The sequence below is a fragment of the Micromonospora sp. NPDC050784 genome (genome assembly GCF_044456765.1).
Classification (GTDB): Bacteria; Actinomycetota; Actinomycetes; order Mycobacteriales; family Micromonosporaceae; genus Micromonospora; species Micromonospora foliorum.
In genome coordinates, this window is sequence record NZ_JBITGG010000008.1 from 226,183 (window position 1) to 268,062 (window position 41,880).

Here is a 41,880-nt window from a genome sequence, read left to right on the forward strand (position 1 = left end):
CCGGGTCGGGTGTCGGTGATGAGATGCAATCGCCCCAGGGACGGCACGGCAACGCTCCTCCCTGCGCCGGCATTACCCGGATCAGGTTCGACGGTCGGGGGCTGTCAGCCCCCCTCTCAGCCCGGTACACCGGGCTCCCGTGGGTTACTTGCGTGTCACCGTACGACAGATCCGCCGGCCTGCCAAGGCGCGGGGTCGACGGCGGCCGGTGGGCCGGACCGCACCAGAACGACCAAGATCCATGGGGCACTTCATACGGTCCTGTTCGGAATGTCGCCCCCCGTTGCAGAACCGTTACCCGTCTGCATCTTGCCCGACATCGAGGCAGCCGAATTAATTTGTTCAGCGATTCGACAAAATGTCGGTGGAGGCACCGTCGCACGGTGTGACCACCGGCTCCATCAGGGACGGCCTTCGGCGAGCCGACTCCCGCGAGCTCTGTCACTACGACACAGGAGGCGGCGTGTCCCGTTCTCGTCGTGCCCGCGTACCCATCACCGCAACCCTGATCTCCCTGGCCATGGCCTCGACCACCCTGTTCGGCGCGCCCGCCCAGGCGGCCGCCCAGGTTCCCCCACGGGATGCGCAAGCCGCAGCCCCGGTCAGCCAGGTGGTGCCGAAGGCGCCAAAGGCCGCGGCCGATCCCTTCTCCGTCCTGATCTTCTCCAAGACCGCCGGCTTCCGGCACGACTCCATCCCCACCGGTATCGCCGCCATCCAACAGCTCGGTGCTGCCAACGGATTCACCGTGGACAACTCCGAGGACGGCGCCGCATTCAACGACGCCAACCTGGCGAAGTACAAGGCGGTGATCTGGCTCTCCACCACCGGTGACGTGCTCAACGCCGACCAGCAGGCGGCGTTCGAGCGCTACGTGAAGGCCGGCGGCGGTTACGTCGGCATCCACGCCGCGTCGGACACCGAGTACAGCTGGGCCTGGTACGGCGACCTGGTCGGCGCGTACTTCGCCAACCACCCGCAGAACCAGCAGGCCACGGTCAAGGTGGAGGACCACGCCCACCCGTCCACGGCCGGGTTGCCGGACCGCTGGTCCCGGTTCGACGAGTGGTACAACTACCAGACCAACCCCCGGCCGGACGTGCACGTGCTGGCCAGCCTGGACGAGAAGAGCTACACCGCCGGTGCCGGCGCGATGGGTGCGGACCACCCGATCGCCTGGTGTCAGGACTACGACGGTGGCCGCTCCTGGTACACCGGAGGCGGGCACACCCGGGAGTCGTACGCGGAGCCCGAGTTCCTCTCCCACCTGCTCGGCGGCATCCGCACCGCGGCCGGTGTCGAGAACGCCGACTGCGGCGCCTCGAAGACCTCGAACTTCGAGAAGGTCTCGCTGGACAGCAACACCAGCAACCCGATGGAGTTGGACATCGCCCCGGACGGGCGGGTCTTCTACATCGAGCGCGACGGTCGCGTGCAGATCGTGAAGCCGGACACCGGCAACACCGTCACCGCTGTCGACCTGGACGTCTTCACCGGTAACGAGGACGGTCTCATCGGCATCCGGCTCGACCCGGACTTCGCCACCAACAAGTGGGTGTACCTGTACTACGCCCCGAACGACGGCGTCACGCGCAACCTGCTGTCCCGGTTCACCGTGAGCGGTGACACCATCGACCCGGCCAGCGAGAAGCAGGTGCTGCGGGTCGACACCCAGCGCAACACCTGCTGCCACGCCGGCGGCAGCATGACCTTCGACGGCGACGGCAACCTCTACCTGGCCACCGGTGACAACACCAACCCGTTCGAGTCCAACTCGTACACGCCGATCGACGAGCGGGCGGGACGCCAGGACTACGACGCGCAGCGCACCTCCGGCAACACGAACGACCTGCGCGGCAAGGTGATCCGGATCCACCCGGAGGACGACGGGACGTACACCGTTCCGGCCGGCAACCTCTTCGCGCCGGGCACCGAGAAGACCCGTCCCGAGATCTACGCGATGGGCTTCCGCAACCCGTTCCGGATCGGCACCGACCCGAAGACCAACACGCTGTACGTCGCGGACTACGGGCCGGACGCGAACGCGGACAACCCGACCCGCGGCCCGCGCGGCCTGGTCGAGTGGAACATCGTGACCCCCGGTAACTACGGGTGGCCGTACTGCACGGGCACGAACGAGGCGTACAACGACTACACGTTCCCGTCCGGCCCGAGCGGCGCGAAGTTCGACTGCGCCGCGCCGGTGAACAACTCGCCCAACAACACCGGCCTGACCAACCTCCCGCCGGTGGTCCCGGCGACCGTCGACTACGGGTACGCCGGTGACGCGCGTTACCCGGAGATCGGTGGCGGCGGCGCTCCGATGGGCGGTCCGGTCTACCGGTACGACGCCGACCTCAACTCAAACCGCAAGTGGCCGGCGTACTACGACGGCAAGGCTCTGCTCGGCGAGTGGAACCAGAACAAGATGTACACCATGCAGGTGACCCCCGACGGCAAGTCGTTGGTGGACATCAACCAGCTGCTCACCGGCATGAGCATGGTCCGGCCGATGGACTTCGAGTTCGGCCCGGACGGCGCGCTGTACCTGATCGAGTGGGGCAGCGGCTTCGGCGGCAACAACGACAACTCCGGCGTCTACCGGATCGACTACACCGCCGGTGACCGGGCACCGATCGCGGCGGCGTCCGCGACCCCGACGTCGGGCGCCGCGCCGTTGACCGTCGAGTTCTCCAGCGCCGGCTCCCGGGACCCGGACGGTGGCACGCTCACCTACGCCTGGGCCTTCGGCGACGGGCAGACCTCCACCGAGGCCAACCCGACCCACACGTACGCCACGGCGGGCAACTACACCGCCCAGCTCACCGTCACCAACCCCAAGGGTCGTACCGCGGTGGCCAACGTACCGGTCACGGTGGGCAACACCGCGCCGACGGTGACCATCGAGTTCCCGCCGGACGGTGGGTTCTTCGAGTGGGGCGACCAGGTCCGCTACTCGATCAAGGTGACCGACCCGGAGGACGGGCAGATCGACTGCGCCAAGGTGAACCTCCAGGTGCTGCTCGGCCACGACGAGCACGCCCACCCGCTGGAGCAGCACACCGGCTGCACCGGCACCGTGCAGACGTCGCTCGCCTCCGGGCACGGCGCCGAGGCGAACGTCTTCGCGGTCTTCGAGGCCACCTACACCGACGGTGGCGGGACCGGCGGGGCCAGCCCGCTCACCGGGCGCGCGATCGAGGTGCTCCAGCCCAAGCGCAAGCAGGCCGAGTTCTTCACCGCCACCGGGCGCGCACTGGTGAGCACCGGCGGCGGAGACGCCGGCGTGCAGCGGGAGGCCGGCGCCGACACCGCCGGTGGCGGCCAGAGCGTCGCGTTCATCGAGGACGGCGACTGGTGGTCGCTCGCCCCGGCGGACCTGACCAACATCACCGAGATCCGGTTCCGGGCCGCCTCCGCCGCCGCTGGCGGTCGGATCGAGGTTCGCGCGGGTGCGGTTGACGGACCGGTGGTCGCCACGGCCGTCGTACCGTCCACCGGCGCGTGGCAGACGTACACGGACGTGAGCGCACCGGTCACCGGCGCCGCGAGCGGCTCGCTGTACTTCCTGGCCCGCGACCCGAACGGCGGAACTGGTTCGCTGTTCAACGTCAACTGGATGGACTTCGTCGGCCGCGGTGTCACCGAGAACGGGCCGCCGGTGGTCAGCGCCACGGCCACCCCGGCCACCGGCACCGCACCGGTCACCGTCGCCTTCGACGGCACGGCCACCGACGCCGAGGGCGACACCCCGCTGACGTACGCCTGGGACTTCGGTGACGGAGGCACGGCGACCACTCTGGACGCCAGCCACACCTACACCAGCCCGGGCACCTTCACGGCCACCCTCACGGTGACCGACAGCAAGGGCGCCAAGTCGTACGCCACCGTGCCGGTGCGGGTCGACGCTCCCGACACGTCCTGCTTCGGGGCGCGTTCGGACGACTTCAACGGCAACAGCCTCGACAAGGACCGCTGGACCAGCGTGATCCGGGAGAACCAGCTCTACTCGCTCAGTGGCGGCGCACTGCGGCTGCCCACCGGCGTGGGTGACCTCTACGGCGCTCGCAACGACGCCACCAACCTGGTGCTCCAGGCGGCTCCGACCGGCGCGTGGGAGATGACCACCAAGGTCACCCTGCCGGTGACGGCCAACTACCAGCAGGCCGGCGTTCTGGTGTACGGCGACGACGACAACTACGCCAAGCTGGACCTGCTGTACAACGGCAGCCGGCGGGTGGAGTTCATCCGGGAGACGGCGGCCACGCCTCGCAACGAGGCAGCCGACGCCACCAACGCACCGGCGGGTGACACCGTGTACCTGCGGATCACCAGCGACGGGACGAACCTGACCGCGTCCGCCTCGGGCGACGGGCAGACCTTCACCCCGGTCGGCCGTTCGGCCGCGCTCGCCGGCATCACCAACCCGCGGATCGGGGTCTTCGCGCTCAACGGAGGCACCGAGGCGCCGGTTGTCGACGCCGCGTTCGACTCGTTCCAGGTCACGCCGGACGCTCCGGCCGGCCCGGTCGACCCGTCGGACGAGTTCACCGGCAGCACGCTGGACAAGTGCCGGTGGGACGCCATCACGCGGGAGGACCCGAGCGGTTACCGGGTCACCGGTGGCGCGCTGCGGATCGACGTGCCCAACGGTGACATCTACGGCACCGACAACACCGGGCCGAAGAACTTCATCCTCCAGACCGCGCCGTCGGGCGACTGGACCCTGGAGACGAAGGTCGACGGCAGCCTGCTGAACGAGCAGTACCAGCAGGCCGGTCTGCTCGTGCAGGCCGACGACGACAACTACGTCAAGTTCGACTTCATCGCGGACAACCAGGCCGGCCAGGCGGTGACGCGGCGGATCGAGTTCCGCAGCGAGATCGCCGGGGTGGTCCAGAACCCGCAGCCCGAGGCGGGCAACCTGACCTCGGCGGTGTGGCACCTGCGGCTGGCCCGCACTGGCGACACGTTCACCGCGTCGTACTCGGCCGACGGGACGACCTGGACCGCGTTGACGGCGCTGACCAACAGCGCGGTCGGAGCCACCCCGAAGGTCGGGCTCTTCACCCTCGGCGCCGCACAGACGGCGTCGAAGACCGCCTCGTTCGACTACTTCCGGCTCAGCACGAAGGTGGCCGACGAGACCGCGCCGGTCACCACCGCGGCGGTTTCCGGCACCCCGATCGAGGGGTGGCACACCGGGCCGGCGACGATCACGCTCACCGGTGCCGACGAGGCCGGCGGTAGTGGGCTCGCCGGTACGGAGTACCAGCTGGACGGTGCCACCACCTGGACGGCGTACACCGCTCCGGTGGCGGTCAGCGGGGACGGCGAGCACGAGCTTCGGTTCCGCTCGACGGACAAGGCCGGCAACGTGGAGGCGACCAAGACCGTCTCGGTCAAGATCGACGCCACCGCGCCGGTGACCTCGGCGACGTTCGCTCCGGCGAACGACGCCGGTTGGCACAACGGGACCATCCCGGTCGTGCTGGCCGCGACCGACGCCGGATCCGGCGTCAAGACGGTCGAGTGGTCGCTGGACGGTGGCACGTGGACGCCGTACTCGACTCCGGTCGAGGTGACCGGCGACGGGCAGCACGAGCTGCTGTTCCGCTCGACGGACAAGGCGGGCAACGTCGAGACGCTGAAGTCGGCGGTGCTGCGCATCGACGGCACCAAGCCGACGTTGCTGGTGTCCGGGCTGGCCGACGGTCAGCTCTACGGTGACAGCCAGGACGTTCGGGTGTCCTGGCAGGCCGTCGACCCGACCTCGGGCATCGCGAGTGTGGTCGGCCAACTCGACGGCCAGGCGTACACGAGCGGCACTCTGCAGGCCATGTACGACCTGTCGCTCGGCCTGCACGAGCTGACCGTGACCGCGACCGACAAGGCGGGCAACAAGACCACCTCGACGGTCCGGTTCTTCGTCACCACCTCGTTCCGGGACATGCAGAGTCTGCTGGACCGGTTCAAGGCGACGGGGCGGCTCTCGACCAAGGCGCACAAGCAGCTGTCGAACAAGCTCGACGCTGTTCGCGCGTCCGAGGCGGCCGGCGACGACAAGGCGGCCGTCCGGCAGCTGACCGCGTTCCGGACGCTCGCCTCCGACGCCACGTTGGTGCCTGAGGCGGAGGTTCGGGACGTCCTGATCCGGGACGCCGACGCCATGATCGTTCGGCTCGGCGGCGCGGCCAGCAAGGCCGGGGTCAAGGCGAACGACGGTGACCCGGTCAAGGGCACCGGGCGGCTCGGTGGCGATGCCACCCGGCTGGCACCCGGTCGCCAGCTCTGATCCGACGAGGCCCCTCCCCGGCGCTGCGGCGTCGGGGAGGGGCCTCCCTCATCGGTAGGGAGGAGATGTCCGTGACGGGTATCCGCAAGGTCGTGGCCGCCGTGATCGCCGGACTGGCCCTGACCCTGTCCGCCGCTGCCCCGGCGGCCGCGCAGGTGGCTCAGGCCGCTCAGGCCGCCCGGGCGGCGCAGGCCGACAAGCTCAAACTCACGGTGGCCGGCGACGGGGCCGAGGGCGTCACCATCCAGGCCACCCACACCGATGGCCGCCGGCTGGAGCAGGTGGTGCGGTTGGTCCTCACCGCCACCGGCCCGGACGGGCAGCGGATCGGGCCGATGCAACTGGAACCGCAGCCTGAGGGGCACGGCTTCTACAGCAGCGGCTCGGTGCTCTCGGCCGGCACGTGGAAGGTGACGGTGAGGTCCCCCGCCCCGCTGCAAGGCGAGGCCACCGCCACGGTGCAGGCGAAGGCGGCACAGTCACCGCCGGCGCCCAAGCCGGTCGCGGTGACCGAGCCGGCGGACGGCGGCGGAGCGGGCTGGTGGCCGTTCGCGGCGGCCGGTCTCGTGCTCGTGGCCGCCGCCATGGGCGTGGCCATGCTGTTCGGCCGCCGGCGCACCAACTGACCAAACAGCATTCAACGACCGGGCCGGGCCGCGACGAGCGGCCCGGCCCGCTGTCGTTCGGCTCAGAGGACGGCGCGCAGCGCCGCCAGGTCCTCGTCGCTGGGCTCCCAGGTGCCGGCGGCGGCGTTGGCGCGCACCTGCTCGGGCGTGGTGGCACCGGCGATCACCGAGGTCACCGCCGGCTGGGCGGCCAGCCCACCGATCGCCACCTGGAGCATCGTCAGACCCCGCTCGGAGGCGTACGCCTCGATCGCCTCGATGGTGTCCCAGTCGGCCGCGGCGAGCCGCTCGGCGTACCGGCCACCACCGGAGAGCCGGCTGCCGGCCGGCGGCTGGGCCTCGCGCTTGTACTTGCCGGTGAGCAGACCGTTGGCGAGCGGGAAGAACGGCAGCATGCCGAGGCCGAACCGCTCACACGCCGGGATCACCTCGGCCTCGACCGAGCGCTCCACCAGGCTGTAGTGGTTCTGCGCGCTGATGAAGCGGGAGCGGCCGTTGGACGAGGCGACCCAGTCCGCGTCGGCGATCTGCCAGCCGGCGAAGTTGGAGTTGCCCAGGTAGCGCACCTTGCCGTCGCGGACCAGATCGTCCAGGGCGGCGAGGGTCTCGTCGATCGGGGTGCCCGGGTCGGGCTCGTGCATCTGGTACAGGTCGATGTGGTCGGTGCCGAGCCGACGCAGCGACGCCTCCACCGCGCGGGCGATGTAGCGCCGCGCACCCCGGGCGCCGAAGTCCGGCCCGTTGAGGCCGTTCATGTCCATGCCGAACTTGGTGGCCACCACCACGTCGTCCCGGCGCCCCTTGAGCGCCTGCCCGAGCAGCTCCTCGGAGCTGCCCTGCGGCTCGCCGTAGATGTCGGCGGTGTCGAAGAGGGTGATCCCGGCGTCCAGGGCGGCGTCCACCACCGCCCGGGTGCCGTCGAGGTCCAGCTTGCGGCCGAAGTTGTTGCAGCCGATGCCGACCACGGACACCACGAGCCCGGAGTCGCCCAGCCGGCGATAGGTCATCTCAGTCACGAGATCCACCCTATGCCGGCCGGGTGCGGGCCACCTCGGGGGCGGCTCAGCCGACCACCTCGGTGACCAGCTCACGGGCGGCGTTGATGGTCGCGGCCAGCTCGACCGGATTGCGGCCGACGCCGCTGAGCAGTGCCTGCACCCGCTGCGCGAAATGCGGGGGTGCCCCCGGCAGCATCCCCGCTGCGGCGATCATGCCCTTCTCGTTGACCAGCCACCGACCGGCTCGGGCGTGCAGCACCTGGGCGAGCACCCCGACCGCCCGGAACAGGCAGCCCGCGACGTACCCGCTGTCCCCGCCGACGGCGGCCTTGGCCGCGCCAGTCAGCAGAAACCCGGCCTCCCAGCCGCCGGCCACCAGCGCGTCGGCGAGCGCGGGCGGATAGTCCCGGGTCTGCTCTTTCAGCCGGGTCAGCTGGCCGGTCGGGTCCGCCAGTACCTGGCACAGCGCTACCTCGCCGACGTAGGCGGACGAGTAGAACCCGAGTGGGTGCCCGGCCTGCACCCCCACCTCGTACCTGCCGGCCCGGCAGTCCGTCCAGACGCGCTGCACCCGGTCGAGGTCCCGGTAGATCCAGTCCACGGCGACCCCGCCGATCCGCAGCCAACCACCCCCGTCGACCCAGGGGCCCCAACCACCGGGGGCGGTGAGCGCGACGTCGGTGTCGTCGGCGACCGTCGCGGCGACCGCACGCAGCGCCGGCACGTCCAGCTCACCCCGGTAGTAGAGACCCAGGTCCCAGTCCGAGTCGGGGCGGTGCTCGCCGCGCGCCCGGCTGCCACCGAGCGCCACGGCGACCACCCCCTCGACGGCGCACAGCCGGTCGGGCAGGTCGGCGGGGATCACCCGACGTCCCAGACCGGTTCCGGGGTCTCCACCACCTCGCTGTCGCCTCGGAACAGCACGAACCGGTCGAAGGAGCGGGTGAACCAACGGTCGTGGGTGACCGCGATCACCGTTCCCTCGAAGGCGTTCAGGCCCGCTTCGAGCGCTTCCGCGCTGGCCAGGTCGAGGTTGTCGGTGGGCTCGTCGAGCAGCAGCAGGGTCGCCCCGGACAGCTCCAGCAGCAGCACCAGGAACCGGGCCTGCTGTCCGCCGGAGAGCGTGCCGAAGCGCTGGTCGCCCTGCGCGGCCAGCTCGTAGCGGCTGAGCACCCCCATCGCCGCGTGCCGGTCCATCCCGGTGCGATGCTCGTCGCCCCGCCAGAGGATCTCGACAAGCGTCTTCGACATCAGCTCCGGCCGGTCGTGGGTCTGGGAGAAGTGCCCGGGTCGGACCCGGGCACCGAGGCGGGCCGTGCCGTCGTGCGCCACCGGAGCGAGCGCCCCCGCACCGTCGACCGGCCCGTTCGCCGGGTCCGGGTCGGTGCCGCCCCGGGCCAGCAACCGCAGGAAGTGCGACTTGCCGGTGCCGTTGGCACCGAGCACCGCCACCCGGTCGCCGTACCAGATCTCCAGGTCGAAGGGGAAGGTCAGGCCGTCGAGCTCCAGCTGCTCGCAGACGACCGCGCGTTTGCCGGTCCGCCCGCCGCTGAGCCGCATCCGGATGTCCTGGTCCTTCGGCGGTACGGGCGGCGGCCCGGCCTCCTCGAACTTGCGCAACCGGGTCTGCGCGGCCTGGTAGCGCGAGGCCAACCCGTCGTTGTACGCGGCCTTCTGCTTGTACATCAGCATCAGCTCGCGCAGCTTCTGGTGCTCCTCGTCCCAGCGTCGGCGCAGCTCGTCGAGGCGGGCGTGCCGAGCCACCCGAGCCTCGTGCCAGCTGGCGAAGCCGCCCGGGTGCACCCAGGCGCTGCCACCCTCGACGGCAACCACCCGGTCGGCGCTCTGGGCCAGCAGCTCGCGGTCGTGCGAGACGTAGAGCACCGACTTCGTCGACTCGCGCAGTCGCGCCTCCAGCCAGCGCTTGCCGGGCACGTCGAGGAAGTTGTCGGGTTCGTCGAGCAACAGCACCTCGTCCGGGCCGCGCAGCAGCAACTCCAGGGCGAAGCGCTTCTGCTGGCCGCCGGAGAGGGTACGCACCGGCCGGTCCCGTACGGCGTCCCAGGGCTGGCCGAGCACGATGGTCGCGACGGTGTCGAAGAGCACCTCGGCGTCGTACCCGCCGGCCTCGCCCCAGGCGCCGAGCGCGTCGGCGTACGCCAGTTGGGCCTTGCCCGCGGCGTTGCTGAACTTGCCGTGGGCCTCGGCCGCCCGCATGGCCGCCTCGGTCTCGCGGAGCCGCCGACCGGCGTCGCGCAGCGACGGTGGGGCCAGCGACAACGCCAGGTCGGCGAGTGTCGACTCATCGCCGATCATGCCGATGAACTGGCGCATCACGCCCAGCCCGCCGGCCCGCGCGACGACGCCGCTGCGCACCGGCAGGTCGCCGGCGACCATCCTCAGCAGCGTCGTCTTTCCCGCGCCGTTCGGCCCGACCAGGGCAACCTTGCTGCCCTCCCCGACCCGGAACGACACGTCGGCGAAGAGTTCCCGACCGTCGGGCAGGATGTGCCCGACCGCTGCCACGTCCACGTATCCCACGCCGGGATCCTGCCCCAGTGAGGGTCGGGGGGTACATCCAATTACCGGGTGACGCGCAGCACCCGGAAGCCCTTCTGGCTGGCGTACCGCTCGACCTGCCAGCTCTGCTCGGTGAGCCAGCGTTGCAGTGAGTCACCGCCGAGGTGCCGGGCGACGACCAACCAGCCGACGCCGTCCGGGGCGAGTCGGGGCAGCCAGCGCAGCAGCAGGTCGTGCAGCCCGTCCTTGCCGATCCGGATGGGTGGGTTCGACCAGAGCTGGGCGAAGCGGACATCGTCCGGAACGTCGTCCGGCGCGCTGACCCGGACCCGGTCGGCAGCGCCGATCCGGGCCGCGTTGGCGGCGGTCAACTCGCGGGCCCGGGCGTTGACGTCGACGGCCCAGATGGTGCTGGTGGGCGCGAGGTCGGCCAGCACGCAGCTGATCGGCCCGAACCCGCAGCCGAGGTCGAGCAGGTCGCCACCGGTGTCGGCGGCGGGCAGCTCGGCCTTACGCAGAAGCACCGCGGTGCCCGGGTCGAGCCGGCTGGCGGAGAAGACTCCGCCGGCCGAGGTGAGCCGGTAGTCGCGGTCGGCGACGGAGAACTCGACCTCGCGCGCCGGGGCGTCGCTGGTTGGCTGAGCGGTGAAGTAGTGGTCGCCGGTCACCCGGCAATTCTCGCACCGGTCTCGGGCGGGCCCGACACGGCCCGCACGCACATTTCCTCGAAATTACCCCCTAAAGGGACAATGACTCCTAGTCTGGGCGACATGGTGTATCGGTACCAGTCCGATGAGGACGCTTTCGAGGAGTACCCGGAGCCCGGGTCCGACCTGTCGGTGCTCGGCGCCGGTCCGCCCCCGCCGGCCGGGCCCTCTCCGTCGCGCTTCCCCACGCCGTCGCTGCCCCGACCGAACCAGCTCTCGCTGCCCTCGTCGCAGCCCGTGCCGGCTCGTGCCAATGTCCGGCAGGCCGGGCCGGCTCGTGCCGACGTGCCGCAGCCGCTGCCGACTCGTGCCGACATCCCGCCCGCTCCGCCTCGCAGCCAGATCTACACCTCGGCGACGCCGGTGGAGCCTCCTGGGCGGCGCGGCGGCGGCCGACTGTGGCAGGTACTGATCGGCGGCGCAGCCGTCCTGGTGCTGCTCGCCCTCTGCGGCCTGGGTGCCGCCGCGCTGCTCACGGACCGCAACGAGCAGCAGCCGCAGGCCAACCCGACGAACCAGCCGAACGCTGCCCCGACGTCGGCTCCGGCGGAACGGCTGGCCCTCGACTCCCGCGACACCGACCAGGCCCCGCTCACCGCCAAGGAACTCTTCCCCGGCAAGGAGCTGAAACTCACCGACGGCCAACCGAGCTACCAGGTGCTCAAGACCCAGTCCAGCGGCAGTTGCGCCGTCGCCGCCACCGACGAGGTCGCCGACCTGCTGGTCCGGCTCGGCTGCAACCAGGTCGTCCGGGCCACGCTGAGTACGCCCGACGACGGCCACCTGGTCACCGCCGGCCTGTTCAACCTCACCGACAAGGTCAGCGCGGAACGAGCCCGCGATCGGCTCCGGCAACTGCTCGACGAGCGGCAGGGCCGTTTCCGTGGCCTCACCGGTGACGAGGGCGACGGCACCGACGTCCTGGCCAGCGCCCCGGCCCGCGTCGGCTGGCAGGTCCGTGGCCACTACCTGGCGTACGCCCTGGTGGTCCGCAAGGACGGGGCACCGGTGAAGGCGGGTGACGCCAAGGTCCGCGAGATCCTGTTCGACATGATCGAGCTGCACCTCAGCCGGGGCGTGCTGCAGAGCCGCGCCGACGGTGGCACCGCCGCACAACCGACGGCGGCCCCGACCGGCAGCAACGCGAACCAGGGCGGCCTGCCGGGCGACTGACCCTGCGGGCCGTCAACCCTCGATCGGGACCCGCAACCGGCGGGTGAGGGTGGCGCGGTGGGCGTACTCGGCAGGATCGGCCGGATAGCCGACGGCGACCAGGGTCAGCCCGCGCGCGGGGGCCACGGTCACCTCACTGGACCGCTCCCGCTGAGTGAGCAGGGTGCCCGGCCACTCGACCGGGCGGCGGCCGTCCCCGGCCACCAGCATCGCCCCCACCAGGCTGCGTACCATCGCCTGGCAGAACGCGTCGGCCTGCACGGTGGCGACCAGGAGCCCGTCCGGGTCGCGGCGCCAGTCCAGCCGGGTCACCTCGCGCAGCGTCGTCGCGTGCTCCTTGCGCCGGCAGTACGCGGCGAAGTCGTGCTCGCCCACCAGGCCGGCCGCGGCGGCGTTCAGCGCGGTCAGGTCCAACGGCTTCGGCCAGGCCAGCACCTCGTGCCGGCGCAGCGGCTCGGCGCCGAACGGCGCGTCGGTGACCCGGTACTCGTAGCGCCGGAAGGTGGCCGAGAACCGGGCGTCGAAGTCGGCCGGCACCTCGGTCATCGCCCGTACCCGCACGTCGGTGGGGAGCAGCCGGGCCAGGCGACGCAGCAGTCGTCCCTCGTGCTGTCGCCACACCTCCACCGGTAGGTCCACGTGGCACACCTGCCCCGTGGCGTGCACCCCCGCGTCGGTCCGTCCGGCCACCGTCAGCCCGGTGGCCGTACCGACGCCGAGGACCAGGTCCAGGGTCTCGACGAGCACCCCCGCGACGGTGCGCCGGGTCGGCTGGGCGGCCCAGCCGGAGAAGTCGGTGCCGTCGTACGAGACGTCCAGCCGTAGCCGGATCCGCTCGTCCACCTTGTACCTCCCGTTACGGGTCGGGCCCGACACCCCGATGGGGTGCCGGGCCCGAACGATGCCTGGATCAGGCCTTGTTCTCCTCGGTGGCGAGGTCGCTGTCCTCGCGCGCCGCAGCGGTGTCGCCGGACGCCGAGACCGGCGCCTCGGCGTCCTGGTCGGCGTTCTCCGACCGCGGGGCATCCTCGGCCGGGGCGAGCGCCTCGACCTTGTCCTGCTGCGCGGCCTTGCGGGCGGCGGTCTTCTTGTTCACCTTCGGCTCGGCGACCTGAAGCTCCTCCACCAGCTCGATGATGGCCATCGGCGCGTTGTCACCCTTGCGCGGACCGGTCTTCACGATCCGGGTGTAACCGCCGGGGCGGTTGGAGTACCGGGGCGCGATCTGGTCGAACAGGGCGTAGACCACGTCCTTGTCCTTGACGACACCCAGCACACGCCGCCGCGAGGCGAGGTCACCGCGCTTGGCCTTGGTGATGAGCTGCTCGGCCAGCGGGCGCAGCCGCCGGGCCTTCGTCTCGGTGGTCTGGATCTTGCCGTGCTGGAACAGCGCGGTCGCCAGGTTGGCGAGCATCAGCCGCTCGTGCGAGGGGCTGCCGCCGAGGCGGGGGCCCTTGGTGGGCGTGGGCATTTTTGGTGCTCCTCAGTTGTGGCGGCAGCGCGGACTAGAGCTGCTCGGTCTCGCGGTAGTCGTCGGTGTCGTAGTCGGCCTCGCCGAAGGTGTCCACGACGTGCGCCGGGTCGAAGTTCGGAGCCGAGTCCTTCAGCCCGAGACCCATCCCGGCGAGCTTCATCTTGACCTCGTCGATCGACTTCTGACCGAAGTTGCGAATGTCGAGGAGGTCGGCCTCGGTACGCCCGATGAGCTCACCAACGGAGTTGATGCCCTCGCGCTTGAGGCAGTTGTAGGAGCGGACGGTGAGATCCAGCTCCTCGATCGGCAGGGCAAGGTCCGCCGCCAGCTGGGCGTCCTGCGGGGACGGCCCGATGTCGATGCCCTCGGCGGTCTCGTCCAGCTCCCGGGCCAGCCCGAACAGCTCCACCAGCGTCGAACCGGCGGAGGCCAGCGCGGTACGCGGACCCATCGACGGCTTGGTCTCGACGTCGATGATCAGCCGGTCGAAGTCGGTCCGCTGCTCGACACGGGTCGCCTCGACGCGGTAGGTCACCTTCAGCACCGGCGAGTAGATCGAGTCGACCGGGATCCGGCCGATCTCCGCGCCGGACTGCTTGTTCTGCGCCGCCGTCACGTAGCCCCGGCCCCGCTCGACGGTCAGCTCCATGTCGAGCCGGCCCTTGCCGTTCAGGGTGGCGAGCTTGAGATCCGGGTTGTGCACCGAGACGCCGGCCGGCGGCTGGATGTCGCCCGCGGTCACGTCGCCCGGGCCCTGCTTACGCAGGTACATGCTGACCGGCTCGTCGTGCTCGGAGCTGACGCACAGCTCCTTGATGTTCATGACGAGCTCGACCACGTCCTCCTTGACACCGGGGATCGTGGTGAACTCGTGCAGCACACCGTCGATCTTGATCGAGGTGACGGCCGCGCCCGGGATCGACGACAGCAGCGTACGCCGCAGCGAGTTGCCCAGGGTGTAGCCGAAGCCCGGCTCCAGCGGCTCGATGGCGAACCGGGACCGGGTCTCGTTGATCGACTCCTCGGAGAGGGAGGGTCGCTGGCTGATGAGCATCTTTTCTCTTCTCTTCCGGGGCGCCCGCTATTTGACGCCCACGACACAAACTGTTCCGGTGGCCCGCCCCGAAGGGCGGGCCACCGAACGAGCTCGGACTACTTGGAGTAGAGCTCGACGATCAACTGCTCCTGGACCTGCGTGTCGATGACCTGCCGGGCCGGGAGGGAGTGCACGAGCACCTTCATCTGGCTCGGGATGGCCTCAAGCCACGCCGGAACCGTCCGCGAACCGGCCTGAGCCTGCGCGACGATGAACGGGGTGAGCTCCTTGCTCTTGCCCCGAACCTCGATGATGTCGTGCTCCTTGACGCGGTACGACGGGATGTCGACCTTCTTGCCGTTCACCGTGAAGTGACCGTGCTTGACCAGCTGGCGGGCCATGTCCCGCGAGTGGGCGTAGCCGGCCCGGTAAACGACGTTGTCCAGCCGCGACTCGAGGATCTGCAGGAGGACCTCACCGGTCTTGGCCTGCTTGCCAACGGCTTCCTCGTAGTAACCGCGGAACTGCTTCTCCAGCACGCCGTAAACCCGACGGGCCTTCTGCTTCTCACGGAGCTGGAGCAGGTACTCCGTCTCCTTGGTGCGGCCGCGGCCGTGCTGCCCGGGCGGGAACGGCCGGGACTCGAACGGGCACTTCGGACCATCGCACTTGCTGCCCTTGAGGAACAGCTTCATCTTCTCCCGCCGGCAACGGCGGCAGTCTGCACCGGTGTAACGAGCCATCTCTCTCTACCTCTCAGACCCGGCGACGCTTCGGCGGACGGCACCCGTTGTGCGGCTGCGGGGTGACGTCGGCGATCTGCCCGACCTCGAGGCCCACGGCCTGCAGCGAACGGATGGCGGTCTCCCGGCCGGAGCCGGGACCCTTGACGAACACGTCGACCTTGCGCATGCCGTGCTCCATGGCGCGACGCGCGGCAGCCTCGGCGGCCAGCTGCGCGGCGAACGGAGTCGACTTGCGGGAGCCCTTGAAGCCGACCTGGCCAGCGGAGGCCCAGGAGATGACCGCACCGGTCGGGTCCGTGATGGACACGATGGTGTTGTTGAACGTGCTCTTGATGTGCGCCTGCCCGTGGGCGACGTTCTTGCGTTCCTTGCGCCGGACCTTCTTTACAGCGGCTCCGGCACGAGCCTTCGGTGGCATAAGTCTGTGCGCTCCTAGTTGACTTTCCGGATTGGGTTGCGGCCTGATCCACCTCGGCGGCGGCCGGCCCCGTCATCCGGTCAAGAACTACTTCTTGCCGGGCTTCTTCTTGCCGGCGACGGTCCGCTTCGGGCCCTTGCGGGTCCGGGCGTTGGTCTTGGTCCGCTGGCCACGCACGGGCAGGCCCCGGCGGTGCCGGATGCCGGCGTAGCAGCCGATCTCAACCTTGCGGCGGATGTCAGCGGCGACCTCGCGGCGCAGGTCGCCTTCAACCTTGTAGTTGCCCTCGATGTGGTCGCGGAGCTGCACGAGCTCCTCGTCCGTGAGGTCCCGAGCGCGCTTGTCCGGCGAGATGCCGGTGGCGGCGAGTGTCTCCAGGGCGCGGGTGCGACCGACCCCGAAGATGTAGGTGAGCGCGATCTCCAACCGCTTCTCGCGGGGGAGATCCACGCCGACTAGACGTGCCATGTGCGGGCGTACTCCTCGTGATGTGTGGCGGAGGTGTGGACCCGTCCCACCCCGCTACCGGCCGTCCCGTCTTTCCGACGCGGTTCGCGCCGGCGACCGGGATCGGTCGCTGCCCAAGCGGGCCCCGGCCTCCGACCGGGGGTCAGCCACGCAGAGGTACGTCTGGCGTACCGCTCGTGGCTGGGACGAGCATGTGTGATGTGTGTGTCGCTGGGGATCTGCCTGGACCAACGCCACCCGGCCGTGCTCCGACCGGACGGGCTGAGTCAGCCCTGGCGCTGCTTGTGGCGCGGGTCGCTGCAGATGACCATGACCCGGCCGTGCCGGCGGATAACCCGGCACTTGTTGCAGATCCTCTTGACGCTCGGCTTGACCTTCACGGTTGCCTTACTTCCCATCTGGCCCGGGGACGCGCTCTGCGCGACACCGGACGTCGAAGACGGACACGGGACTTCCCGGCCGTCGTCAGGACTACTTGTAGCGGTAGACGATGCGCCCGCGGGTCAGGTCGTACGGCGAAAGTTCGACGACGACCCGGTCCTCCGGAAGGATGCGGATGTAGTGCTGCCGCATCTTGCCGCTGATGTGAGCCAACACCTTGTGGCCGTTCGCGAGCTCCACCCGGAACATGGCGTTCGGCAGGGGCTCGATGACCCGACCCTCGATCTCAATGGCTCCGTCTTTTTTCGGCATGTCCTCCGCTGTCCTGACGTCGATTGCTCCGGGCGGCCCACAACGTCTTACACGGAAATCTGACCAGAATCAGAAGCCCGCGCCAGCCGCGGCTCCAGCTCCCACCGAAGCGCAGGGTGGGCATGCCGGAGTGGACGCTGTGCGCCGATCTGAAAGTGTACGCCGGCCTGCACTCCGCCGCCAAACCGACCACCCACCAACCCGCGCAACACCCCAACCGGCCCCACCCTCAGCCCTGTTGATCATGAAGTTGTTGTCACGACACGCCGGATCCGGCGGCAATAACTTCATGATCACCGGGCGGGGTGGGGCCGGGTGCGTTGGAGGGCTGGGGTTGGGGTTCAGGGGGTTGGCGGGGGGTCGTCTGATTCGATGGCGCGCTTTGCCTGCTTGCGCTCTCGGCGGCGTTGGCGCTTGATGGCCTGACGGTGGGGCTCTCCCCCAGCCACGCCGGTGACCGTGCGCACCACCAGCACCGCGCCCCACGGCCCCGCCACCCAGGCCGGCCAGAAGTAGAGCAGGTCCTGACTGAGCAGCGACGTCACCGCCCAGATGGTCACCACGATGGCGATCACCCGCAGGTACGGGAACCACACCTCGGCCAACCAACGGGCCGTGACGCCCCCGCTGGGAGCCGGACCGAGCTGGCCACCCAGCAGGCTCACCGTCGGCCCGGCGGCCGGCGCCAGACCCGACCGCTGCGCCGGCGTCACCGGCGGCAGGTCGGTGAGCAGGGCCTCAAGGTCGGCGTACGTGCGTGCCGCGTAGGCCCGCTGCAACCGCTCGTCGTACTCGTGCAGATCCAGTCGGCCCTCGTCGAGGGCGACCCGCAACCGCTCGGCCACCGCCGCACGGTCCGAGTCCGCGGCTCGCATCCCGTCGCGCCCGTCCATGCCGGCAAGCATGCCACCGTCGCGCCACTCCGCCCGACCCCCGACATCGGTCGATCATGAAGTTATTGCCAGCCTCACCGGCGTGTCAGGGCAATAACTTCATGATCAACGGGGTGGGGGTGGGGTTAGGGGGTTTTGGTGGCTGCTGGCTGGCGGGCGGTGACCAGGTCGCCCAGGCGGCCGCGGCCTCCGTCGAACGCGGTGAGCACCCAGACGCCGTCCGGCAGCAGCGCCATCGAGTGCTCGACGTGCGCGGCCACCGAGCCGTCCCGGGTGACGACCGTCCACCCGTCGGCCAACTCGGCCGTACGCGGGGACGCCATGGTGATCATCGGTTCGATGGCCAGCGCCATTCCGGGGACCAGTCGTGGGCCCTTGCCCGGCCGACCGTGGTTGAGCACGTGCGGGTCCTGGTGCATCTCGGTGCCGATGCCGTGCCCGCCGTAGCCGTCGACGATGCCGTACCGGCCGCCCTTGCGGACAGCGGTCTCCACGGCGTGCGAGATGTCGGTGAGGCGACCCTTGCCGCTGGCCGCGCCACGCGCGGCGGCGGCGATGCCGGCCCACATCGCGTCCTCGGCGACCTCGGCCATCTTCAGTAGCGCCGGGTCGACGTCGCCGACCCCGACCGTGATCGCGGAGTCGCCGTGCCACCCGTCCAGCACCGCGCCGCAGTCGATGGAAATCAGGTCACCGGCCTGGAGCACCTGCTTCGGCGACGGGATGGCGTGCACGATCTGCTCGTTGACCGAGGAGCAGATCGACGCCGGAAAGCCGTGATAGCCCTTGAACGACGGAACGCCGCCCGCCTCGCGGATGGTCGCCTCAGCGATGGCGTCCAGATCGGCGGTGCTCACGCCGGGGGCAACAGCCTCCCGCATCCGGCGGAGCGCCTCGGCGACCACCAGCCCGGCGGCCCGCATCTTCTCGATCTGGTCAGGGGTCTTCAGCTGGATGTCCAGCTGGGGACGACGCATGGAGCGGTTACCTTTCGTTGCCGAACAGCGGGGCACATAACGCGTACCCCGCTGTTCGCACTCTATCCGCCGTGGCCCGGCCGGACCTCAGCCGCCGTACGACCGCAACGCGTCGATGGCCCGGGTGGTGACGTCCTCCACCGGCCCGGTGGCGTCGATCCCGACCAGCTTGCCCTGAGCGCCGTAGTAGTCGACCAGGGGTGCGGTCTTCTCGCTGTATTCACGGAGCCGCGTGGCGATCGTCTCCGGCTTGTCGTCGTCGCGCTGGAACAACTCGGCGCCGCACCTGTCACAGATGCCGGGCCGGGTGGTGGCGTCGAACTCGACGTGCCAGATCTTGCCGCAGCCCCGGCAGGTACGCCGACCGGAGAGCCGCCGGATCACCTCGTCGTCGTCGACGACCAGCTCCAGGACCAGATCCAGGGCGGTGCCCAGATCGGCGAGGAGCTTGTCCAGAGCGGCCGCCTGCGGAGTCGTCCGCGGGAAGCCGTCGAGCAGGAAACCCTCGCTGGCGTCGGGCTCGGCCAGCCGGTCCCGGACCATGTTGATGGTGACCTCGTCCGGGACCAGCTCGCCTGCGTCCATGTACCGCTTCGCCTCGACACCGAGGGGCGTGCCCTGGGTGACGTTCGACCGGAAGATGTCTCCGGTCGAGATCTTCGGCACCGAGAGGTGTGCGGCGATGAACTCGGCCTGTGTGCCCTTGCCCGCGCCCGGCGGGCCAACCAGAACGAGTCTCATCTACCGCAGGAACCCTTCGTAGTTCCGCTGCATGAGTTGGCTCTCGATCTGCTTCACGGTCTCCAGACCGACGCCGACCATGATGAGCACAGCGGTGCCGCCGAACGGGAAGTTCTGGTACTGCTGGTTGTCCAGCCAGATGAAGAAGAAGTTCGGCAGGATCGAGATGACGCCCAGGTAGAGCGCGCCCGGCAGGGTGATCCGGCTGAGGATGAAGTCGAGGTAGTCGGCGGTCGGCTTGCCCGGGCGGATACCCGGCACGAACCCGCCGTACTTCTTCATGTTGTCCGCGACCTCGGTCGGGTTGAACGTGATCGAGACGTAGAAGTACGTGAAGAAGATGATCAGCAGGAAGTAGACCGAGATGTAGATCGGGCTGCTCGGGTTGACCAGGTTGTTCTGGATCCACGACTGGGTCTTGCCCGGGTCGGTCTGGTCGAAGAACTGCAGCGCCAACTGCGGCAGGTAGAGCAGCGACGACCCGAAGATGACCGGGATCACACCCGCCTGGTTGACCTTCAGCGGGATGTAGGTCGAGGTGCCGCCGTACATCCGCCGGCCGATCATCCGCTTGGCGTACTGCACCGGGATCCGGCGCTGCGCCTGCTCGATGAAGGTGACCGCGGTGATGACCACCAGGACCAGCGCGATGACCAGGGCGAACATGTCCCAGCCCTTGCTGGTCTTGATCTGCCAGCCCTCGCTGGGCAGCCGCGCCGCGATCGAGGTGAAGATCAGGACGGACATGCCGTTGCCGACGCCGCGGTCGGTGATCAGCTCACCGAGCCACATGACCATGCCGGTGCCGGCGGTCATCGTCATCACCAGGATGGCCAGGGTCAGCCAGTCCGGGATGCCGGTGCCGGTGGGGATGATCGGGAACTGGTCGCAGCGGTTCTGGAACAGCTGGCCCGAGCGGGCCAGGGCCACGAACGCCGAGGCCTGCAGCACGCCGAGACCGAGGGTCAGGTAGCGCGTGTACTGGGTGATCTTCGCCTGACCGGCCTGGCCCTCCTTGCGGAGCTGCTCCAGGCGGGGGATCACGACGGTCAGCAGCTGCAGGATGATCGACGCGGTGATGTAGGGCATGATGCCCAGCGCGAAGACCGAGAGCTGTAGCAGCGCTCCACCGGAGAAGAGGTTGAGCAGGTTCACCACCCCGGTGGTGTCACCCTGGATGGTGTCGAGGCACTTCTGCACGTTGCCGTACGAGACGCCCGGGCTGGGGAGCGTTGCACCCAGCCGGTAGACCGCGATGATGCCTACTGTGAACAGCAGCTTCTTGCGCAGGTCAGGCGTACGGAACGCACTGAGAAAGGCGGACAGCAACTTCTTCCTCCTGCGCGAGGCGGGCCGCCGGTGATCCCTGGCGGGTCGGGGTGGATCACGGGCGAGTGCCCGCAATCCATGGCTGGGATGGGACTCTAACAGCCTCACCCCGGTCCGGGCAGATGCGCCCGACTACATAAATCGCTTCCGATGTTACCGGGCGCTCAGGCCCCAGGCAGACCATGGCGCCCGCCAGTTGCTCTCAACTGGACGGGCGCCATGGTCGTACGCCTTACAGCTCGGTGACGGAGCCACCGGCGGCAGCGATCTTCTCCTTGGCCGACGCACTGAACGCGTGCGCCGACACCTGGAGCGCCACACCGCCGAGGTCCCCGGTGCCGAGGACCTTGACCGGGTGACCCTTGCGGACCGCGCCGGACTCGACGAGCTCCAGCGGGCCGACCTGACCACCGTTCGGGAACAGCTCAGCGAGTCGGTCCAGGTTGACAACCTGGAAGACCACCTTGAACTTGTTCTTGAAGCCCTTCATCTTCGGCAGGCGCATGTGGATGGGCATCTGCCCACCCTCGAACGCCGCCGAGATGTTCTTGCGGGCCTTGGAACCCTTGGTACCGCGACCAGCGGTCTTGCCCTTGGAGCCCTCACCGCGACCCACACGGGTCTTGGCGGTCTTGGAACCGGGCGCCGGGCGCAGGTGATGCACCTTGATCGTCATTACTCGACCTCCTCGACCTTCACGAGGTGGCTCACAGTGAAGATCATGCCGCGGATCTCGGGCCGGTCCTCCTTGACCACCACGTCGTTGATCCGCTTGAGACCGAGCGAACGCAGCGACTCACGCTGGTTGTGCTTGGTCCCGATACCGGACCGGAGCTGGGTGACCTTCAGGCGTGCCATCAGTGCGCCACCCCCGCACGCGACGCCAGCATGGCGGCCGGCGCGACGTCCTCCACCGGCAGACCACGACGCGCCGCGACCTGCTCGGGGGACTCAAGCCCCTTCAGGGCCGCCACGGTGGCGTGCACGATGTTGATCGGGTTCGACGAGCCGAGGCTCTTGGAGAGCACGTCGTGGATCCCAGCGCACTCCAGCACGGCACGCACCGGTCCACCGGCGATGACACCCGTACCGGCCGAGGCCGGCTTGAGCAGCACCACGCCAGCGGCGTCCTCACCCGTCACCGGGTGCGGAATCGACTGACCGATCCGCGGAACCTTGAAGAAGTGCTTCTTGGCCTCCTCGACACCCTTGGCGATGGCCGCGGGCACCTCCTTGGCCTTTCCGTAGCCCACGCCGACCGTGCCGTCGCCGTCGCCCACGATCACCAGGGCGGTGAAGCTGAAGCGACGACCACCCTTCACGACCTTGGCGACGCGGTTGATCGCGACGACCCGCTCAAGGTGCGGGGTCTTCTCGACGGGCGCGTTTCCGCGGCCGCCCTCACGGCGGTTGTCGCGGCGACCACCCTCGTTGCCACCGGACCCGCCGCCACGGCGCTGTTGACCTGGCATCAGCAGCCTTCCTTATCTCTCGTGACGGGGTTGTTAGAACTCGAGCCCGGCTTCGCGGGCGGCGTCGGCAAGCGCGGCGACTCGCCCCGCGTACCGGTTGCCACCGCGGTCGAAGACGACCTTGGAGACGCCAGCGGCCTTGGCCCGCTCGGCGAGCAGAGCGCCCACCTTGCCAGCGAGGGCGCTCTTGTCGCCCTCCGCACCGCGCAGCGAGGCGTCCAGGGTCGACGCCGACGCCAGGGTGTGACCCTTGGTGTCGTCGACGACCTGGGCGACCATGTGCCGCAGCGAACGGGTGACGACCAGGCGCGGACGCTCGGCCGTACCGGTGACGTTCTTGCGGACGCGGAAGTGTCGACGCGCACGCCCAACGGCGCGCTTGGCGGCGACACCGCGGCGGCGCTTGAGCAGCGTGGCGCTCACTTCTTACCTGCCTTTCCGGCCTTGCGGCGGATGACCTCGCCCTGGTACTTGACGCCCTTGCCCTTGTAGGGCTCCGGCGGGCGGATCTTCCGGATATTGGCGGCGACCTCACCGACCTGCTGCTTGTCGATGCCAGCCACGTGGAACAGGGTCGGCCGCTCCACCGTGAAGGTGATGCCCGCCGGGGCGGAGACGACCACCGGGTGCGAGAACCCGAGCGCGAACTCGAGGTCCGAACCCTTGGCGGTGACCCGGTAACCGGTGCCGGCGATCTCCAGGCTCTTGCGGTAGCCCTCGGTGACCCCGACGATCATGTTCGCAACCAGCGTACGGCTCAGGCCGTGGAGTTCCTTGGCCTTGCGCTCGTCGTTCGGCCGGTTGACGCTCAGCTGCCCATCCTCGGCCCGATCGATCGTGATCGGCTCGGCGAGGGTGTGCTCAAGCTGGCCCTTGGGGCCCTTGACCTTGACGGTCTGCCCGTCGATCGTGATGTCGACGCCGGCTGGTACCGGGATCGACTTACGTCCAATTCGCGACATTTCTACCAGTCTCCCGTTACCAGACGAAGGCGAGGACTTCCCCGCCAACACTCCGCTTGCGGGCCTGCCGGTCGGTCAGCAGCCCCTGGGACGTCGAAATGATCGCCACGCCCAGCCCACCGAGCACCCGCGGGAGCCCGTCCGACTTGGCGTACACCCGGAGACCGGGCTTGGACACGCGCTTGATGCCGGCCAGGCTCCGCTCGCGGTTCTGGCCGTACTTCAGCTCGACGACCAGTCGCTTGCCGACGGCGCCCTCCTCGGGCTCCTCGACCGACCAGGTGGCGATGTAACCCTCGGCCTTCAGGACCTCGGCGATGTTCGCCTTGATCTTGGAGTAGGGCATCTTCACCTGATCGTGGTACGCCTGGTTGGCGTTACGCAGACGCGTGAGCATGTCTGCGATCGGGTCGGTCATCGTCATGGATTTCGTCAGCCTTTCTCGCCGGGGTTCCCGGGGCATCAGCCCCGGGCCTACGGCGAAGAGCAATACCTAATCGGTGCAGGAGTTCCCGGCCGACGGCCGGGACGCGGTCGCCCTTACCAGGAAGCCTTGGACACGCCCGGCAGCTCACCGCGGTGAGCCATCTCCCGGATGCAGACCCGGCAGAGCCCGAACTTGCGGTAGACCGCCTTCGGACGCCCGCACCGCTGGCAGCGGGTGTACGCGCGAACCGAGAACTTCGGCTTCGCGGCCGCCTTGATGATCAGCGCCTTCTTGGCCATCTCAGTTCTCCTTGAACGGGAAGCCCAGGAGCTTGAGCAGCGCCCGGCCCTCGTCGTCGGTCGTGGCGGTCGTGACCACCGTGATGTCCATGCCCCGCTGGCGATCGATCCGGTCCTGGTCGATCTCGTGGAACACCGACTGCTCGGTCAGACCGAACGTGTAGTTGCCGTGCCCGTCCAGCTTGCGCCCGTCCAGGCCGCGGAAGTCGCGGATACGGGGCAGCGAGATGGAGAGCAGCCGGTCCAGGAACTCCCACATCCGGTCGCCGCGAAGGGTGACCTTCGCGCCGATCGGCATGCCCTCGCGGAGCTTGAACTGCGCGATGGACTTGGTCGCCCGCCGCACCTGCGGCTTCTGGCCGGTGATCGTGGCGAGGTCGCGGACCGCACCGTCGATCAGCTTGGCGTCGCGAGCAGCCTCGCCGACACCCATGTTGACGACGATCTTGACCAGCCGCGGCACCTGCATGGGGTTGCCGTAGCTGTGCTGCTCACGCAGCTGGGCCACGATCTCGTTGCGGTACCGCTCCTTGAGGCGCGGCAGGGTCTTTTCGGTAGCCGTGGTCATCACAGGTCCTTACCGGTGCTACGCGCGATGCGGACCTTCTGGCCGTTGTCGTCGATCCGGTAACCGACGCGGGTCGGCTTGCCGTCGGAGTCCAGGACCTGCACGTTCGAGACGTGGATCGGGGCCTCCTGAGTGACGATGCCGCCGGTCTTGGCGCCACGCTGGGTGGTGCTGATTCGGGTGTGCTTCTTGACCCGGTTCACGCCCTCGACCAGGACCTTGTCCTGCCGCGGGTAGGCCGCAATGACCTTGCCCTTGGCGCCCTTGTCCTTGCCGGCGATGATGACGACCGTGTCGCCCTTCTTGACCTTCACGGTCACAACACCTCCGGCGCGAGGGAAATAATCTTCATGAACCGCTTGTCCCGCAGCTCCCGGCCCACCGGGCCGAAGATGCGGGTTCCACGCGGGTCCCCGCCGTCCTTGATGATGACGGCGGCGTTCTCGTCGAAGCGGATGTACGAGCCGTCCGGCCGACGCCTCTCCTTGGCGGTGCGAACGATGACCGCCTTGACGACGTCGCCCTTCTTCACACCGGCACCCGGGATCGCGTCCTTGACCGTGGCCACGATGACGTCGCCGATGCTCGCGTAGCGCCGACCCGAGCCACCGAGAACCCGAATGCACAGGATCTCCCGAGCACCCGTGTTGTCGGCGACACGCAGTCGCGACTCCTGCTGAATCACGTCTATCTCCTATGTCTGCCGGTTCTCCGGCCGCCGTAGCGGCCGGAGCCTGGCGGAACCTACGCCCGACGCAACGCCGGGCTCGAGCCTTCGCTACTTGGCCTTTTCCAGGATCTCCACGATCCGCCAACGCTTGGTGGCGCTCAGCGGCCGGGTCTCCATGATGAGAACCCGGTCACCGGTGCCAGCGGCGTTCTGCTCGTCGTGCACCTTCAGCTTGGCCGTACGGCGCATGATCTTGCCGTACAGCGCGTGCCGAACCCGGTCCTCGACCTCGACCACGACGGTCTTGTCCATCTTGTCGCTGATCACCAGGCCCTCGCGGACCTTGCGGCGCGACCGCGCGGCGGCGGTGGCGGTCTCTTCGGTCATGATGCAGTCACCTCAGTCGGCGCGGCCGAGAGCCCCAGCTCGCGCTCACGCATGATCGTGTAGATCCGGGCGATCTCCCGACGGATGACCTGCAACCGCCGGTTGTTGTCCAGCTGCCCGGTTGCGGCCTGCACGCGGAGGTTGAACAGCTCCGCCTTGGCCTCCCGCAGCTTCGTGACCAGCTCCTCTTCGGAGAGCTCACGCAGCTCGGTCGCCTTAACGCCCGCTGCCATCAGGATTCACCCACTTCGCGCGTAACAATGCGGCACTTCATCGGGAGCTTGTGGATCGCGCGACGCATGGCCTCTCGCGCGGTCTGCTCGTTGGGGAAGGACATCTCGAAGAGAACCCGCCCCGGCTTGACGTTGGCGACCCACCACTCGGGCGAACCCTTACCGGAACCCATCCGGGTCTCGGCAGGCTTCTTGGTGAGGGCCTGGTCCGGGAAGATCGTGATCCAGACCTTGCCACCACGCTTGATGTGGCGAGTCATCGCGATACGTGCCGACTCGATCTGCCGGTTCGTCACGTACGCCGGCTCGAGAGCCTGGATCCCGAACTCGCCGAACACCACCCGGTTACCACCCTTGGACGCGCCACTGCGGTCCGGGTGGTGCGGCTTGCGGAAGCCCTTCGGGGGCTTGCGCGGCATCAGCATCTGTCAGCCCTCCTGCTGCGTTTCTGCCGGAGCAGCAGTGGCGGCGACAGCTGCGCTGTCGACCGGCTCGCCGCTCGGCGTCTCGGCCTGCTGCGCGATGGTGGTCGCAGCAGCCCGACCGGCCTCGGTGCCACCAGCCGTGGTGCCGGACGAACCCGACCGGCCACGGCGCGGACGCTCGGGACGGTCGCCGCGCTCACCACGACGCGGGCGGGACGGACCGGCCTCGGCCGGAGCCTCCCGGCCCGGGACGGCGTCGCCCTTGTAGATCCAGACCTTCACACCGATCCGACCGAACGTGGTACGGGCCTCGAAGAAGCCGTACTCGATGTTGGCCCGCAGCGTGTGCAGCGGAACCCGGCCCTCACGGTAGAACTCGGTCCGGCTCATCTCGGCGCCGCCGAGGCGACCCGAGACCTGAACCCGGATGCCCTTGCAGACCGGGTTCTTCATCGCCGACTGCATGGCCTTGCGCATCGCCCGACGGAAGCTGACCCGGCTGGACAGCTGCTCGGCCACGCCCTGCGCAACCAGCTGAGCGTCCGACTCGGGGTTCTTCACCTCGATGATGTTCAGCTGAACCTGCTTGCCGGTGAGCTTCTCAAGCTCGCCGCGGATCCGGTCGGCCTCCGCACCCTTACGGCCGATGACGATGCCCGGCCGGGCGGTGTGGATGTCGACGCGGACCCGGTCGCGGGTGCGCTCGATGTCGACCTTGGAGATGCCGGCACGCTCGAGGCCCTTGGACATCATCCGGCGGATCTTGACATCCTCGCCGATGTAGTCCTTGTAGAGCTTGTCCGCGAACCAGCGGGACTTCCAGTCGGTCGAGATGCCGAGCCGGAACCCAGTGGGGTGAACCTTCTGACCCATTACTCGGCGTCCTCCGTCTTGCTCTGCGCTTCGGCCGGTGCGGCCTCCGTGGCCGGGGCGGCCTTCTTCGCCGCGGCCTTCCTCGGCGCTGCCGGCGCGACCGCTTCGACCGCCACGGTGATGTGGCAGGTGCGCTTGCGGATTCGGTACGCCCGACCCTGCGCCCGCGGCTGGAACCGCTTCATCGTCGGGCCCTCGTCCACGAAGGCCTCGCTGACGAGCAGCGCGTCGGGGTCCAGCCGCTCGTTGTTCTCCGCGTTGGCGATCGCGCTAGCGAGCACCTTGTACACCTGCTCGCTCGCAGCCTGCGGCGCGAACTGCAGCACCGTGAGCGCCTCCTTCGCGGGCAGGCCGCGGACGAGGTTGACCACCCGGCGCGCCTTCATCGGCGAGATGCGCACGTGCCGCGCAACCGCCCGCGCGCCCGGAAGCACCGGAGCGTCGCCCTTTCCTGGCATCGCTGTAACCCCTTGTTCCCTCTATCCGTATGCCCGCGGCGTCAGCGCCGACGGCTCTTCCGGTCGTCCTTCTCGTGACCCTTGAACGTGCGGGTCAGCGCGAACTCGCCGAGCTTGTGCCCGACCATCGCCTCGGTCACGAACACCGGGACGTGCTTGCGTCCGTCATGCACGGCGATCGTGTGCCCCAGCATCTCGGGGATGATCGTCGAGCGCCGCGACCAGGTCTTGATCACGTTCTTGGAGCCCTTGTCGTTCTGAACTTCCACCTTCTTGAGCAGGTGGTCGTCTACGAACGGGCCCTTCTTCAGGCTGCGAGGCATGTCTTATCTCCCTCAGCCGCGCTTACGCGTGGCGTAGCGACGGCGGACGATCAGCCGGTCACTCGGCTGGCCCTTACGGCGGGTGCGGCCCTCGGGCTTACCCTGCGGGTTGACCGGGTGGCGACCACCGGAGGTCTTACCCTCACCACCACCGTGCGGGTGGTCGACCGGGTTCATGGCGACACCACGGACGGTCGGGCGCTTGCCCTTCCACCGCATCCGGCCGGCCTTACCCCAGTTGATGTTCGACTGGTCGGCGTTGCCGATCTCGCCGATGCTGGCGCGGCAGCGCACGTCCACCCGCCGGATCTCGCCGGACGGCATACGAAGGGTCGCGTACGCGCCCTCGCGGCCGAGCAGCTGGATGCCGACGCCGGCGGAACGGGCCAGCTTGGCCCCGCCACCCGGACGCAGCTCCACGTTGTGGATCGTGGTACCGACCGGGATGTTGCGCAGCGGCAGGTTGTTACCCGGCTTGATGTCGGCGCCCGGGCCGGACTCGACGCGGTCGCCCTGCTTCATGTCCTTCGGCGCGAGGATGTACCGCTTCTCGCCGTCGGCGTAGTGCAGCAGCGCGATGCGCGCCGTGCGGTTCGGGTCGTACTCGATGTGAGCGACCTTCGCCGGCACGCCGTCCTTGTCGACCCGCTTGAAGTCGATCAGACGATACTGGCGCTTGTGACCGCCACCGTGGTGCCGCGTGGTGATCCGGCCGTGGGCGTTACGCCCGCCCTTCTTCGGCAACGGAGCCAGCAGCGACTTTTCCGGCGTGGACCGGGTGATCTCGGCGAAGTCAGCGACGCTGGAGCCACGTCGGCCCGGCGTCGTCGGCTTGTACTTACGGATAGCCATTGTCTACACCCCTCAGCTGACCGGGCCGCCGAAGGCCTCGATACGGTCACCGTCAGCCAGCTTCACGATCGCCCGCTTGGTCGCCTTGCGCTGACCGAAGCCGGTCTTGGTGCGCTTGCGCTTACCCTGGCGGTTGAGCGTGTTGACCGTCAGGACGCGGACGTTGAAGATCTGCTGGATAGCGATCTTGATCTCGGTCTTGTTCGCGTCCGGGTGCACCAGGAAGGTGTACCAGTTCCGGTTCAGCTCGCTGTAGCTCTTCTCCGAGACGACCGGCGCCACGATGATGTCGCGCGGGTCGGCGATCGTGCTCACTTGCCACCCTCCTCGGTGGTCTCGGCGGGCACGCCCAGGAACTCGTCAAGGGCGTCCTTGGTGAAGACCACGTCGTCGGCCACCAGCACGTCGTACGTGTTCAGCTGGCCGGACTCGATCAGGTGCACGCGCGGCTCGTTGCGCAGCGACACCCAGTTCAGCTCGTCGGTGCTGCTCAGCACGACCAGGACCCGACGGGCCTCGGTGAGCTTGGTCAGCGTGGCCAGGGCCGCCTTGGTCGACGGCTTCTCGCCCGAGACGAACGCCTCGACGACGTGCACCTGCCCGGCGCGAGCCCGGTCGGAGAGGGCACCGCGCAGCGCGGCGGCCTTCATCTTCTTCGGGGTCCGCTGGCTGTAGTCGCGCGGCACGGGACCGTGCACGACGCCACCGCCGGCGAACTGCGGCGCGCGGATCGAGCCCTGCCGGGCGCGACCGGTGCCCTTCTGCTTGTACGGCTTCTTGCCGCCACCGGCGACCTCGCCGCGGGTCTTGGCCTTGTGCGTGCCCTGTCGGGCCGCCGCGAGCTGGGCCACCACGACCTGGTGCATCAGCGCGACGTTGGCCTGCACGTCGAAGATGTCCTCCGGCAGCTCGACCGAGCCGCTGGTGGTGCCTTCGACGGTGCGCACGTCAACGGTGGTCACTTGGCCGCACCGCCCTTCTTCACCTTGCTCTTGGCCGCGGTCCGGACCAGAACCAGCGCGCCCTTGGGGCCAGGAATGGCACCCCGGACGAGCAGCAGGTTGTTCTCGGTGTCGACCGCCTGGACGGTGAGGTTCTGCACGGTGTACCGCACGCCACCCATGCGGCCGGCCATCCGGGTGCCCTTGAAGACACGACCCGGAGTGGCGCAGGCGCCGATGGAACCGGGCGAGCGGTGCTTACGCTCGACACCGTGGCCGGCGCCCAGGCCGTGGAAGCCGTGCCGCTTCATCGGGCCGGCGTAGCCCTTGCCCTTGGTCTTGCCGGTGACGTCGATGGTGACGCCGGCCGGGAACTCCTCGACCGTGACTTCCTGGCCGAGCGAGTATTCCCCGGCGTCCGTGGTGCGCAGCTCGACGATGTGCCGGCGCGGCGCCACGTCCGCCTTGGCGTAGTGCCCGCTGATCGGCTTCTTGACCTTGCGCGGGTCGATGGTGCCGTACGCCAGCTGGACCGCTGAGTAACCGTCCTTCTCGGCGCTACGAACCTGGCTGATGACGCACGGGCCGGCCTCGACCACGGTCACGGGAACAACACGGTTGTTGTCCCAGACCTGGGTCATGCCGAGCTTGGCGCCCAGGATCCCCTTGACTTGCCTGTCCATTTGTCCGGTCCCTACAGCTTGATCTCGATGTCGACGCCAGCCGGCAGGTCGAGGCGCATGAGCGAGTCGACCGTCTTCGGGGTCGGGTCGATGATGTCGATCAGCCGCTTGTGCGTGCGCATCTCGAAGTGCTCGCGCGAGTCCTTGTACTTGTGCGGCGAGCGGATAACGCAGAAACGGTTGATCTCCGTGGGCAGCGGCACCGGGCCCGCGACCTGCGCCCCGGTGCGCGTCACCGTCTCGACGATCTTCCGAGCCGAGGAGTCGACGACCTCGTGGTCATAGGCCTTGAGCCGGATGCGGATCTTCTGTCCCGCCATGGTGGCTTCTGTTCCTTCTCTCGATGCCGCTGTGTTGCGGGCGCCTGTACCGGCTGGCACAGGCCCACTTCGCCGACCCCCGCGGTCGGGCGTGTCGCGCCCTCGGGCCGAGCTCCGCCCCTTGGTTCCGGAGTGGTGCTGACCGCGCGGTGGGTCAAGGCGCCGATCGCATTACCGCGACCAGAACGCCGTGCGAGGGTGGTTGGCGACTGGGCCGCCAACCACCCTACGCTCGACTGCCTCGCCACCCGGAGGTTCAGCGAAAGCCGAACACAGGCGACGAACTGTCGTTACGCAACCTGACTAGTATGCCGCACGACCGGCGGCGGGTCTAATCGGGGTTACCTAGCTCACTTGTTGATCTTGGTGACGAACCCGGCGCCGACGGTGCGGCCACCCTCGCGGATCGCGAACTTGAGGTTCTCCTCCATGGCGATGGGCTGGATCAGCTTCACCGACATGGACGTGTTGTCACCCGGCATGACCATCTCGGTGCCCTCGGGGAGGGTGACGACACCGGTGACGTCCGTGGTCCGGAAGTAGAACTGCGGGCGGTAGTTCTGGAAGAACGGGGTGTGCCGGCCGCCCTCCTCCTTGGAGAGGATGTAGACCGTCGCCTCGAACTCCGTGTGCGGGGTGTTCGAGCCCGGCTTCACGACGACCATGCCGCGCTCGACCTCGTCGCGCTTGGTACCACGCAGCAGCAGGCCGACGTTCTCACCTGCGCGGGCGTCGTCCAGGGTCTTCCGGAACATCTCGATCGCGGTGACCTTGGTCTTGAAGCTCTTCTCCTTGATACCGACGAGCTCAACATCCTCGTTCGGCAGGAGAACGCCGCGCTCCACGCGACCGGTGACGACGGTGCCACGACCGGTGATCGTGAAGACGTCCTCAACCGGCATCAGGAACGGCTTGTCAACCTCGCGCTCCGGCTGCGGGATCGAGGTGTCGACCGCCGTCATCAGGTCCAGCAGCTTGCCGGTCCACTCGGGGTCACCCTCGAGGGCCTTCAGCGCCGAGACCCGAACGACCGGCAGGTCGTCACCCGGGTACTCCTGCGAGGAGAGCAGCTCACGGACCTCGAGCTCGACGAGCTCCAGGAGCTCCTCGTCATCGACCATGTCGCTCTTGTTGAGCGCCACGACGATGTACGGCACACCGACCTGACGGGCCAGCAGCACGTGCTCGCGGGTCTGCGGCATCGGGCCGTCGGTCGCCGCGACCACCAGGATCGCGCCGTCCATCTGCGCGGCACCGGTGATCATGTTCTTGATGTAGTCGGCGTGCCCAGGGCAGTCGACGTGCGCGTAGTGCCGCGACTCGGTCTGGTACTCGACGTGCGCGATCGAGATCGTGATGCCGCGGGCCTTCTCCTCCGGCGCCTTGTCGATCTCGTCGAACGGCGTGTAGGGGTTCAGGTCCGGGTACTGGTCGTGCAGGACCTTGGTGATGGCCGCCGTCAGCGTCGTCTTACCGTGGTCGATGTGACCAATGGTGCCGATGTTGACGTGCGGCTTAGTCCGCTCGAACTTAGCCTTCGCCACTGGTGTCCTCCTGTGGACTTCTTGGTTCGTACGCCCGGCGCGCCGGTCGGCGCTTAGGACTCTGTCGACAGCCTTTCCGGCCTGACGGCCGGAGAGCCTTTGTGGGTTCTGCGGCGATGAAGCCTACAGGCCCGGTCTCACGCGATCCGATCGTGGTGGCCGCGGGCGGGTGAACCCTCCCGCGACCAACCACGAATCACCTGCTCAGAGCGTTACTCGCCCGTTGCCTTGGCGATGATCTCCTTCGCGACGCTCTGCGGAACCTCGGCGTAGGAGTCGAACTGCATGCTGTAGCTAGCCCGGCCCTGGGTCTTCGACCGCAGGTCGCCGACGTAGCCGAACATCTCCGACAACGGCACCAGGGCCCGGACGATGCGGGCGCCACTGCGCTCCTCCATCGCCTGGATGATGCCGCGGCGGGAGTTGAGGTCACCGATGACGTCACCCATGTTCTCCTCAGGAGTGGTGACTTCAACGGCCATCATCGGCTCGAGCAACGCCGGGTCGGCCTTGCGGGCCGCGTCCTTCATCACCATCGAGCCGGCGATCTTGAATGCCATTTCCGACGAGTCGACCTCGTGGTACTGGCCGTCCAGCAGGGTCAGCTTCACGCCGACCAGCGGGAAGCCCGCCAGGATGCCGTACTGCAGCGCGTCCTGCGCACCGGCGTCCACCGAGGGGATGAACTCCCGGGGGATGCGGCCGCCGCTGACGGCGTTGGCGAACTCGTAGGTCGGCGAGTCGTTGTCCAGCGGAAGCGGCTCGACGCTCACGATCACGCGGGCGTACTGGCCGGAACCACCGGTCTGCTTCTTGTGGGTGTACTCGACCTTGTCCACCTTGCGGCGGATGGTCTCGCGGTACGCCACCTGCGGCTTGCCGACGTTGGCCTCGACGTTGAACTCGCGGCGCATCCGGTCGACCAGGATGTCCAGGTGCAGCTCACCCATGCCGGAGATGACCGTCTGACCGGTCTCCTCGTCCAGCTGGACGCGGAAGGTCGGGTCCTCCTCGGCCAGGCGCTGGATGGCCGTGCCCAGCTTCTCCTGGTCGGACTTGGTCTTCGGCTCGATCGCCACCGAGATGACCGGCTCCGGGAAGGTCATCGACTCCAGGATTACCGGGTTCGCCGGGTCGGAGAGAGTGTCGCCGGTGGTGGTCTGCTTGAGACCCTGCACGGCGATGATGTCGCCGGCCTGCGCCGACGGACGCTCTTCCCGCTTGTTGGCGTGCATCTGGTAGATCTTGCCGATCCGCTCCTTGCGGTCCTTGGTGGAGTTGACCACCTGGGAACCGGAATCGAGCGTGCCGGAGTAGACCCGCACGTAGGTGAGCTTGCCCAGGTGCTTGTCCGTCTGGATCTTGAAGGCCAGGCCGGAGAAGGGCTCCGAGTTGGACGGCTTACGCAGCAGCGGGGTCTCGCCGTCGGTGGCCGTACCCTCGATCGCCGGAACGTCCAGCGGCGACGGCAGGAAGTCGACCACGGCGTCGAGCATGGGCTGGACGCCCTTGTTCTTGAACGCCGAGCCGCACAGCACCGGGTTGGCCTTGCCGGCGATGGTGGCACGCCGGATGGCGGCCTTGATCTCCTCGACGGAGATCTCCTCGCCCTCCAGGTACTTCTCCATCACCGCGTCGTCGACGTCGGCGAGGGTCTCCATCAGCTTCTCGCGCCACTCGGCCGCGGAGTCGGCCAGGTCGGCCGGGATCTCCTCAACCGCGTAGTCCTCACCCTTCTGGGTCTCCCCGCGCCAGGTGAGCGCGCGCATGCCGATCAGGTCGACGACACCGATGTGGTCGCCCTCGAGCCCGATCGGGATCTGGAGCACCAGCGGGGTGGCGTTCAACCGGTCGATCATCATCTGCACGCAGCGGAAGAAGTCGGCGCCGGTCCGGTCGAGCTTGTTGACGAAGCACATACGCGGGACGTTGTACTTGTCGGCCTGCCGCCAGACGTTCTCCGTCTGCGGTTCCACGCCGGCGACACCGTCGTAAACCGCGACCGCACCATCCAGGACCCGCAGCGACCGCTCGACCTCGACCGTGAAGTCGACGTGACCGGGCGTGTCGATGATCTGGATCGTGTGGTCTTTCCACTCACACTTGGTAGCAGCGGAGGTGATGGTGATACCACGCTCCTGCTCCTGCTCCATCCAGTCCATGACGGCAGCGCCCTCGTGGACCTCACCGATCTTGTACGTGATGCCGGTGTAGAACAGGATTCGCTCGGTGGTCGTGGTCTTACCGGCATCGATGTGCGCCATGATGCCGATGTTGCGTACCTTGGCGAGCGCGTCTGCGGCGGCCACTTCAATCCCTACTTATCGTCGTCTCGACTCAACTGGTGGCGGTTCCGGCGCCCGAAGGCGCCGGAACCAGGGTGTTACCAGCGGTAGTGCGCGAAGGCCTTGTTGGACTCGGCCATCTTGTGCGTGTCCTCGCGCCGCTTCACGGCGGCACCGAGGCCGTTGCTCGCGTCCAGCAGCTCGTTCATCAGCCGCTCGACCATGGTCTTCTCGCGCCGGGCGCGGGAGTACGTGACCAGCCAGCGCAGGCCCAGGGTGGTCGCCCGGGTCGGGCGGACCTCGACCGGAACCTGGTAGGTGGCGCCACCGACACGACGGCTGCGCACCTCGAGGGTCGGCTTGACGTTGTCCATCGCCCGCTTGAGGGTGACGACCGGGTCGGTGCCGGACTTCTCGCGGCAGCCCTCGAGGGCCGCGTACACGATGGACTCGGCGAGCTGACGCTTGCCGCGGAGCAGGATCTTGTTCACCAGCTGGGTGACCAGCGGCGAGTTGTACACCGGGTCAGCGACCAGTGGCCGCCGCGGAGCGGGTCCCTTACGCGGCATGTCAGCTCTTCTCCTTCTTCGCGCCGTAACGGCTGCGCGCCTGCTTGCGGTTGCGGACACCCTGGGTGTCCAGCGAGCCGCGAACGATCTTGTAACGCACGCCGGGGAGGTCCTTCACCCGGCCGCCGCGGACGAGCACGATCGAGTGCTCCTGCAGGTTGTGACCGACGCCGGGGATGTAGGCGGTCACCTCGATCTGGCTGCTGAGCTTCACGCGAGCGACCTTGCGCAGCGCCGAGTTCGGCTTCTTAGGGGTGGTGGTGTACACGCGGGTGCACACGCCGCGCCGCTGGGGGGAACCCTTCAGCGCCGGGGTCTTGGTCTTGGTCGTCTTCGCCTGGCGGCCCTTTCGGACCAGCTGCTGGATCGTGGGCACCGGGTTTCTCCGCTCCCTTCGGCCGCATCCGCGGCCGCGCCGTCTGCTCGTTAGCCGGCCTGATGACCGGCTCTCCTACATTCCGACCAGGGTCGCCTTGCGGAGACCCCGGCACCCGCGGTCGGGCGTGTCGCCCTCGTCACGGCCCCGTTGCGACGCTCTCGCGTGCGTACCGGGTTTGTGTCACCGGCGCGCGGGTCGCCCCGCCCCGGATCCTTGGCTTGTCGTGCCGCCGTCCGTAAGCCGGAAACAGCGCACGCACGAGTTGCCCGGGCATGCCCGGGCACAAGGGGAAAGAGTACCTACCACAACCGCCCAGGTCAAAACGGAACGGCCCGGCGGCTGTCTCACGCCCGCCGGCCAGATCTCGTCTTGCCCCGTCGCCCGCGATGGGCACCTACGAATACAAGTGTACCGGCTCCCCCGCAGAAGCACCCATCGCCCCCGGAGGGACCGGAACCCTTCCGCGGGAAAGCCCCGTCAGGTGCCGGAACCACCGGTGATCACCCTCACGTCAGGGTGAGGAGCAGGGCCAGCCCCAGGCCCAGCAGGCTGAGCAGTGCCCCCGCCGCGCCGCAGCTGATCCCGGCCATCGCCAGCCCGCGACCGGTGAACTGGACGGCGGAGGGCGCGGCCGGCCGGCGGATCTGGCGCCGGCCGAGCAGCCCGACGACGACCGCCGCGCCGCCGGCCAGCACACCCAGCGCGGCGAACGCTCCGGAGGCCCACGCCCCGCCGTCGTTCTTGAAGGCCACTCCGAAGCAGATCACCAGCAGCGAGACCAGGACCGATGCGACCCCCGCCACCAGCGCCCCGATGGCCAGCCCGGAGGTGACCGGCGCCACGTCCAGGTGGACGACGCCGAACGGCGTACCCGAGACCGCTTCCACCCGCTTCGGCGGCCGGCGCTGGTCGTCGGTGGGCGGCGGCACCGAACGCGCCTGCGCGCCACCCCACCCGGGGCCGTGCCCGGGCGGCGGACCCCAGCCGGGCGGCGTTCCGGGCCCGGACGACGGCGGACCCCAGCCGGGCGGTGCCCCGGGATTCGCCGGCGGACCCCAGCCGTACGGCGCACCCGGCCCGGACGACGGCGGACCCCAGCCGGGCGGCGCACCGGGCCCCGACGAGGGTGGGCTCCAGCCGTACGGCGCACCCGGTCCAGGTGCCGGCGGGCCCCAGCCGGGCGGCGCACCGGGACCGGGCGAGGGCGGGCCCCAGCCCTGCGGCGGCGTAGAGGCCGGCGCGCTGGAGACCGGGTACGGCTGCGCGGAGCCGGGCGCCGTGGTCGCGCCCCAGCCGGTCGGAGTCCAGCCGGGGTGCGGAGCCGGGGGCGGCGGTGCACCCGGGGTGGACACCGGTGGCTGTGGCTCACCGCCCGGGCCCGGTCGCGCCCAGTCGCTCGGCTCGGACGGAGGCGCCGGCGGGTCCGGAGGGCCGGCCGGTTCGGACGGAGGAGCCGACGGGTCCGGAGGGCCGGCCGGTTCGTCCGCGGGGGGCCGCGCCGGTTCCGTCACGAGGTCCTCCTGTCGAAAGGCCGCCACCGCCACACGGCGGACACCGGCCAGGCTACCGCCGCGAGCGCCGCGGCCCGCGCCCGGCAGCCAGCGGCGGCTCAGTCCATGTTCGCCGGGTAGTCGTGGCCGAACGGGGCGCCGGCCAACCGCACCACGCCGATGACCACCGCGGCCACCACGCTGACCGCGACCAGCACCAGGCCGGTCCAGGCCATCCACTCCCCCCGCCGCAGCCAGACGCTGCCGGTCAGGAAACCCCCCGAGGCGTACGCCTCCCGGCGCGCCTGTCGGGCCAGTTGCAGGGCCACCGTCGCCGGCACCACGCCACCGATGAACAACCCGGTCAGCATGCCGAGCAGGCCTAGCGCGAAGACCGCCCGTGCCTTCGTGGCGCGAGCCGGGTCCGGGTCCAGCGGGTGGCGCAGCCCCTGCGGGGCGACGGACACCTGCCCGGGTGCGGTCGTCATCCCCCCATCATGCCGAACCCGACCCGGGGGTGGGTGGGCACGGACACGACGAGGCCCCCGGCTTTCACCGGGGGCCTCGTCGTGTGACTGGTGCTTAGCGGTACGACCCGAAGTCGAAGTCGTCCAGCGGCACGGCCTGCCCGCTGGCCGGCCCGAAGCCGTAGTCGGTCTCCGGGTAACCGGTCATCGAGTAGACCTTGGCCTTGGCCTCCTCGGTCGGCTCGACCCGGACGTTGCGGTACTTGCTGATGCCGGTACCGGCCGGGATGAGCTTTCCGATGATCACGTTCTCCTTGAGGCCGACCAGCGAGTCGCTGCGCGAGTTGATCGCAGCGTCGGTCAGCACCCGGGTGGTCTCCTGGAAGGAGGCCGCCGAGAGCCAGGAGTCGGTGGCCAGCGAGGCCTTGGTGATACCCATCAGCACCGGACGGCCAGCGGCGGGCTCGCCGCCCTCCGAGACGAGCCGGCGGTTCTCCGACTCGAACAGCGCCCGGTCGACGAGCACACCCGGCAGGAACTCGGTCGAGCCGGAGTCGATGACCGTCACCCGCTTGAGCATCTGGCGGATGATGATCTCGATGTGCTTGTCGTGGATGAGCACACCCTGCGAGCGGTAGACCTCCTGGACCTCACTGGTCAGGTGGACCTGGACCGCCCGCGGACCCATGATCCGCAGCAACTCGTGCGGGTCGATGGTGCCCTCGGTCAGCTTCTCGCCGACCGCGACGTGACCGCCGTCGTGGGTCCGGAGCTTGACCCGCTTCGAGATCTTGTCGTAGACGATCTCTTCGCTGCCGTCGTCCGGCACCACGATGATCTTGCGCGAGCGCTCGCCGTCCTCGATCCGGATCCGGCCGGGGGTGTCGGCGATGGGCGCCTTACCCTTCGGGACCCGGGCCTCGAAGATTTCCTGAACACGCGGCAGCCCCTGGGTGATGTCCTCACCCGCGACACCACCGGTGTGGAAGGTACGCATCGTCAGCTGCGTACCGGGCTCACCGATGGACTGGGCGGCGATGATGCCGACCGCCTCGCCGATGTCGACCGACTTGCCGGTCGGCAGCGAGCGGCCGTAGCAGGCCGCGCAGACGCCCAGCTTCGACTCGCAGGTGAGCACGCTGCGCACCCGGACCGTCTCCACACCAGCGGCGACGATCTTGTCGACCCCGATGGAGTTGATGTCCTGACCGCGCTCGGCGACCACGGTGCCGTCCGGCCCCTTGATGTCGTCGGCGAGGGTACGGGCGTGCACGCTCGTCTCGGCGTGGGTGTGGACGACCAGCTTGCCGTCCAGCTTCTCGCCGATCTGCATCGGGATCGCCCGGTCGGTGCCGCAGTCCTCTTCGCGGATGATGACGTCCTGCGAGACGTCCACCAGACGACGGGTCAGGTAACCCGAGTCGGCGGTCCGCAGCGCGGTGTCGGCGAGACCCTTACGGGCACCGTGCGTGGAGATGAAGTACTCCAGCACGGACAGACCCTCCCGGTAGCTGGCCTTGATCGGCCGCGGGATGATCTCGCCCTTGGGGTTGGCCACCAGACCACGGATCGCCGCGATCTGCCGGAGCTGGAGCAGGTTACCGCGGGCACCCGAGTGGATCATCTTCCACAGCGGGTTCTCCTGCGGCAGCGCGGTGTCCATCTCCTTGGCGACCTCGTTGGTCGCCTTGGTCCAGATCTCGATGAGCTCGCCGCGACGCTCCTCGGCGGTCATCAGACCACGCTGGTACTGCTTGTCGATCTGGTCGGCGTCCTTCTCGTACCGCGCCAGGATCTCCGCCTTGCGCGGAGGCGCGATGACGTCCTCCATGCCGATCGTCACGCCGGACCAGGTGGCCCAGTGGAAACCGGCCTCCTTGAGCCCGTCCAGGGTGGCGGCAAGCGCCACCTTGGGGAAGCGCTCGGCGAGGTCGTTGACGATCGCGGAGAGCTGACCCTTGCGGATCTCGTAGTTCACGAAGCGGTAGCCCTGCGGCAGCGTCTCGTTGAACAGCACCCGACCGAGGGTGGTCTCCACGGTCAGCGGGTCACCCTCGACCCAGCCCTCCGGGGCGGTCCACGTCTCGGAGCCAGCGCCGTTGTCGACACCGACCACGCCACGCAGGCGGATCTTCACGGGCGCCTGCAGGTGCAGCTCGCCGTTGTCGAAGGCCATCCGCGCCTCGGCGTCCGAGCTGAACGCCCGGCCCTCGCCCTTCTCACCGGCGGTGAGGTGGGTGAGGTGGTACAGACCGATGACCATGTCCTGGGTGGGCATGGTGACCGGCTTACCGTCGGCCGGCTTGAGGATGTTGTTCGACGACAGCATGAGGATCCGCGCCTCGGCCTGAGCCTCGGCGGACAGCGGCACGTGCACCGCCATCTGGTCACCGTCGAAGTCGGCGTTGAACGCGGTGCAGACCAGCGGGTGGATCTGGATCGCCTTGCCCTCGACCAGCTGCGGCTCGAAGGCCTGGATGCCCAGGCGGTGCAGGGTCGGTGCGCGGTTGAGCAGCACCGGGTGCTCGCCGATGACCTCTTCCAGCACGTCCCACACGACCGGGCGCTGACGCTCGACCATCCGCTTGGCGGACTTGATGTTCTGTGCGTGGTTGAGGTCGACCAGCCGCTTCATCACGAACGGCTTGAACAGCTCCAGCGCCATCTGCTTGGGCAGACCGCACTGGTGCAGCTTGAGCTTCGGGCCGACCACGATGACCGAACGGCCGGAGTAGTCGACGCGCTTGCCCAGCAGGTTCTGGCGGAACCGGCCCTGCTTGCCCTTGAGCATGTCGGACAGCGACTTGAGCGGGCGGTTACCCGGGCCGGTGACCGGCCGGCCGCGACGGCCGTTGTCGAACAGCGCGTCGACGGCCTCCTGGAGCATCCGCTTCTCGTTGTTGACGATGATCTCGGGCGCGCCGAGGTCGATCAGCCGCTTGAGGCGGTTGTTCCGGTTGATCACGCGGCGGTACAGGTCGTTCAGGTCCGAGGTCGCGAAGCGGCCACCGTCGAGCTGCACCATCGGGCGCAGGTCCGGCGGGATGACCGGGACGCAGTCCAGCACCATGCCGAGCGGCGAGTTACGGGTGTTCAGGAACGCCGCGACGACCTTGAGTCGCTTGAGCGCCCGGATCTTCCGCTGGCCCTTGCCGGACCGGATGGTCTCCCGCAGGCTCTCGGCCTCGGCGTCGAGGTCCATGTTCTGGACCAGCGCCTTGATCGCCTCGGCGCCCATGGACCCGGTGAAGTACTCACCGAACCGGTCGCGCAGCTCGCGGTAGAGCAGCTCGTCGGTGACCAGCTGCTTCGGCTCCAGCTTGCGGAAGGTGTCCAGCACCTCGTCCAGGCGGTCGATCTCGCGCTGGGCCCGGTCGCGGATCTGGCGCATCTCGCGCTCTCCGCCCTCCTTGACCTTGCGCCGGACGTCCGCCTTGGCACCCTCGGCCTCCAGCTCGGCCAGGTCGGCCTCGAGCTTGGCGGCCCGCTTCTCGATCTCCGAGTCGCGGCTGTTCTCGGACTGCCGCTTCTCGGCCAGGATCTCGTTCTCGATCGTCGAGAGGTCACGGTGACGCGACTCCGCGTCCACGCTCGTCACGACGTACGAGGCGAAGTAAATGATCTTTTCGAGGTCCTTGGGGGCGAGGTCCAGCAGGTAGCCCAGCCGGCTCGGAACGCCCTTGAAGTACCAGATGTGGGTCACCGGAGCGGCGAGCTCGATGTGCCCCATCCGCTCACGACGGACCTTGGAGCGAGTCACCTCGACGCCGCAGCGCTCACAGATGATGCCCTTGAACCGGACGCGCTTGTACTTACCGCAGTAGCACTCCCAGTCCCGCTGCGGACCGAAGATCTTCTCGCAGAAGAGCCCGTCCTTTTCCGGCTTCAGGGTGCGGTAGTTGATCGTCTCAGGCTTCTTGACCTCGCCGTGCGACCACTGACGGATGTCGTCGGCGGTGGCGAGACCAATGCGCAGCTCGTCGAAGAAGTTGACGTCGAGCACTATGTCCCCTATGTCGTCGTCTGTACTGCTAATTCTCGGGTGGGGTCGGGGGGGGGGGGGCCCCCCCCCCCCCCCCCCCCCCCCACCCCCAACCCCCCCCCCCCCGCCCCCCCCGGCCCGGCCCCCCCCCCCCCCCCACCCGCCCCCCCCCCCCCC

48 protein-coding genes and 1 riboswitch (1 of these 49 only partly in view) are annotated in these 41,880 nt (G+C 69.0%); of the genes, 3 read left to right on the top strand and 45 right to left on the bottom strand.

Annotation, left to right across the window (positions count from 1 at the left end):
* Positions 1–47, bottom strand: the 5' end (the start) of a protein-coding gene (locus ACIBD9_RS14060; protein WP_396717519.1) for a thiamine phosphate synthase. Its footprint begins 580 nt before the window's first position; only the first 47 of its 627 coding nucleotides appear in the window; its start codon is at positions 45–47; its stop codon lies off the left edge, out of view.
* A riboswitch (TPP riboswitch) is annotated at positions 42–151 on the bottom strand. It overlaps the preceding gene by 6 nt.
* Before the next feature lie 312 nt (positions 152–463).
* Here ACIBD9_RS14060 and ACIBD9_RS14065 point away from each other — a divergent pair.
* Both ACIBD9_RS14065 and ACIBD9_RS14070 read left to right on the top strand, forming a co-directional pair.
* The gene (locus tag ACIBD9_RS14065) at positions 464–6,295 is read left to right on the top strand and encodes a ThuA domain-containing protein (RefSeq protein WP_396717522.1); all 5,832 of its coding nucleotides are present in this window, start codon (positions 464–466) and stop codon (positions 6,293–6,295) included.
* A gap of 71 nt (positions 6,296–6,366) precedes the next feature.
* A complete protein-coding gene (locus tag ACIBD9_RS14070; protein ID WP_396717525.1) occupies positions 6,367–6,921 on the top strand; it encodes a hypothetical protein in 555 nt (184 codons plus the stop codon).
* A 62-nt stretch (positions 6,922–6,983) separates the two neighbouring features.
* Here ACIBD9_RS14070 and ACIBD9_RS14075 read toward each other — a convergent pair whose 3' ends face one another.
* The 4 genes from ACIBD9_RS14075 to ACIBD9_RS14090 are packed head-to-tail and all read right to left on the bottom strand — an operon-like array spanning position 6,984 to position 11,107.
* On the bottom strand, positions 6,984–7,946 hold the full coding sequence (locus tag ACIBD9_RS14075; protein WP_396717528.1) for an aldo/keto reductase: 963 nt from the start codon (positions 7,944–7,946) through the stop codon (positions 6,984–6,986).
* Positions 7,947–7,983: 37 nt separating this feature from the next.
* Positions 7,984–8,784 (bottom strand): nucleotidyltransferase domain-containing protein, encoded by an 801-nt coding sequence (locus ACIBD9_RS14080; protein WP_396717531.1) that lies wholly within the window; start codon positions 8,782–8,784, stop codon positions 7,984–7,986.
* Positions 8,781–10,460: an ABC-F family ATP-binding cassette domain-containing protein gene (locus tag ACIBD9_RS14085; protein WP_396717533.1), complete on the bottom strand. Its 1,680-nt coding sequence runs from the start codon at positions 10,458–10,460 to the stop codon at positions 8,781–8,783. The genes ACIBD9_RS14080 and ACIBD9_RS14085 overlap by 4 nt, the downstream gene beginning before the upstream one ends.
* 41 nt (positions 10,461–10,501) lie before the next feature.
* Positions 10,502–11,107, bottom strand: a complete 606-nt coding sequence (locus ACIBD9_RS14090; protein ID WP_396717534.1) for a class I SAM-dependent methyltransferase — start codon at positions 11,105–11,107, stop codon at positions 10,502–10,504.
* A gap of 102 nt (positions 11,108–11,209) precedes the next feature.
* On the opposite strand from ACIBD9_RS14090, the gene ACIBD9_RS14095 reads away from it, so the two are divergent.
* Positions 11,210–12,319 (top strand): hypothetical protein, encoded by a 1,110-nt coding sequence (locus ACIBD9_RS14095; RefSeq protein WP_396717536.1) that lies wholly within the window; start codon positions 11,210–11,212, stop codon positions 12,317–12,319.
* Positions 12,320–12,331: 12 nt separating this feature from the next.
* On the opposite strand, the gene truA is transcribed toward ACIBD9_RS14095, so the two are convergent.
* From truA to ACIBD9_RS14295, 40 genes are all read right to left on the bottom strand, one after another.
* Complete coding sequence (truA, locus tag ACIBD9_RS14100; protein ID WP_396717538.1) at positions 12,332–13,162, bottom strand: tRNA pseudouridine(38-40) synthase TruA; 831 nt, start codon at positions 13,160–13,162, stop codon at positions 12,332–12,334.
* Between the two features lie 67 nt (positions 13,163–13,229).
* Complete coding sequence (rplQ, locus tag ACIBD9_RS14105; RefSeq protein ID WP_396717539.1) at positions 13,230–13,790, bottom strand: 50S ribosomal protein L17; 561 nt, start codon at positions 13,788–13,790, stop codon at positions 13,230–13,232.
* Between the two features lie 34 nt (positions 13,791–13,824).
* The gene (locus ACIBD9_RS14110) at positions 13,825–14,847 is read right to left on the bottom strand and encodes a DNA-directed RNA polymerase subunit alpha (RefSeq protein ID WP_007465227.1); all 1,023 of its coding nucleotides are present in this window, start codon (positions 14,845–14,847) and stop codon (positions 13,825–13,827) included.
* Between the two features lie 98 nt (positions 14,848–14,945).
* A complete protein-coding gene (gene rpsD / locus ACIBD9_RS14115; protein ID WP_238679500.1) occupies positions 14,946–15,572 on the bottom strand; it encodes a 30S ribosomal protein S4 in 627 nt (208 codons plus the stop codon).
* 13 nt (positions 15,573–15,585) lie between these two features.
* On the bottom strand, positions 15,586–15,993 hold the full coding sequence (gene rpsK / locus ACIBD9_RS14120; protein ID WP_030329919.1) for a 30S ribosomal protein S11: 408 nt from the start codon (positions 15,991–15,993) through the stop codon (positions 15,586–15,588).
* An 87-nt stretch (positions 15,994–16,080) separates the two neighbouring features.
* On the bottom strand, positions 16,081–16,461 hold the full coding sequence (gene rpsM / locus ACIBD9_RS14125) for a 30S ribosomal protein S13 (protein ID WP_030329917.1): 381 nt from the start codon (positions 16,459–16,461) through the stop codon (positions 16,081–16,083).
* Between the two features lie 266 nt (positions 16,462–16,727).
* Positions 16,728–16,841, bottom strand: coding sequence for a 50S ribosomal protein L36 (rpmJ, locus tag ACIBD9_RS14130; protein WP_043965539.1), 114 nt, complete (start codon positions 16,839–16,841; stop codon positions 16,728–16,730).
* A gap of 91 nt (positions 16,842–16,932) precedes the next feature.
* Positions 16,933–17,154, bottom strand: a complete 222-nt coding sequence (gene infA, locus ACIBD9_RS14135) for a translation initiation factor IF-1 (RefSeq protein WP_007073013.1) — start codon at positions 17,152–17,154, stop codon at positions 16,933–16,935.
* A 341-nt stretch (positions 17,155–17,495) separates the two neighbouring features.
* The gene (locus ACIBD9_RS14140; RefSeq protein WP_396717560.1) at positions 17,496–18,029 is read right to left on the bottom strand and encodes a DUF1707 domain-containing protein; all 534 of its coding nucleotides are present in this window, start codon (positions 18,027–18,029) and stop codon (positions 17,496–17,498) included.
* A gap of 143 nt (positions 18,030–18,172) precedes the next feature.
* Positions 18,173–19,024: a type I methionyl aminopeptidase gene (gene map, locus ACIBD9_RS14145; RefSeq protein ID WP_396717543.1), complete on the bottom strand. Its 852-nt coding sequence runs from the start codon at positions 19,022–19,024 to the stop codon at positions 18,173–18,175.
* Positions 19,025–19,111: 87 nt separating this feature from the next.
* Positions 19,112–19,765 carry an adenylate kinase gene (locus ACIBD9_RS14150; protein WP_088950228.1) on the bottom strand — a complete coding sequence of 218 codons (654 nt, stop codon included), beginning with the start codon at positions 19,763–19,765 and terminating at the stop codon, positions 19,112–19,114.
* Positions 19,766–21,094 carry a preprotein translocase subunit SecY gene (gene secY, locus ACIBD9_RS14155; protein WP_112584818.1) on the bottom strand — a complete coding sequence of 443 codons (1,329 nt, stop codon included), beginning with the start codon at positions 21,092–21,094 and terminating at the stop codon, positions 19,766–19,768. It abuts the gene before it with no gap.
* A gap of 232 nt (positions 21,095–21,326) precedes the next feature.
* Positions 21,327–21,770, bottom strand: coding sequence for a 50S ribosomal protein L15 (rplO, locus tag ACIBD9_RS14160; protein WP_030329906.1), 444 nt, complete (start codon positions 21,768–21,770; stop codon positions 21,327–21,329).
* Positions 21,770–21,952 carry a 50S ribosomal protein L30 gene (gene rpmD, locus ACIBD9_RS14165; RefSeq protein ID WP_007465262.1) on the bottom strand — a complete coding sequence of 61 codons (183 nt, stop codon included), beginning with the start codon at positions 21,950–21,952 and terminating at the stop codon, positions 21,770–21,772. Before rpmD ends, rplO begins: the two co-directional genes overlap by 1 nt.
* On the bottom strand, positions 21,952–22,566 hold the full coding sequence (gene rpsE, locus ACIBD9_RS14170) for a 30S ribosomal protein S5 (RefSeq protein WP_074314587.1): 615 nt from the start codon (positions 22,564–22,566) through the stop codon (positions 21,952–21,954). The genes rpmD and rpsE overlap by 1 nt, the downstream gene beginning before the upstream one ends.
* A gap of 33 nt (positions 22,567–22,599) precedes the next feature.
* Positions 22,600–22,989 (bottom strand): 50S ribosomal protein L18, encoded by a 390-nt coding sequence (rplR, locus tag ACIBD9_RS14175; protein WP_203148342.1) that lies wholly within the window; start codon positions 22,987–22,989, stop codon positions 22,600–22,602.
* On the bottom strand, positions 22,986–23,528 hold the full coding sequence (gene rplF / locus ACIBD9_RS14180; protein ID WP_387169479.1) for a 50S ribosomal protein L6: 543 nt from the start codon (positions 23,526–23,528) through the stop codon (positions 22,986–22,988). The genes rplR and rplF overlap by 4 nt, the downstream gene beginning before the upstream one ends.
* Positions 23,529–23,544: 16 nt before the next feature.
* On the bottom strand, positions 23,545–23,952 hold the full coding sequence (gene rpsH, locus ACIBD9_RS14185; protein ID WP_007465270.1) for a 30S ribosomal protein S8: 408 nt from the start codon (positions 23,950–23,952) through the stop codon (positions 23,545–23,547).
* A 116-nt stretch (positions 23,953–24,068) separates the two neighbouring features.
* A complete protein-coding gene (locus ACIBD9_RS14190; protein ID WP_007465272.1) occupies positions 24,069–24,254 on the bottom strand; it encodes a type Z 30S ribosomal protein S14 in 186 nt (61 codons plus the stop codon).
* A gap of 1 nt (position 24,255) precedes the next feature.
* Complete coding sequence (gene rplE / locus ACIBD9_RS14195) at positions 24,256–24,822, bottom strand: 50S ribosomal protein L5 (RefSeq protein ID WP_354944330.1); 567 nt, start codon at positions 24,820–24,822, stop codon at positions 24,256–24,258.
* Positions 24,822–25,142: a 50S ribosomal protein L24 gene (gene rplX / locus ACIBD9_RS14200; protein WP_179781030.1), complete on the bottom strand. Its 321-nt coding sequence runs from the start codon at positions 25,140–25,142 to the stop codon at positions 24,822–24,824. Before rplX ends, rplE begins: the two co-directional genes overlap by 1 nt.
* Positions 25,139–25,507, bottom strand: coding sequence for a 50S ribosomal protein L14 (gene rplN / locus ACIBD9_RS14205; RefSeq protein ID WP_023358185.1), 369 nt, complete (start codon positions 25,505–25,507; stop codon positions 25,139–25,141). The genes rplX and rplN overlap by 4 nt, the downstream gene beginning before the upstream one ends.
* Before the next feature lie 93 nt (positions 25,508–25,600).
* On the bottom strand, positions 25,601–25,879 hold the full coding sequence (gene rpsQ, locus ACIBD9_RS14210; protein ID WP_030489590.1) for a 30S ribosomal protein S17: 279 nt from the start codon (positions 25,877–25,879) through the stop codon (positions 25,601–25,603).
* Complete coding sequence (gene rpmC / locus ACIBD9_RS14215; protein WP_007465283.1) at positions 25,876–26,112, bottom strand: 50S ribosomal protein L29; 237 nt, start codon at positions 26,110–26,112, stop codon at positions 25,876–25,878. Before rpmC ends, rpsQ begins: the two co-directional genes overlap by 4 nt.
* Positions 26,112–26,537 carry a 50S ribosomal protein L16 gene (rplP, locus tag ACIBD9_RS14220; protein WP_053653940.1) on the bottom strand — a complete coding sequence of 142 codons (426 nt, stop codon included), beginning with the start codon at positions 26,535–26,537 and terminating at the stop codon, positions 26,112–26,114. The genes rpmC and rplP overlap by 1 nt, the downstream gene beginning before the upstream one ends.
* Before the next feature lie 3 nt (positions 26,538–26,540).
* The gene (gene rpsC / locus ACIBD9_RS14225; RefSeq protein ID WP_091402401.1) at positions 26,541–27,410 is read right to left on the bottom strand and encodes a 30S ribosomal protein S3; all 870 of its coding nucleotides are present in this window, start codon (positions 27,408–27,410) and stop codon (positions 26,541–26,543) included.
* Positions 27,410–27,868: a 50S ribosomal protein L22 gene (gene rplV / locus ACIBD9_RS14230; protein WP_007465297.1), complete on the bottom strand. Its 459-nt coding sequence runs from the start codon at positions 27,866–27,868 to the stop codon at positions 27,410–27,412. Before rplV ends, rpsC begins: the two co-directional genes overlap by 1 nt.
* Before the next feature lie 41 nt (positions 27,869–27,909).
* Positions 27,910–28,191, bottom strand: coding sequence for a 30S ribosomal protein S19 (gene rpsS / locus ACIBD9_RS14235; protein WP_007465299.1), 282 nt, complete (start codon positions 28,189–28,191; stop codon positions 27,910–27,912).
* Between the two features lie 12 nt (positions 28,192–28,203).
* Positions 28,204–29,043 carry a 50S ribosomal protein L2 gene (gene rplB / locus ACIBD9_RS14240; protein WP_030489588.1) on the bottom strand — a complete coding sequence of 280 codons (840 nt, stop codon included), beginning with the start codon at positions 29,041–29,043 and terminating at the stop codon, positions 28,204–28,206.
* Between the two features lie 12 nt (positions 29,044–29,055).
* Positions 29,056–29,358: a 50S ribosomal protein L23 gene (rplW, locus tag ACIBD9_RS14245; RefSeq protein WP_007465304.1), complete on the bottom strand. Its 303-nt coding sequence runs from the start codon at positions 29,356–29,358 to the stop codon at positions 29,056–29,058.
* Positions 29,355–30,005: a 50S ribosomal protein L4 gene (rplD, locus tag ACIBD9_RS14250; protein ID WP_030489587.1), complete on the bottom strand. Its 651-nt coding sequence runs from the start codon at positions 30,003–30,005 to the stop codon at positions 29,355–29,357. The genes rplW and rplD overlap by 4 nt, the downstream gene beginning before the upstream one ends.
* Positions 30,002–30,667, bottom strand: a complete 666-nt coding sequence (gene rplC, locus ACIBD9_RS14255; protein WP_088987574.1) for a 50S ribosomal protein L3 — start codon at positions 30,665–30,667, stop codon at positions 30,002–30,004. Before rplC ends, rplD begins: the two co-directional genes overlap by 4 nt.
* A gap of 11 nt (positions 30,668–30,678) precedes the next feature.
* A complete protein-coding gene (gene rpsJ / locus ACIBD9_RS14260; protein ID WP_007073037.1) occupies positions 30,679–30,987 on the bottom strand; it encodes a 30S ribosomal protein S10 in 309 nt (102 codons plus the stop codon).
* Between the two features lie 350 nt (positions 30,988–31,337).
* Complete coding sequence (tuf, locus tag ACIBD9_RS14265) at positions 31,338–32,531, bottom strand: elongation factor Tu (RefSeq protein ID WP_030489585.1); 1,194 nt, start codon at positions 32,529–32,531, stop codon at positions 31,338–31,340.
* Positions 32,532–32,743: 212 nt separating this feature from the next.
* Entirely contained in the window at positions 32,744–34,840 is a 2,097-nt protein-coding gene (fusA, locus tag ACIBD9_RS14270; RefSeq protein WP_355580501.1) for an elongation factor G, read from the bottom strand.
* A gap of 74 nt (positions 34,841–34,914) precedes the next feature.
* On the bottom strand, positions 34,915–35,385 hold the full coding sequence (gene rpsG / locus ACIBD9_RS14275; protein WP_007465317.1) for a 30S ribosomal protein S7: 471 nt from the start codon (positions 35,383–35,385) through the stop codon (positions 34,915–34,917).
* Position 35,386: 1 nt separating this feature from the next.
* On the bottom strand, positions 35,387–35,761 hold the full coding sequence (rpsL, locus tag ACIBD9_RS14280) for a 30S ribosomal protein S12 (RefSeq protein WP_007465318.1): 375 nt from the start codon (positions 35,759–35,761) through the stop codon (positions 35,387–35,389).
* Positions 35,762–36,270: 509 nt separating this feature from the next.
* Positions 36,271–36,651 carry a hypothetical protein gene (locus ACIBD9_RS14285; RefSeq protein ID WP_396717562.1) on the bottom strand — a complete coding sequence of 127 codons (381 nt, stop codon included), beginning with the start codon at positions 36,649–36,651 and terminating at the stop codon, positions 36,271–36,273.
* A gap of 722 nt (positions 36,652–37,373) precedes the next feature.
* Positions 37,374–37,742: a hypothetical protein gene (locus ACIBD9_RS14290; protein WP_396717550.1), complete on the bottom strand. Its 369-nt coding sequence runs from the start codon at positions 37,740–37,742 to the stop codon at positions 37,374–37,376.
* A 94-nt stretch (positions 37,743–37,836) separates the two neighbouring features.
* Complete coding sequence (locus ACIBD9_RS14295; protein WP_387169489.1) at positions 37,837–41,724, bottom strand: DNA-directed RNA polymerase subunit beta'; 3,888 nt, start codon at positions 41,722–41,724, stop codon at positions 37,837–37,839.
* Between the last annotated feature and the right edge of the window lie 156 nt (positions 41,725–41,880).

Bases quoted from the DNA above. Each gene is read 5' to 3' on its own strand.
- ACIBD9_RS14095 (WP_396717536.1), top strand. From the start codon at position 11,210: ATGGTGTATCGGTACCAGTCCGATGAGGACGCTTTCGAGGAGTACCCG.
- rplQ (WP_396717539.1), bottom strand. From the start codon at position 13,790: ATGCCCACGCCCACCAAGGGCCCCCGCCTCGGCGGCAGCCCCTCGCAC.
- rpsS (WP_007465299.1), bottom strand. From the start codon at position 28,191: ATGCCTCGCAGCCTGAAGAAGGGCCCGTTCGTAGACGACCACCTGCTC.
- rplF (WP_387169479.1), bottom strand. From the start codon at position 23,528: ATGTCGCGAATTGGACGTAAGTCGATCCCGGTACCAGCCGGCGTCGAC.
- ACIBD9_RS14150 (WP_088950228.1), bottom strand. From the start codon at position 19,765: ATGAGACTCGTTCTGGTTGGCCCGCCGGGCGCGGGCAAGGGCACACAG.
- rplB (WP_030489588.1), bottom strand. From the start codon at position 29,043: ATGGCTATCCGTAAGTACAAGCCGACGACGCCGGGCCGACGTGGCTCC.
- rplV (WP_007465297.1), bottom strand. From the start codon at position 27,868: ATGCCAGGAAAGGGCGACGCTCCGGTGCTTCCGGGCGCGCGGGCGGTT.
- rpsG (WP_007465317.1), bottom strand. From the start codon at position 35,385: ATGCCGCGTAAGGGACCCGCTCCGCGGCGGCCACTGGTCGCTGACCCG.
- rplP (WP_053653940.1), bottom strand. From the start codon at position 26,537: ATGCTGATGCCGCGCAAGCCCCCGAAGGGCTTCCGCAAGCCGCACCAC.
- rplC (WP_088987574.1), bottom strand. From the start codon at position 30,667: ATGGACAGGCAAGTCAAGGGGATCCTGGGCGCCAAGCTCGGCATGACC.
- rpsC (WP_091402401.1), bottom strand. From the start codon at position 27,410: ATGGGTCAGAAGGTTCACCCCACTGGGTTCCGGCTCGGCATCTCGACC.
- infA (WP_007073013.1), bottom strand. From the start codon at position 17,154: ATGCCGAAAAAAGACGGAGCCATTGAGATCGAGGGTCGGGTCATCGAG.
- rpsE (WP_074314587.1), bottom strand. From the start codon at position 22,566: ATGCCAGGTCAACAGCGCCGTGGCGGCGGGTCCGGTGGCAACGAGGGT.
- rpsJ (WP_007073037.1), bottom strand. From the start codon at position 30,987: ATGGCGGGACAGAAGATCCGCATCCGGCTCAAGGCCTATGACCACGAG.
- ACIBD9_RS14140 (WP_396717560.1), bottom strand. From the start codon at position 18,029: ATGCGAGCCGCGGACTCGGACCGTGCGGCGGTGGCCGAGCGGTTGCGG.
- rpsD (WP_238679500.1), bottom strand. From the start codon at position 15,572: ATGGCTCGTTACACCGGTGCAGACTGCCGCCGTTGCCGGCGGGAGAAG.
- rpsH (WP_007465270.1), bottom strand. From the start codon at position 23,952: ATGACGATGACCGACCCGATCGCAGACATGCTCACGCGTCTGCGTAAC.
- rpmD (WP_007465262.1), bottom strand. From the start codon at position 21,952: ATGGCACGCCTGAAGGTCACCCAGCTCCGGTCCGGTATCGGGACCAAG.
- ACIBD9_RS14110 (WP_007465227.1), bottom strand. From the start codon at position 14,847: ATGCTCATCAGCCAGCGACCCTCCCTCTCCGAGGAGTCGATCAACGAG.
- rplO (WP_030329906.1), bottom strand. From the start codon at position 21,770: ATGACGATCAAGGTGCATCACCTGCGCCCGGCGCCCGGTTCCAAGACC.
- rpsQ (WP_030489590.1), bottom strand. From the start codon at position 25,879: ATGACCGAAGAGACCGCCACCGCCGCCGCGCGGTCGCGCCGCAAGGTC.
- rpmC (WP_007465283.1), bottom strand. From the start codon at position 26,112: ATGGCAGCGGGCGTTAAGGCGACCGAGCTGCGTGAGCTCTCCGAAGAG.
- ACIBD9_RS14290 (WP_396717550.1), bottom strand. From the start codon at position 37,742: ATGACGACCGCACCCGGGCAGGTGTCCGTCGCCCCGCAGGGGCTGCGC.
- rpsK (WP_030329919.1), bottom strand. From the start codon at position 15,993: ATGCCACCGAAGGCTCGTGCCGGAGCCGCTGTAAAGAAGGTCCGGCGC.
- map (WP_396717543.1), bottom strand. From the start codon at position 19,024: ATGCGTCGTCCCCAGCTGGACATCCAGCTGAAGACCCCTGACCAGATC.
- rplE (WP_354944330.1), bottom strand. From the start codon at position 24,822: ATGACCACGGCTACCGAAAAGACCCTGCCGCGCCTCAAGGAGCGGTAC.
- rpsM (WP_030329917.1), bottom strand. From the start codon at position 16,461: ATGGCACGTCTAGTCGGCGTGGATCTCCCCCGCGAGAAGCGGTTGGAG.
- ACIBD9_RS14190 (WP_007465272.1), bottom strand. From the start codon at position 24,254: ATGGCCAAGAAGGCGCTGATCATCAAGGCGGCCGCGAAGCCGAAGTTC.